Below are 54516 nucleotides of genomic sequence, written 5' to 3'. Positions count from 1 at the left end.
GTCCAGGAGCGCATCAATGACAGCCGCTGCCGTTTTTGTTGCCGAGACTAAGAGTCCCTCTTCGAGCGTTGCCTTCGGCAACCTCATCGATCTCGCAAGATTGCAAGCAGGCACCTCGGCGGAAATCTGTGAGGCCTGCAGCACCATCAACACGGGCTCCGCACACATCTGCAAATGCTGCTCTCACAAGCTGCCTGCGTTCTATGCAGCCAGCAAGAATTCGGGCGAACAGGTACCGCCGCCGAAGCCGCCGCGTGGCCTCTCAAAGTGGGCATGGGCCATGGACTTCGTGGCGTTCTGGGTCGTGATCAATTCGCTCGTGATCATCACGAAGTTCATCCCTATTCCGTAGCGCCCCAAGCGCTGCTGTCCTGTCCGGGGAAATGCCGGTATGACGAAGTTCTGCGAGTCGTGCCACACGCCTAACAGGGAGCGCGCCAGGTACTGCTGCGGCTGTGCCGGCAAGTTTTCGGGCATTCGCTCGGGCACGACGACCTTCGACACTACCGTCAGCGAGCCGCGCTGGCTGCAAACGGCTTCGCCCTCTTTGTTGCCATTGAACGCTGCTGTTCTGAAGCAGAAAAGTCAGCGCGCGCCGAGACGCATCGGCTTTATCCCCGTGCCGCACGGCGTCGACGTCTCCATCGTCTGGCTGTTGATCGTCCTGGCGCTGTTGCATGGAGCCTTCGTCTTCTGGTACTTGGGCCGCTCTGCGATGAGCGGCCCGACGCTTTCGAGCGCGATCTCGTCTCTGCTGCAGTCGGCCAACCTGCCCACGGAACGAACAGAAGCGCCTCCGTCGCAATCGCCCCTCGTGCCGGTGGGCCTCTCGACGGCAACTTCTCCCCCGCCTTCTGCCGGCTCTGTGAACCGCGCGGCGAAAGCTGTTCCCCAGCCGCCTGCAGCCTCTGTGGATCAGACGATGGCCACTGCTGCGCCGCCGGCGGCGCCTGCGGACCAAACAGTGGTGGTCACTCAATCGGCCGCGCCGGCAACGGAAGGCGCAAAGCAGCCCGAATCGCCGCACACTCCATCAAGCGTGCCTGCCCAGGATGCACCGACTGACTCGGTCGCCCAAGACGACCTCGCTCCGCAGCAGGCTCCAACAACCGTGATGACGGTCCGCATTTCGCCTAGATCGGCGCGTGTCGCACCGACGCCGACACCGGGGCCGGTGCCAAGAGTGCAACAACCCCCAGAGCCCAGAACTGCCAGGACAGACGCGTTCGAAGCCAAGGCTGCCACCCCGGCCACTTCGGCACCGGCACCTGCCGTGGCGCTGGTGAGGCCGCCTGCTGCTGAAACCCATCCCAGCGTCGGCGACGCGCGTCCATTGGCGCGTCCAGATACACGGTTCCAAGCCGCCGCTCCTCCTGCGGCACCAAGAAGCTCGGCCGCATGCGACCGGTACAACCCCTTTGGGGAGGCGCCTTGCTTCAACACCAGGAACGCAAGTCAGTTGGTGCGATCGCCCCTGGTCGGGGGCTCGGGGTCACCTCCGGGGGCGACCGGTTTTTCTGGCGCGGCCAACTCAGCTGTGATCTCCAAAGGTTCGGGCGGAGGCGGGACCGTTGGAATAGCCAGCGCAGACCCGGGTGGTAGCGGCGCCGGCGGCGGAGGTGCTGGTGTTGGCGCAGGCGCTGCTGGCGCAGGTGGCGGCGGTGCAGGTGGCGGCGGCGCAGGTGGCGGCGGTGCAGGTGGCGGCGGTGCAGGTGGCGGCGGCGCAGGTGGCGGCGGCGCAGGCGGCGGCGGCGCAGGTGGCGGCGGCGCAGGTGGCGGCGGTGCAGGTGGCGGCGGTGCAGGTGGTGGCGGTGCAGGTGGCGGCGGTGCAGGTGGTGGCGGTGCAGGTGGTGGCGGTGCAGGCGGTGGCGGCGCAGGCGGTGGTGGCGCAGGCGGCGGCGGTGCAGGCGGCGGCGGCGCAGGCGGTGGCGGTGCAGGCGGTGGCGGTGCAGGCGGTGGCGGTGCAGGCGGTGGTGGTCCCGGCGGCGGCGGTGGTGGTCCCGGCAGCGGCGGTGGCGGTCCCGGCGGTGGTGGTGGCGGTCCCGGCGGTGGTGGTGGGCCTGGCGGCGGTGGCGGTCCCGGCGGTGGTGGTGGGCCTGGCAGATAAGGGCCAGCAGAAGCGACCGTCGCGCCCAGCTCCACAGGTTCCGCAGGATGAATCGTGCGCCGGACCGACCAAGTAGGCGGCGTCCTGCGGGGTGCACCGAACCCATCCGATGCGGTTGCACTGGAGGAAGGTCAAGCTAGCGTTTCGAGTTCGGGAAAGCCGGAAACGGACACCCCGAACGCGCGGAGGCCCTGCCCAGAGACGAAAGTCCGGGCAGGGCTTCTTGTAGCGAACCTAGCTCCACAGGCCACAGCTCGGGCCGGTCATGGACCGTGTTGGACTGCAATCATTCAGCCGTCAGGGCGTCAAGTCACGATCTCCCAATGGACCGCGTCCTGACGAAATGTGGCGCACTGGAGCACGCGTCGAAGCTTGTCGATTGAATGCGCGCCGCAGCCACCAAGTGGGCGGCAAACCAGGCAACTGAGCAAGTGATGGCAGCGCGGAACTCGGCGCCAGGCCTCCCGGTAGTCGCGACTGCAGCCTTTGAGCTCATGGTGCCTATTTCGCCTTCAGGTAGGCACGAACCTTGGGCGCGCCATGCGCGGCTCAACTTGCCCTCCGCGAGCAGCGCGGGATGGCCCCGCCACGGAGAGTTCGACCTCTATCTCACCGACGACGGGCTTGCTGCCATCAACGAGCCCTGGCCTCGCCAAGAGGCAGCGTTCGAGCGATGACGGATATGCCGCTATTGACGGCGACCTCGGCTTTCACTTGGCTTGCGTCATCCGGATCTTGTCGTCGACTACCGCCGCGAGCCCGGCCAGCGTGTCCACGCTGTTCGTCTCGTCATCCGCAATAGAGATGGAGAAGCGGTCTTCGATCGCGAACACGAATTCGATCAGCGTCAGCGAATCGAATCCCTTGTCGCGCAGGGGCGCGTGTGGTTCGAGCGCTGCCGCTTCGCTGCCGTATAGCTTGAGGATCAAATCCCGAAGTTCGTTCAGCGAACTTGGGCCCGAGCTCACGTCAACCATGGTGTTGTTCAGTGACGAGTCCATGCGTATTCCCGGTCAAGTACATCTTGGCACCTATGTGAAGAGTATGTGAAAAGTTCACATCCGGCGAATATTGCCGTACATTGCGCCTGATGCGACGTAAGACAGCACGCTCTTACGTGGTGGAACACGACGAAAGGAGAAGCCAGTGTCCCGCAAATCACGTGCACTCATCGAGATCAGGCTGCGCCGTTCGAACGATCTGGTCCAGCAAGAGGCTGTGGCCGTTGTCCATGAGCTGTGGCGGCCGGACACAGCCCACAACCGGGAAAAATTGGCCTTCGTTGCACACCAGGGAAATCGTCTCTTTGGTAACGATACCCACTGGGTCGAACGACGATTGGCTTGACCGTGGTTCGCGCCATTCCATGCCCGTGACCTCATCCTAGAGGTGATCCGGCGGCTGCCGCCGGCAGCTGACTCTTGGTACAGCGTTGCCCCAACTCCGAGTTGCAGCTCGTGCAGCTTCCCAGGGAGATCAATATGAACAATGAGATTCAGAGGAAATTCGACTATCGAGGCGCGGTCATCACCATCGAGGTGACTGGTGATGGCGAGCAGATTTCCGCGCATGCCGATGTCCATCGGGGCGGCGAGTTCGCGGGCCGGGTCGCGTTGACCACGAGCCAGGCCGAACGGGAGATCATTTTTGACAAGCTCGACTGCAAGGCGAAGAAGCTCGTCGACGGGCTCTTGGTGGCCAACAAACGGGATGCGACGACAGCCAGCGGCCATTGGCTGCAGTAGATGGCCTCTTTCCATAGCGGCACATGGTCATCCTCGTCCGCACGGCCTCATGGACTGACAAGACGCTGATCGACTGCGGGCGCTTCTATCTGGGCCGAGCGCACGCCTGACGGCTCGTCTTCGCGACGTGAAGCCAGACGCTGTACTACCGCAGCACGCCATCCGAGCTCCGCGCCGAGCTTTGGCGGAAGGTTCGCGACGCGATCGCGCCGCTCAAGGCCGCCAAGCTCCGCCTGGTTCATTCCGTTCCCGCCCAGGCTGATGTGCAATCAAGAGGGCCGCGACCATGTGCTGGAGGGAATGACGTTGAGAGTTCACGGCGAAGGTCGGCATCTTCAGGTGCGTTCGAGAATTTCCCAGCCGGCATCCAAGGCCAGGGCGCGCAGGCGCTCGTCGGGGCACACCGCCACCGGATCCGAGACCGCGCCCAGGAGCGGCAGGTCGCTGATCGAGTCGGAATAGAACCACGCTCGCTCGAGCGCCTCGAGCGACAAGCCTCGCGTTGTCAGAAAGCGCTTCACGTGCATCAGCTTGTGGACGCCGAAGCACGGGTCGCCGTCGATCGCCCCGTCGAGCGCGTCGTTGACGACCAGCGACTGCGTCGCCAGCACGTCGGCAACGCCGAACAGCCGGCCAAAGGGCTCGGCGATGAGCCAGGTGGTGGCGGTCACGATGGCGCAGAGGTGGCCGGCGGCCTGGTGCTGGCGCACCAGCGCACGCATCGCCTCGGGCACCTGCGGCGCCATCTCGGCCTCGAACTCGCTCGCCCATTGCCGCAGCACGGCGAGGCCGAAGCGCGCCAGCGGCGCGACGCTGATGCGATGCAGCTCGCGAATGTCCAGCGTGCCGGCCACGTACTGCTGGCAATAGCCCAGGTAGACCGACTCCGCATGCGCCGGCAGGACGCCGCGCGCGATCAGGAAGCGCGTCCAGGCCATGCCGCTGTCGAACGGAATCAAGGTGTGGTCGAGATCGAACAGCGCCAGCTTCATTGCGGGGCCGGGAGTCGAACGCGCGCGCCTCACGCGGCCGAAGCCTCATGCGCCTGGAGCTGGAGCTGCGCCGGCAGCGCGCCGCGCAGCGCGTTGCACACCACGAGCGCCTGCGCCGCCTGCAGGTCTTCCCGGCGCAGCGTGCGTTCGGCCGCCTGCCACGCGGGATCTTCGAGCAGCACCTCGCGCATGACGCCGGGCAGCGCGCCATCGGCGACCGGCGGCGTCCACCAGCGCCCTTCGATGCGCGCGAACAGCGTGCTGCGTCCGCCTTCGGCGAGCCGGCCGTCGGCCGTGAAGAACACGCTGTCGAAGGCGCCGGCGCGTTCCGCGGCACGCACGCCGGCGTCGTAGTGCCGGCGCAATGTGGTCTTGTGCGCAGCCAACGGGTTCGCATCGGGCAATCGTTCGTCGGCAATCAGCAGCTTCACCGCGCCGCCGGCGAGGGGCGCCAGCGGCGCGTGCGTGAGGTGAAGCCGCCCGTCATGCGCCAGCGCCAGGCGCAGGCGCGAGGGTTGCCCCGGCGCGAGCGCCGGCAACGCTTCGCGCAAGGCCGCGAGCGCCGCGTCGCGGTCGAACGCGAAGCCCAACGAGCGGGCGCTGCGCGCCAGCCGCGCCAGGTGCCGCTCCAGGTGCCGGATGCCTTCACGCCGCGTGGCATGCATGGTTTCGAACAGTTCGAAGCCCGGATCGAGGGCGGTGAGAAAGCGCGCCTTGAGCAGGCACTCCTCGAACTCGTCGGCGGCGCGGCTGTCCTGCACGATGCCGGCGCCGATGCCCAGCCGCAGCGGCCGCGAATGCCCGGCCTCGGCGCCGAGCGTCAGGGTGCGGATCGCTACCGACAGGCAGAAGTCGCCGATGCGCGCGCCGTGCGCCGGCGCATCGACCCAACCGATGGCACCGCAGTAGAGCCCGCGCGGCGTGCTCTCCAGCGCGGCGATCCATTCCATCGTGCGGTGCTTGGGTGCGCCGGTGATGGAACCGCAGGGAAACACAGCGCGCAGCAGCTCGGGCATGCCGACCTCGGCGCGCAGCCTCGCCTGCACGGTCGAGGTCATCTGGAACACCGTGGCGTAGGGTTCGACGGCGAACAGCGCCGGCACCTTCACCGAACCGATGCGCGCCACGCGGCCGATGTCGTTGCGCAGCAGGTCGACGATCATCACGTTCTCGGCGCGGTTCTTGGGGTCCACCGACAGCAGGCGCGCCATCTCGCTGTCGCCCTCGGGCGCGCCACCGCGCGCCGCCGTGCCTTTCATCGGACGCGCTGTCAGCACGCCGGCATCGTGGCGCAGGAAGAGTTCGGGCGAGCACGAGAGCACGTGCGTGACATCGCCCTCCTCCTCCTTCTCGCTCTGCGGCAAGGCGATCAGCGCGCCGTAGGCCACGGGCTGGCGCGCGCGCAGCCGCCGGTACAGGCTCACGGGCGAACCGTAGCTTCGGCCTTGCAGGCGGTAGGTGAAGTTGACCTGGTAGGTCTCGCCCGCCCGGATGGCGGCGTGAATGCGCGCGATGGCATCGGTGAAGGCGGCTTCGTCGATGCTGGACACGAGCTCCATCACGCCGGCGGCCTGCGGCTCGCCGGCTTCGGACGATTCGCTCTGTTCGCGCTCCGCGAGCCAGGTGGCGACCTCGTCGGCCGAGAGCCTCGCGCATTGGCGAAACATCAGCACCCGCAGCGCCGAAGCATCTTCCGATGCGAGCCGCGCCTGCCCGGCATGCAGCAGCTTGGCACCCCACTCGTAATCGGCCAGAAGGACCGCGTGCAGGCCCTGCCGCAGATCGGCATCGACCTGGTCCCACACGGTGTCGAGACTCGCTGGGTCGGTGCAACGGTGCTGGCGGACATAGCCGGTGTACAGCCGGCTGGTCGGCCGCTCGCGCGTCGAGGCGCAGTCGTCGAGCAGCGCGAAGCTGAGACAGTCCCTAGGCATTCAGCTCCAGTCGTCCATGTCGTGCTTGATCCGGTGGCGATTGGCGATCAGTTCGTCCACGGTGGGCTCGTTGTTCAACGCGCGCCGGATCGCGAGCTTGGTGGCCTCGTAGTTGGTGCGGTACATGTCTTTCTTGTCGAGATTGTCGTCCCTGGCGCATCGCGGATCGATCCACACCAGGCTGATGATGCACAGCTCGTTGGCCAGGTCCTTGGGAATGATGCCCTCGATCAGGCAATCGACCACCGCGTCAGCGGTCGCGCTCTGCACCACCCCGCCGAAGAGCTCGATGTTGGCCGAATCCTTGAGCGTGACCTTGGGCACCATGATGGTCGCCGGTCGCACGAGCTGGTTGCAGGCGCGGATCGCGAACATCGCCGTGTGGCCCTTGCTCTGCGCCATCATGCCGGCGAAGGCGGCGCCCACCGGCCCGTCGACAAGGCCGATCAGGATCTCCGGCATGGCATCGGTGAACTGGCCGTCCTTGGCGAGTACGGTGGCCTCGCCGGCGTGGAAGAGATGGGGATGCGTCACAAAGACTCCAGATGTTAGAAGAGCCGTGGGTCACGGGTTCACGTAGATCAGCTCGCCCTTGCCATCGGCTGCGAGATCGCCCAGATGGCGCTCGATGCGGCGCGCTGGCAGTTCGCCGAAAGCTCCGCCATGACGCGCCAGATCGCGCGCCAGCAAAGCCCAGAACACGGGGGTCGCGGCGCGATTCGCCACGAAGGTCGGCATCGTCTCGACGCCGATCGGCACGGCCGCGCCGGGCCCCGCAAACACCACGCTGCCGCGACGCATGCCATGGCCCGCATGGGCACCGACACGGCCACCCACGGCGATGGTGCCCGCGACCATGCGCGAACCGAGGAAAGCCCCCACGTCGCCATGGACCAGGGCGGTGCCGCGCCGCATGCGGTCGCCGAAGCGCTCGCCCGCATTGCCGCGGACGATAAAGGTGCCGCCGCGCATGCCGTCCATGCTGCCGGGCAAGGTGCTGGCGGCGAAGTCGCCGACATCGCCCTCGACGGTGAGCGTGCCGCCCGCCATTTCGCAAGCAGCCAGCAGGCCTGCGCGGCCCTCGATCTGCAGCTCGCCCGCGCGCATGCAGCCGCCCGCATAGTCGCCGGCATGGCCCTCGACGCGAATGCGGCCGCTGTCCATCTGCCAGCCGATGCGGTCGAAGCGTTCGAGACTGCCTTCGAAATGCAGCACGCCCTCCTCGCGCGGCGCGATGTCGAAGAGTTCCGCCAACGCCAGCGTCGTGTTGCCATGGCCGACCGGCAGCCGCTCGACCTGCTCGATCGGGAGCCCTGCAAGCACGGCCGGCGTGATGCCGCGCAGATCGACGCGCAGCGCAGGCGCCCGCCGCAGCCTGAAATGCCACCCGCTCATTGGTCATCTCCCGCGGCGAGCAGCCTGCGCAGATGGAAGTGGAACGGACCCAGCTTGCCGCCGTAGTTGCCGGCGGAAATGCGCAGCAGTCCGCCGGGCTGTCCGATCGCCACGGCGGCCTCCATGCCCACGCGCATGGCCGCGCCCACGTCGGCCTCCGTCAGGCCATCGATCACGATCTCCATCACGCAGCCGATCTGCTGCACCGGCCCGCCGCGCGCCAGTTCGCTATGCGCCACCAAACCTACCAAGGTGGGGCAAAAGGCGTCGTTGGTCGACGCGCTGAGCGCCGGGTACTTGCTGCCGACCTTGGAGCCCGAGCGCACCACGCCGCCGGGGAAGGGCATGATGACGTTGGGCAGCTGCTTCATCGCCGCCACCGCGGCCTCGGCCACGGCCAAGGCCGCATCGGTATCGCGCGCCAGCAGCAGCAGGTTGCCGCCGCCGACGGCCTTGACCACCGCCGTGGTTTCCTGCGCGACGAACTCGCCGTCCATCACCGGCACGCGCCAGTAGCGAACACCGGCGATCACCTTGCTGGTCTGCCAGCCGTCGCCGAAGAAGCGCAGGTTCTTGCCCAGGGCCACGGCTTCGCCCTCCGCGATGCCGGCGAACACCGCCGTCGTCGGGCAGGTCAGCACACATTGGCCGACACGGCGTTCTATCTGCTTCGCCAGCTCCTTGCCCGACATCGAGAAGATCAGCACCGCAATGCCCGGCCGGCCATCGGGCGTTTCCTCGGGCGCCAGTTCGCGCTCGATGCCGGCTTCGCAGCCGCAGGCGATCACCGAAGTCGCGAAGCCGGTGGCCGACACCGCCGCGTGGCGCGCCCAGACGGGGTTGTGCGCCGTGATGACGATGCGCGTGGCCTTCATCGGGAATGCCTCGGCGAAGCCGTCGTCGATCGCGACGCCGTTGACGATCATGAGGTCCCCTCGAAACAGGCCGCCGGCAGCAGGCGCCCACCGTTGCAGCATCGGCACAGTTCGTCGTGGCCGATCGCGAGGTGATCGAAGTTGACCGACCCTTGCGCGGCGAGGTGCCGGCGCAGCCGTTGCTCGATGCCGCGGTCGTACTCCGGCGCGACGAAGTGGGTGCCGCCCACGGGCACCGCCGTCACGCGGCCGGCGCGCGATACCAGGACGCCGTCCTTGAACACGTACGCGGGCGTCGCGAACATGGCCTCGCGGTTGCCGTCCTCGCGGTACACCGCGATGTCGGCTGCCGCGCCCGCGCCCAGGTGGCCGCGGTCGCGCAGGCCCAGCAGGCGGGCGGGACCGGCGCGCGTCATGATCGCAATCTCGTAGAGCGACAACTCGCGCGTGATCGAGCGCAGCGCGGCGTGCGCAGCCACCTCGGGATGCAGCTTGGCCAGTTGCTCCTCCCGAAAGCTGCGGTCCATCAGCAGGCGGATCAGGTGCGGATAGCTGGTGAACGGGCCGCCGTTGGGATGGTCGGTGGTCAGCACCACGCGCCATGGGTCGTCGACCAGCAGGAAGATCTCCAGCCCGATCACCCACTGCAGCGCATTCACGTAGCTCTGCTCACGATACCGGAAGGGCACTACGCCACAGCCTGCCTCGCATTCGATGTCGGCACCGATCCATTTGCGTGGATCGGCCAGGCCCGACTGCGCGTGCTGCCGCATGGTGTCGCCGGAGGCCGTGACGGTCTGCCCGAACATGATCTGCCCGACGTCGATGCTGACGTTCTTGTGCGCGTTCACCGCCTCCGCGAGTTGCAGGGCGGCCGAGGAGAACTTCTTCGGCCCCTCGGTGCCATAGGCATGGAACTGGATGTGCGTCAGGTGTCCGGGCAAGCCCTCCAGCGCGGCGATGGTGTCCAGCGTGGACTGGATATTGCCGGCCACCCCGAGGTTGCTGCCGTGGATGTGCAGCGGATGCGGCACTCCCAGCTCGCGCAGCGCGCGCGCCAGCGTGTGCACCACCTGCCTGGGCGTGATCTGCCAGTGCACGTGGTTCTCGTCGACGTCGAGCTCGCGCTGGTTGAACTTGAAGGCCGAGATGCCGCCGGGGTTCACCACCTTCACGCCCATCGCCTTGCTGGCGTTGATGGTCCAGCCGGCGTAGTCGCGGATGCGTTCGAAATCCCAGCGCTCGGCCAGCATGCGCAGGAACAGCTCGTCGTTGCCGAGCATCACGTAGGCGCCATGGTCGAGGATCGGCGTGTCGCCCATTTCCATGTGCGTATGGCGCGCATTGCAGGCCATCATGGCTGGCTCGAAGGCGGCCGTGTAGCCCATCTCGACGTAGCGGTAGCCGGTGGCCAGCGTGCCTGGCGTGCAGGTGCCGCAGGAGGCCATCTCGAGCGAGTTGTCGGGCAGCGCAAGAGGGTTGGCGTTGGCCCGATGGTCTTCCGGCATCAGCATGCGCGCGAGATTGACCTTGCCGCCGCCGATGTGGGTGTGCATGTCGATGCCGCCGGCCATCACGATGCAGCCGCTCGCGTCGATGTCCTCGATCGCGGCGCCATGCGGCGCCGGCTCGACGATGCGGCCCTCGCGCACATGAAGATCGCGCACCTCGTCGCACCCGTTCGCCGGATCGATGACGCGGCCGCCGCGCAGGCAAAGGGTCGTCATTGCGCAAGCCCTCGCCTCAGTGCCTGTACCGACTGGGTCAGGCGCCGGACGACGTCGCTCACGCTGGGCAGCCCGTCGTCGTACAGCGGCCGCAACGGCAGCAGGACCGAGCTGTCGGTGCGGAAGAGATGGCCGCCGGACCCGATGCCCGGCGTCGACACGGGGATGAACACCAGCTCGCGGGGAGGCATCGCTTCCTGCTGCAGCCGCATCTGCGGATGGCCCAGGACGATGCGCGGCAGGTCCACCGGCGGCGGCCCGGGTTCGGGGCCGAAGCTCGACACCCACAGCAGCGTGTCCACCGCGCCAACGGCCAGCAAGCGCTCCGCATCGAAGCACAGCGGCTCATGCTCGAGTCCCGCAGGCCCGGCACGCGAGCGCAAAGGCAGGCCGGACAGCCAGGCGAACACCTGGTTCACGGTCGCGGCGCCGTCGTCGCCGCCCAGCGACAGCGAGGCCGCGCGCGTGCTGCGGTTGAGTGTGGCGACGATGCGCTGGATGCCTTCGACGATCAGCGCGCCGTGGGCGGGCAGGCATCCGGGCTCGTACACCAGCACCGCATAGCGGGCTGCATGCAGACGCTCCGACAGTGCTGCGAGGTCGGCCGGCACGCGCGCATCGTCCGCAGCGAGACGGCCGGCCACGAGCGCCGCGAGCAGCGCCACGGTGTCGAACAGATCGCCGTGCAGCGGCAGGATCTCGGTGCGCGCGCCCTCCGGCCCGCCCACGCCGCAGCGGCGGAAGAATTCCGGATAGCGCGGCGTGGGCTCCCCGGTCATGCAGACGATGAGGTCGGCCCGGGTCCTCACTTCGGCCAGCGTGGTCGAGAAGCCGCCGCGATCCTGCAGCGCGCGCAGGCCGTGCATCAGCGCCGGTCCGCGGGCCGGGTCGCAGATGGCACCCGTTTCGCAGGCCAGCGCATAGAGTGCCCGGGCGCCCGCGACATCGGTGCCGAGGCCGCCGAACAAGGGCTGGCGGCTGGCCGCGAGCAAGGATGCGGCGGCGGCCAGCGCGGTATCGAGATCGCAGTCGCGGCCGTCGACCCGCGGCCGCTCGGTTGCGGCCGCGCCGCCGAATGCGGCCAGCGCACTGCGCGCGCGCGGGCACTCGCTGCCGGTCAGCCTGGGCGGCGTGCCGGGCGGCCCGAGCTCCACGCCGAAGCTGTCACACAACAAGGGGCAGAAAGGACAGGTCCACGGGGCTTGGCCGGGCTGCGCGCTTGCGTCGACTGGAGTCATGGGCAGGCACCCACGCAAAGCACGTGCCATTCACCCGCCAGGCGAGCCGTGCCTGGCCGAAGCCCGGCTGACACACGCGTTATGAGACAGAGTGTTGCGCTTTCGGGCGGTCAATGCGCGCCGGCAAGCGCCGATGGCAGGGCGCGCGAGCCGCTCGCGGGATGGCACGGTTCGTGTGTGCAGGGCGCTGATGGCATGCCCCCGAACCTTCCTCCCACCGGGCGTCCTCGGTTCAGCGCCGCATCCGCGGCAGCTGCAGGTCGTGCAGCGCGCTGGCCACGAGCCAGGCATCGGCGCCCGCCGCGCTGGCGCGCGCCAGGTCGTCCTCGCTGCGGATGCCGCCCGCACCGATCAGCATGGCGCGCGGCGCCAGGCGGCGCACCTCCTGCAAGGTCTCCAGGTCCGGCCCGGCGCCGGAGCCGACGCGCTCGAGCGTCATCACGATCAGCCGCTGCGGCCACAACTCCACCGCGTCCCAGCAGCCGGCGGCGTCGAGGCGCTGGCCGTCGCGCCGGTCCAGCGACAGCGCGGCCCGGACTTCGTCTTCACCGGCGCCGTTGCCGAAGCAGCGCGCCAGCGCCTCGCGCGAACGCAGGGATTCGCTGCCATACACGAACACGATGCGCGAGGCGAACGGTGCCAGCTGGCGGCGCAATGCCTGGCCGGCCGATGCATCCGCCAAGCCCGCGTCCAGCCAGAGCTCGATCTCGGGCAGCGCCTGCAGCAGATCGACCAGCACCGCAATCTGCGTGGCCCGGCCCTGCAAGGCATCGAGGTCGGCCACGTACAACTGCCGCGCCGCACAGTGATCGCACAGGATGCGCGCCACCGTCACCGGATCGCTGCTGGCGCACAGCGCCGACACGATCGGCCGGTACGCTTGCCGGTCGCCGCGCACGGCACGCACCACCTGGCCTTGCAGCAGGTCGATGACGGGGATCAGGTTCAATTCGGAGATCATGGGTAAGCACCCGGAAGGAGGATGGAAATGACGACACGCGTGTTTGTTTACGAGTATCTCAGCGGCGGAGGCTGGACCGACTACGGCGATGACGCGGCGGCCGACGAGCTGCTGCCGCTGGGGCTGTCGATGCGCGATGCCATGGTCGCAGACCTGATGCGCGTTCGCGATTGTTCCGTGTCGGCGGCCACCTGCGTCCCCGTGAACACCCTGCCCGCCCGCGCCGCGCCGCTGCGTCCGCTCGCGGGCGAATCGGCCTTCGCCTTCGTGGCGCGGCAGAGTGCGCTGCACGACATGGTCTGGCTGGTCGCGCCCGAGACGGACGGCCTGCTGGCGCGCTTCCAGCGCATCGTGGGCGATGCGCGCTGGCTGGGCTGCAGCGCCGAAGCCATCGAACTCACCGCCGGCAAACACGCCACGCTCGTGCACCTGGCCGCGCACGGCGTGACGACACCACTGGCCTTCGAGCATGCGCCCGAGATCGAGCGCTGGGTGGTCAAGCCCGACGACGGCGCGGGCGGCGTGGCCACCCACGTGCACACCCGCCGCGCGGCTGCGCTCGAGGACCAGGCCCGGCGCGCGCAGGCCGGCGCGGCCGTCACGCTCGAGCCCTGGGTCGAAGGCGAGGCCCTGAGCCTGTCGCTGCTGTGCACAGAGCAGAATGCCGAGATGCTGAGCGTCAACCGCCAGCGCATCGCGATCGATGCGCAAGGCAGACTTTGCTTCGAAGGCGTGACGGTCGATGCGCTGGGCCGCGACGATCCGCGCACGCGTCCCCTGGCCGCCTTGGCCATGCAGGTGGCGCGCGCCATCCCGGGCCTGCGCGGTTTCGCCGGCATCGACCTGGTCTGGCATCCGCAGCGCGGGCCGGTGGTGATCGAGGTCAATCCACGCGTCACCTGCGCCTATGTCGGGCTCTCGGCGGCGCTGGGCCGCAACCTGGCGGCTGAACTGGTGGCGAGCCGCTTGCACGGCGACACCCAGGATCGGGAACTTGCGCGTGCCCACGTCTGAACGCACCACCGTCGGGTGGGACATCGGCGGCGCACACGTCAAGGCCTGCCTGCTGCAAGGCGGCGAGGTCGTCGACGTGGCGCAATGGGGTTGCCCTCTCTGGCAGGGCCTGGACCATCTGGTGCGCGCATTGCAAGCCGCGCGCACGCGCTGGCCCGCGCTCGAGGCCGCGCAGCATGCCGTGACCATGACGGGCGAGATGGTCGATCTGTTCCCCGACCGCGAGGACGGCGTTCGAAGCATTGCCGCCACGCTGGCGGCCGCGCTGCCGGTTCCGCCGAGCGCGCTGCATTTCTTTGCCGGCGACGCCGGCTGGTGCGCCGCCGCGGAGGTTGCCAGGCAATGGGAGTGCGTTGCCTCGGCCAACTGGCTCGCGACGGCGCGGCATGCCGCGCTCACGCTGCCGGAGGGCGTGCTGGTCGACATCGGCAGCACGACCACCGACCTGATCGCGTTCGGCAACGCTCGCGTGCTGACCGCGAGCCGCAGCGACGCCGAACGCCTGGTGAGCGGCGAGCTGGCCTACCACGGCGTGGTGCGCACACCCCTGTGCGCACTGACCCAGCGCATCACATGGCGCGGCCATGCGCGCCATGTGATGAACGAATTCTTCGCCACGACCGCCGACGTCTACCGGCTCAGCGGCGAGCTGGATCCGGCGCACGACCTGCACCCGAGCGCCGACAACGCCGCCAAGAGCCTGCCGGCGACGCGCCAGCGTCTCGCACGCATGGTGGGACTGGACGAACGCGATGCCGCCGCCGATGAATGGCTCGATCTGGCACGGGCTTGGCGCAGCGCTCAGCTCGAAGCACTGGCCGCGCAGTTGCGCCGCGTGCTGGCCGCGCATGCGCTCTCCCGTGAAGCCGTGATCGTCAGCGCGGGCTGCGGCGCCTTCCTGGTGCCCGAGCTCGCAGCCGCCGAAGCGGCCCCGCGACGGCTCGCCGCCTATGGCAGCGATGTAGCCAAGGTGGCCCGCCAGGCGGCGGCGGGCACCGCGGGCTGGGCGCAAGTGTGCGCTCCGAGTGTCGCGGTGGCGGCGCTGTTCGAACGGGAGCACGACTGATGTGGGTCGTCAAGATCGGCGGCAGCCTCTGTGCCGACCCGGTGCTGCTGGAGTGGCTGGATCTGCTCACGCAGATCGGCGGCGGCCGCGTGACGATCGTCTGCGGCGGCGGCAGCTTCGCCGACGAAGTGCGACGCGTCCAGGCGCACTGGCAGTTCGATGACCTGGCCGCCCACAACATGGCGGTGCTGGCGATGGCGCAGACCGCCTACCAGTTGCACGCGCTGAATCCCACACTGCAACTGGCCGCGCGCAGGACCGACATCCCCGATCTGCTGCACCAGGGAAAGACCGCGCTGTGGCTGCCCCTCGAGCTGCGGCGCGACCAGCCGGACGCACGCACCGGTTGGGACGCCACCTCCGACACCATCGCGCTGGACCTGGCGAAGCACCTCAACGCCGAGCAGCTGGTGATGGTCAAGTCCTGCGCCATCGACCCGGGGCTGACACTGGCCGAGCTGGGTGATACCGGTGTGGTCGACCCGCAATTTGCCGAGCTGTCCGACGACGCAGCCTTCCCGATCACCTTGCTTCACAAGAGCCAGGTGGCGACCATGCGCGCGCTGCTGCTGGGTGAAGCCACCTACGCTGCGCGCTGAGCGCCGGCGCAGGAGAAGATCAAGCGGGCATGGGCTCGTCGACGGCCTGCCCGTGCAGCAGCGCGGCCAGCGCCGCCAGCCGCTGTGGGCACAGCGCCGTCTTGCGGTCGCCAACGCAAACGGCACTGCGAAAGCCCGCGAAATCGGGCGCCAGCGCCTGCAGCAAGGGAATATGCGTCGTGCGCAGCGCGCCCGCCAGCCCGACCAGCCGGCCCGAGGCGCGCACCAGCGCCAGAAAGTGGCGCAGGTCCGCCATCGGGACCGCATCGAACAGGCTGCCGGCCTGCTTGTCGGCGGTGTCGGCCATGAGCGCCGGAAACTCGAGCCCACAGGCATGCGCGACCAGCGCCGCATCCAGGCCGCGGTCGGCAACGAAGACCGGCACCACCGGCCAGTCGCAGGCCGCCAACGCGTCGAGCACGGCGAACGCCTCCGGCCCCCGCTCGATGCCGACCTTGACGTAGTCGACGCCGCAGGCGCCGACGGCCTCGACCTGAGCCCGGATGCGAGGCAGCGCGTGCATCGGCAGGTCGCCGATGGTCGCGCTCACGGGCCGTGCGATGTCGTGCGCTCGCAATGCACTCACGATGGCGGCGATCGTCGCCACCGGCAAGCCGCCCAATGCGCCCTCGCCGGGCTCCTTCAGGTCGATGAAGTCGGCCCCGCCGCGTGCCGCGAGCAGGGCCTCCTGCACGCTGCGGACACTCACGAGCATGCGCGTCATGATGTCCGCTCCTGCGCGCGGGCATGGTGCTGCGCGACCGCGGCGCGCAGCCATTCCCACGCTTCGCGCTCCTCGGGTCCCGCAGTCTTGTCGATCGCGATCTGCAGATAGCTCATTTCGGTTTCCACTTTCTCGGGTGCCAGCATATGCAGGCGGCTGACCAGCACGGCCCCTTCAATCACCGCGGCCTGGGCGCGGTTGAAGCCGGCGAAGGGTGCGTGCGTGGCCTCGTACACGGACATCATGCGCAACACCGGTCGCTGCGCGTCGTCGCGGCGCTCGGCCAGCTCCAGTTCGACGTGGCGCAGCGCACAGGCCAGCCGCACGCCGTCGATGCGTTCGGCCGCATGCGTGGGCCAGAGCTTGCGGCCGGTCACGCAGCCGGCGAACACGCGGGTGTCGCACACGATGTTGAGCACCGCACGGCCGGTGGCCACGATGTTGTCGTGCGTGGTGGAGGGCTTGAACGGCATCAGCACGATGCCGCCTTCCTGGTACCGAACTCCCATCGGCGCCACATGCGCCTGCCCGCCGGGCGCCACGGTAGTCACCACGGCTTCGAAGATCTGGTCGTTCATGGGAGTGCTCATGGCCCGGGCTCGGCCGCATTGTTTGTCGGCGCCTTCATGGTGCTTCCCGGCGCACACCAGCGCGCCAGGTCTTCGGTGGCCCGCGGCGCGGCGCAGCCCCAGTCCAGTGGCTGGTCCTGCACGTAGCGCTTGCCCAGCTGCCAGGCGATCTCCGCGCGCGCCAGCTCGACACCCATGTAGAAGGCATGGTCCGCATCGTCTTCCAGCTTGAGCTGCGGCCAGAGTTCGAAGGCGCCCTGCCCCAGGCGCATGCCGTCGCGGTTGTACACGTGCAGGCCGAGGGGCGAGATCTGCACGCGGAAGTTCGGGTCGCGCACCTGCGCGGCGATCTCGCCGATTTCTTCGGGCGTATCGGGAAACGGATGCTTGGCATGCACCGTCATCAGCGCGTCGCTCATGCCCTTGGGCAAGGTGCCGTGCTGAGCCGCCGCATGCATGATGCGGCGCGCCCAGTCGGCCTCGCACACCGCGCGGCGCGCATGCTGACTGACCTGGGTCGTCAGGACAGCGGCAACGTTCAGCTCGGCGGCGATGCCGAACAGCACGGCATTGATGCCGCTCGTGTCGGCCTCGGTGAGCTCGGTCAGGTTGCCGACGCCGAGCATGATCGGCGCGTCGGGAAAACGCGCGCGCAGCCGGTGGTAGCGCACGATCGAGGCGGTTAGCCCGAAGGGTATCGGATCGAGGATCGAATCCGCCAGGAAGGCGCGCCCGCGGCGCTGCATCTGCACCACCGCTTCGTACAGCGACTCCTCGTCGGCCGGAACGCGCGGGATCAGCACCGGCGTCGCGGCGACCTCGTCGGCGATCCACAGGCTGTCCAGCGTGAGGCTCAGCAAATAGTCGGCGCCGGCCTTGCCGCCGCGCAGCAGTTCCTGTGAATCGCTCGAATCGACGCTGACCTGGAAGCCGGCGGCCTTCAGCGCCTGCACGCTCTCGGCCAGATGATCGAAGCGCGTCTCGGGCAGGCAACCGAGGTCGATGACGTTGGCGCCGTCTGCGGCCAGCCGCTGCGCCCGCTCGATGATCTGCGCCACCGACAGCCGCGGCGCATCGACGATCTCGGCGAAGATCGCAACCTGGTACTCGTTCAGGTCGATGTGCTGCGCAGCCCGGTTGAAGTGGCGCGGCAAGTCCTTCAGCTCCTGCGGACCGCGCTCCACCGGAACGCCGTAATGAAGACTCAAGGCCTCGACATCGCCACGGCAGCGGCCTGGCACGATGATGCGATCGGCACGCCGCTTCTCGCCTTCGCCTTCGCTCAACACGGGCGTCGCCACGCGGCGGCGGATCAGGTCGGCCGTCATGAGCGCCGCCACCTGCAGCCCGATCTCTCGCACTTCCCATGTGAACGGGGCCGCCTCGATGCCGGCCAGCACCCGCGTGAGGCTGGCTTGGGCGAGGCGCCCGGTCAGGAAGACGATGTGTTCCATGCGAGAGAGAGTTCCTTCAGTCGTGCATCGAGCACAGCTTCGAGTTCGGCCGGTGAAGAGACCACCCGGCAGAAGTCGATGCCGCGCAGCCGCTCCACGTTGTCCAGTTCGATGCGCCGCGGGCGCAGCGTCACCCAGTCGTGCGGCGACTTGGTGACCACCACCGGTTCCGTATCGCATGCAAACACGATGCCAGGGATGCCGAGCTTGCCGGCCTGGGCGAACATGTTGGTCGGCAGCGTATCGCTGATGCCGAACGCGCACTTGGCCACCGTGTTGCTGGTCGCCGGCGCGACCACGACGGTGTGATAGATGTCGTCGTAGAGCATGCCCACCGGCACGCCGCTGGCCGTCTTGTCGCGGAACACGCGAAAGCGCGGTTTCAGCGTCTCGATGTGCAGCTTGTAGATCGGCAGCACTTCCTCGGCAGCGGCCGAGAGGAACAGGTCCACCGCCGGCAGCCGCGCCGCGAGCGCGAGCGACTCCTCGAGGAAATGACCGGAGCCGGTGATGCACCAGGCCAGGCGCGAACGCGGCGGCACTGCAGGCAGCTGCGGCTCGCCGACTTCGAGAGCCAGGCCGGCGCCGCGCGGGTCGATGGCGACCGCATCGGAGTGCCCCAGATTGGCCATGGCCGATGGATGCGCGGACTCAGTCCGGCGGGGAGATCTCGATGTGGAGCTTGTGGAGTTTTCGGTACAAGGTGTTGCGGCTGACATCGAGCGCCTTGGCGACGTTGCTCACGTTCCAACGATGCTGCTCCAGCATCTGCAACAGTACCTGCCGCTCGTTGGCCTGAATCGGGTTGAGTTTGACCGCGGGCGCAGCGTCGGCAGATGCCGTGTTCGCCTCGGCATCCATCGCCTCGGCGACGGCGGGCAGCGCAGCATGGGCGTGCAGGGACGACGGCGCCTGCCGCGCCGCGAGCGAAGGCAGGTGCTCTCTCGTGATGGTCTTGCCGTCGGCCAGCGCGGCCGCGGTGCGCAGCACGTGGCGCAGCTGCCGCAGGTTGCCGGGCCATGGATGAGCCATCAGCAGGCGCTCGGCCTCTTCGCCCAGCCTGCACGCACTGCCGCCTTCGTCCGCCAGCACGGCCTGGATCAGCTCGCGCTTGTCGCTGCGGTCGCGCAACGGCGGCAGGTCCAGCTCGATGCCGGCCAGCCGGTAATAGAGGTCCTCACGGAATCGGCCTTCGCGCACCAGGCTCGGCAAATGGCGATGGCTCGCGCTCACGAGCTGGAAGTCCACAGGATGGGTTTCCTCGGTGCCGAGCGGCGTCACCTGGCGCTCGTCGAGCACACGCAGCAGGCGGGCCTGCAACTCCAGCGGCATGTCGGCGATCTCGTCGAGAAACAGCGTGCCGCCATCGGCCTGCAGGATCTTGCCGCGTCGTCCGCTGCGCTGCGCGCCGGTGAAGGCGCCGGCCTTGTAGCCGAAGAGCTCGGATTCGATCAAGGTTTCGGGCAGGCTTGCGCAGTTGACGGCGACGAAGGCGCCCTCGGCATGCGGACTGGTCTCGTGGATCGCTCGCGCGAAGACCTCCTTGCCGGAACCTGTCTCGCCGCACAACAGCACCGGGGTGCGGCGCGCCACCACGCGCCGCGCGGTGTCCAGATGGGCCACGAGCCGCGCGTCCTTGAAGGTGCGGATGATCGGCGCGCCACGCCCGGCAGACACTCGCGACGGCACGCGAAAGCCTTCGCCCTGCGCCTCGTCCAGTGCCACGATGCCCATGCCCGCCACACGCGCACGCGCGGGCGTGGCAGCGTCCGACGCCGGCCGGCGCGCCACCGCGAAGAAGCGCAGCGCCGCCTTGGCGCGGTAGGCCACGACCGGGTGGAAGGAGGAGGACAGGCTGCGCTGCAGGATGTCTTCGAGCGAGGTCTGGAACAGGTCATCGATGCGCTGGGAACGAATCTCGTCCATCGATTGCAGGCCGAGCTGGAACAAGGCGCTGCGGTTGGCCGCAAGAATGCGCCCGTCCTCTCCGACCGCGAGCTTGCCCTCGTGCAGCGTGTAGACGAATTCGGGCCGGCTGTGGAAATGCAGCGGATGCGCATTCGAGAAACGCTTGTCGATGAGCCGGTTCTCGATCATGCGCGCCGTCATGCCCAGCAGGACCAGCACATGCTGCTGCATCAGGCTGGAGCGGCTGGTCACGTCGAGCACCGCGATGATCTCGCCGGTCGGATCGAGCACCGGCACCGCCGAACAAGTCAGCTGCGTGAACTGGCTGAAGAAATGCTCTTCCCGCCGCACGGAGATCGGATGCGCGGCCGCGAGGCAGGTGCCCATGCCGTTGGTGCCGGCTTCGGCTTCGCCCCACATGCCGCCGGCATGCAGGCCCATCGGCTCGACCTCGGCAGCGAACTCGGGCGAAGACACCATGTGCACGATCACGCCGTCGGTATCGGTCAGCACCACGGCGGACTCGGGGTCCGCGAGCTGCTGATAGAGCGTGGTCATCTCGTAGCGTGCGCATTCGATCACGTCGGCATGCTGGTTGCGCCGGCTTTGCAAGGCCGCAGACTCAATCACCACCGGTTCGCGCGCGCGCCCTGGGTCGAGCTGGTACTGATTCAGGCAGCGGCTCCACGAGCGCGTGACCAGATCGTTGCCCTCCTCGTGAAATCCTCGTCTCACGACATCGAGCACACGGTCGGCGTGTCGATCACCTTGCCGCGGCATCAATGTCATTGGAGTTCTCCGGCGCGTTCCATCGTGTCTCCTTGGTTGGCTCATTGTTGTGCTTGCCGGCATGCCGCGCACCCGGTGAAACACCGAGCCGGGGCAGCGCCGGAGCAGGTCCGTTCACTGGCCTGCATTTTGCGTTGCTGAATCCCGCATGGGGGGCTCGACTCGCCAGCGGACACACTTTCAAACACATTCGAATTCACCTGGAGACATCACTTGAACACCAGCCTGCGTCCCTCCATCGACCACCCTTCCAATGTCTCCCTGGTCTCCGACACCGCCGATGCGACGGCACCGATGGACCTGATCTTCATCGAGGGCTTCAATGGCGAGACGGTGATCGGCATCCACGAGTCCGAACTGCACAGCCCGCAGCCGCTCCTGATTGACGTGTACGCAGGCGTGCCTCGCGCGCATGCCTGCGACACCGACTGCATCGGCGACACGATCGACTACAGCGTCGTGCGCGAACGCCTGCACAGGCTCCTGGTCGAACACCGGCTGCAACTGCTCGAGGCTTTCGCCGAGGCCATCGCCGACATTCTCATCAACGAATTCCGCGCGAGCTGGGTTCGCGTGAAGGTCGTGAAGCCGCGCAAGTTCGACGACGTGCAATCGGTCGGCGTTCAGATCGAGCGCCACGCGCCGACGTACCGCACGTCGAGATCGGCTCACAGCGCGACGGTGCTGAAGTTTCTCGCCAGCGGCATGGTGCCCGCCAAGCGCTGAGCGCGCCGCGCCTCGCTCCGAGGCGAAAGAAAAGAAGCCGGCCCGATTCACGCGCCGGCTTCTTCTCGTTAGTGCTTGTGGCCTACAGGTGTGCCGCGAACGGATGCGCAGTCGTGCCCTTCTTGTCCACCACTTCGGCGGCTGTGGGCGAGCCCGAAACGGCGCGCTGGATCGCCTCGCGCGTCGCCTGGTAGTTGTAGTCCTGGATCTTCTTGTCGTCGTCGGCGAGCCAATGGATGAATACGCCGACGCACAGGAACAGGTTGTCCGCCTCGGCCATGGGGATGGTGCCATCCTCGACGCTGTCGACCACCGCCAGCGCCACCGCGCGCTGCGCCGGTCCGAACATCTGCACCGCCTGCTTGGCGCCCTTGATGGTCACTTTGTTGAACATCACGGTCGCCGGCTTGGTCAGCAGGTTGGGGGCCACCACAGCGAGCAGCGAGGTAAAGCCATCCTTGTTGTTGGTCAACGCGTGGGCGAAGGCGGTTTCAGCGGCGCTGCCGCGCGGGCCGATGAGCAGGTCGATGTGGGCGACTTCATTGCCCTCGCCGACGAGCGATTCGCCCACCATCAGTCGATCGATTTTTGCCATGGTTTCGGGTCTCCTCTAAGGTGATACGGTCGTTACGACACCGGCCAGGATGACCAGCGCAATGTCATGGGTATCACGATCCGTGCCATCCGTTCGCTGCTTCGCGCGCGGGCGTCGGGCACGAGCCGATCCAGCCCGCAAGCAGCAGCGCCGCCACCGTGAAATCGGCGCTCGTCCCCGGGTTGATGCGTGCGGCCTTCAGTGACAGATCCCAACCGGCGAAGTCGCGCTCGGCATCGAGCACGGCGCCTGCGCGCTCGCGCTCACGCCAGGCCTGCGCCGCCGTCATGACAGTCTGTGCCACGCGCTCGCCGTGATTTCGCACAATGTGTGAATCCGCAAAGCCGCTCAGGCAAGCCAGGTAAAGCCGTTGGACGGAAGCCACAGTGGCGGCATCGGGCGGCGCCTCGCCGTCGACCGGCCCTTCGCCGCAAGTCATGCCGTGGACCGGCGCCTGGAAGGCCAGTGCAAACAGATCCGCAAAGCCGTCGCGGTACTGCCGCGCGATGAGATCGCGCTCCGCAGCCAGCGCCATCGCAGCACGCAGGTCGATGCTCGGATCGTCGTGCACATCCTCCGCCGGGGCGTTTCCCAGGCCGCCGGGGCGCGCCCGCGCAATCGCGCGATAGGCCGCGCGTGCATCATCGATGTCGAGCGCGGCCAGCACGGACTCGACCGCAGCATGCAAGGCCGCACAGGTCGTGGCGCCGGGGTGGCGCTCCATGGCCAGCGCGATCGGCGCGCACAGCAGCAGGATGCCGAGGTTGGTGTTGCATCCGGCGACCGCCCAAGTCGCGGCCACGGCGCGCTCGATGCGCCCGCCCACACATAAGCCGGGTTCGAACAGCGCGCCCGCCGCCGCTTGCGCGCTGGCGATGAACATCGAGGCCTGCATGCCGTGCCCCGGAGAGACGAGGCTGACGTTGCCCGGCTTGCGCACCGCGACGTCGAGCCAGCAGGCCCGCAGGAAGCAGGCCCGGGCCCTTTCGATCGCCCCCTGCTGCGCGCTCATCAGGCGCGGCGCTCCGGAGCCGCGCCCTCCTCCAGGCGGCGGCGCGCCTGCGCCATCTTGCGGTCCAGCAAGTCGTCGACGATGGCCCCGGCGATGTTGAAAGCCGTCACGCGCTGCAGCCCCTGCCAGGCAGCGACGCCATTGACTTCCAGCACCTGGATCGGCGGCCCGCTCGCCGCTGCGATAAGGTCCACGCCCGCGTAGTCCATGTCCAGCGCGAGCGCGGCGCGTTCGGCCAACTGCGCGAGCGGCTGCTCCAGTTCGGCAGGCTCGCAGCGCGCACCCTGGGCCACGTTGTGGACCCAGTGCGCGCTCACGCGCCGCATCGCGGTCAGCGCGCGCCCGCCCACCACCAGCACGCGCCAGTCGAAGCCCGGCGCAGCCACCGGCGGCACGAAGCGCTGCAGATATGCCAAGCCCGCGTAACGTGCGTCGGTGTCGGGCATCGGGTGATGCACGCCGTCGACCTCGCCCACCAGCTGCAGGTCCTTGCCCTGCGAGCCGAACAAGGGCTTGAGCACCAGCGCATGGCCCGCAGCCGTCTCGCGCATCGCAATGCGCCGGGCCTGGGCCGCCGATTCCGTCGCCCAGGTGGCGGGGGCCGGAATGCGCGCGGCATGCAGCAGCAGGCTGGTCATCGACTTGTCCACCGAACGCTCGATCGCGCGGGCATCGTTGTAGACCGGCACGCCCAGCTCGCGCAGCGCGTGCAGCACGCCAAGGCGCTTCGTGACCTGCTCGAAACTGCCGCCGGCAATGCCCCGGACCAGGACCGCGTCGGGCAGTTCGCGCCCGTAGCCGGGAATGACCAGGCCATGCCATGCCGCAGTGGTGTCGATCTGGCAGGCCGCCAGGTCGACGCAGCGCCCTACCGCACCGCGCGTGCGCAGCGCGGCTTGCAGCTGGCGCGTGTGCCAACCGATTTCGTCACTCATGATGACCACGCGAATGGTCATGGACTCACCCCGCGCATGCGATCCATCATTTCAGGCCTCCTGCAGCCACAGGCGCTGCAGCAGCGCCATGTCGGACGCTCCGCCGTGCCAGGTGTTGCCGCTGTCGAGATTGCTGACCCATACCTCGGCCGGGGCGAACAGCGCGCCATCGATCTTGTAGAAGTCGTACGCCACCTCCTTGAAGATCTCCGCGAACGAACGCCCGTAGTCGCGCGAGTTGCGCGAGGGCAGCGCACGGGCCAGCGCGCGGGCCGCGTCGTCGTCGCCGCGCACCGTCAGATGCACGCGGCCGCCGTACAGGATCGCGTCGTTGGTGCGCCCCATGGCCTCGACGCCATCGCTGCTGGGCGACGGCAGCGGAGCGCTGGCGTCGCCATCGACGATGTCCGCCAGCGCATAGCCCAGTTCGTGCGCCTTGTGCAGCGCCACTTCGAGCACGCGCGCCACCACCTGCGTGGTGCCCGCGAGACTGGTGGTGGGCGTGAGGATCAGCGTCAGCGCCTGCGCGGGCAGGTCGCAGTCGCGCAGCAGCTTGTCGACCACGATCTTCGGCGGCGTGCGATCGACTTCCAGCACGAGCACGCCGAAGTCCGCGCGATCGCGGTAGCCCAGCTCGGCGAAGAGTTTTTCCTTGACCGCCAGCGCGCGCGCCGGACCGGAGCCGAGCGAGAAGAACTTCTTGCCGCCGGTCTCCTCCTTGGTCGCCGACAGGCTCCAGCCCGCGTACTGGCTGCCCAGGCACGCCAGTACCGGCTGCGAACTGCGCACGTCGAGCCAGGTCGGCCAGCCTTCGGCGCTGCCGCCGCTGCGCAGGTGCGCATGCCCCAGTCCACCCATGCAGATCTCGCCGATCCGCAGCCCGGCAGCCACGCTGCCGCGCGCCTCGATGCCGGCATCGACGATGTGGACCCCGGTGTCGTCGCGGCGCACATGCAGGCCCAGCGCATCGGCATCGGCCAGCAGGCGTTCGACCAATGGCTGTGCCAACAGGTTGACGCTCAGGCCCGCGGCCGCCGCCGGCGAGGAAGTGTTGCTCATGCCAAGGTCTCCAGTGATTGCAGCAGCCGCTCGCGGCCTTCGTTCAAGCGCGTGCGAACCTGCTGGGCGCTGCTTGCGCTCGCCGTCAGGGTGCACACGGGGTCGTCGATGCCGAAGCGCTGGCCGGCATCGGGGAGGTCGCGGATGCCGGGCCATGCGGCGAGCCGCTGCGCTGCCGGCGCGTCGAGCTGCAGGGCTCGCGGCGCGAACACGATCTCCATGCCTTCGACATCTTGCGCAGGCAAGGGCGTTGCCGGCGGCAACTCCCCGTCCAGGCAGGCGCGCAAGTGCGCCTGCATCAGGCCCGGCGAGCCGGCCGGCCGACGGTAGAGGCTCATGCTCGCCGGCGGCCTCGGATTGACTTCCAGCACGCCGATGGCGTCGCCGTCGCGCATGAAGTCGAGACTGCACAGGCCGCAGAGCTCGAACTCCGCGGTGAGCGCCAGCGCGATGGCCGTGACGCGGCGCGCCATGTCGGCCGCTACGGGGACCGGGCCGACCGCGCCGCAAAAAACAAAAGGCCGCGCGCCGAAACTGCGCACGCTCAGTTCGTTGAAGCCGAGCACATGGACATCGCGTCCATTGGCGATGAAGGTGGCCGACATCGGCAGCCCCGGCATCTCGCGCTGGTAATAGCGGTGCGCGCTGGGCCGCTCGTCCTTCGGCCAGGGCGCGCGGCGAACATGCCAGCCGCCGCAGCCATGTGCATCCTTCATCAACCACCCTGCAGGATTCTCGGGAGGCTCGAAGCTCACCTGCGGATGCGGCATGCGCTCGGCCGCGAGAAAGCCGAAGAACATCACCGGATCGCGCAGGCGGCGCACCGCGGCCGCTGCAGTGCCGATCAACGGCAGTACGGCCGCTCCCTGTTCGAGCAACGCGGGCTCCCCCTCGAAACCGCTGCCCGCCACCCATCCCACGACCGGCCCCCCGCCTTCACGTTCGCGCGCCAGCTCGCGCAATGCGGCCAAGACCCGCACGCCATCGATATGGAGGCTTCCAGGCGCGCCGATCGGCAGCCAGCGCGAGGCCGCGCGCCGCGTGTCGACATCGCCGAACAGGTCGAGCGCGACCACGTCGAAGCCGTCGTGCGCTGCCGCCTCGGCCATGGCACGCGCGGAGATTGCGGCGACTGCGAGCGTGCGCATCGCGCGAGCGCGCCTCACGCCGTCTTGCCGGCCTGCTCGGCCAGGAAGGCGCGGGCAACCGCGAAGGCCTCGGGGAAGCTCAGCACCTGCGCCTTCTCGGCCTCGCACATCTGCACCAGCAAACGATGCTGCGTCTGGTACTTGACGTTGCCCACCGCCAGCGCGCCGATGCCGACGGCCTGCGTGCCGGCCAATGGCTTGGCGTCGTCCATCACACCGACGCCGGCGATGCCTTCGGGCGGCACGGCATTCACGTCGGCCGCGACCTTGAGCCGGGTGGCGGCGCCGAGCGCCTCGATCGACACCACCTGGACGCCGGCCGCCGCGCAGGCCAGCAGCACATCCGCCTCGGCGATGGAACTGCGCACCGCGGCCGGGTCTCCGCCGGACAGGCCGTGCAAGGTCACGCCGAAGCGCCGCCCGGTTTCCTGAGCGGCTTCCTCAGCCGCGTCGATGCCGTTGCGGCTGGACAGAAAGACCTCGGCGCCGGCCTGCGCGGCGATCACGCCGGCCACGCGGCCTACCGGGCCCGTGCCGCCCAGAATCACCACGCGCTGGCCTTCCAGACCTTGGGGCTGGTGGCGCTTCAAAGCGGCCTCGACACAGGCCACCATGGCCGCGGCGGTGGTGTAGGCGCCGCTCGGGTCGGCCATCAGCGAGACGACGAAGGGCTTGACCATCGAGGTCCTCGCGCGCTCGAGCATGTCGGCGGCCAGCTGCGCATCGCGTCCGCCGATGAAGATGCCGGTGCGTGCGACGCCCTTCGGCCCGCGCGAAAAGATGGTGTCCTGCGTCAGTGCAGTGATGCGATCGAGGTCCACCTCGCAGTAGGGCACGATGATCTGATAACCCGCATCCGCCGCCATGTTGATGTCGAAGGGACTCATCTGGCGGCCGGGCGTGAACATGTGGAGGATGCGGGGACGTTCCATGGGAGCTTTCGGTGTGGATGGTTGTCTGCGGCGTGTTCAATCGATGCGCGGGTCCGAGCTGACTTCGCACACCATCGCCGCGTGGTTGCGGCCGGACACGATGCGCAGCTTCAGATGGGCGTCGACCTGACCGGCTGCCTGCGCGGCTTCGACCAGCGCTTCGGCGCGCGCTTGCGAAGGCAGGATGGCGAAACCCGTGGGACCCCACGAGCTTTGACCGATCGCGGCCGACGGCCCGGCCTTCGCATCGCGGCTCGCCTCGGCGATCCACTGCATCAGCCGGCCGACCGCCGGGCTCGTAAAGGCACCGCCCTGCGCCGGCGCGAAGTGCTCGCCGAGCAGCTGCTGCATCCGGCGAATGCCTGCGGCGAACGGCGCGAATTCCGCGCTCGCCGCCCCCGGCAGGATGCGCATCAGGACCTGGTGGCAGATGTCGGCGGCGCTGGCCTGCGGCAAGGGCGGCAAGGCGGCAATGGCCTTCTTTTCCGCGCTGCCCGACAGGCCCCGATGCGAGGGGTCCTGGGCCACGACGATGCGCCACGCCTCGGGGAAGGCAACGCGCGACAGCAGCGGCGCGGGCAGGCCGTCCGTGCCGGGGCCGCCATCGACGAGCAAGCCTCCGGCGTCGAAGCCCGCGATCCCGACGCCCGATCGCAGGCCGCGGCCGAGCCATTGCGCCAGCGTGGCGGTGTTCAGATCCAGGCCATGCCAGTGCGCGAAGGCCCGACCGATGGCGCACGCGAGCTGTGTGCCGGAGCCGAAGCCCGCGTGAGGCGGCAACACCTGCCGCAGCCGCAGGGACAGCGGCGCATGGCGGCCGCTGCGCTGGCGCAGCAACTGCAGGAAGGCGCCGGCGCGATCGAGTTCCGCTTGCGCGGCCGGCGTATCCCCCGTCATGCGGTCCGAGGCCGCCGCTGCCAGCTCGACCTCGGTCGTGAAGCCATCGATCACCAGCCCAAGGCTGCCGAACGCGCGCCCCAGCGAGCCGGCGGGATCGAGAAAGCCCAGATGCAGCCGCCCGGGCGCGTCCACGCACACCGTGCGCACGCTCAGGTGGGGCCTGGAAGCAAGGGCGGTGTCGGGTGGGGTCATGGGCGGTGTCGTGCGACGAAACGAAGGTTGGACCTGCTTGTCAAAGCAAGGGCCGTTCCGCCGGCGCGCCCACAGGGCCACACCGCGCCTTGGCTCGTGGTGCGCGCCGCTGATGTCCCAGGACTGGAACAATGTGTCACACGCTGCGGTAGCAGCGGCGACGAAGCTCCCTTTCAGGCCCGACCTGGTAGTTCATGACCCAACCGCGTCCTGTGCGGCCAGTGCGATGGTTCGCTTGGCAATGTTGACGAGGTGGATCTGACTCGTTCCCTCGTAGAGCCGGAACAGGCGCACATCGCGGTAGAAGCGCTCAGCCACATTGCCGGCCATGTAGCCGCTGCCACCGAAAACCTGCACGGCCCGATCTGCGACACGGCCGCACATCTCGGAGGCGAACAGTTTGCACATGGACGCTTCCATCGTGACGTCGGCGCCGTCGTCTCGCTTGCGTGCGGTCTCGAGCACCAGTGCACGCGCCGCATGCACCTCCGTGTTGCTCTCGGCGATCATCTGCTGCACCAGCTGGAACTCGCCGATCGGCTGCCCGAACTGGTGGCGTGATTGCGCGTGCTTCGCCATTTCCTCGACGAGCCGGATCGCGGGGCCGGTGCACAGGGCGGCCAGGTTGATGCGCTGCTTGTTCAGCGTCTTCATGGCGGTGCGGAAGCCCTGCCCTTCGATGCCGCCGACGATGGCGGAGGCTGCAACCCTGACCCGGTCCAGCACGACCTCGCCCACCGGGGAGCCATGCTGGCCCAGCTTGCGATAGGGCGCCGAAGTCGACAAGCCCGGTGTGCCCCGCTCGACGAGGAATGCGGTGATGCCCTTGGCGCCTTTCGCGTCCGGGTCCGTCCTGGCGAAGACGGTGAACAGGTTGGCGATCGGTGCGTTGGTGATGAAGCATTTCTTCCCGGTGATCAGGAAGCTGTCGCCGTCGCGCACCGCGACCGTCTTCTGTGCCGTCGCGTCGGAGCCGGCTTCCGACTCGGTCAACGCGAAGCAGCCGGTCATCTCGCCGCTGGCCAGCCGCGGCAGGTAGGTCTTCGTCTGCCCGGGCGTCCCGTCGACCACGATGGACTCCGACGCGATGCCGGTGTTGCCGCCGAAGCGCGCCCGGAACGTGGTCGCCACCTGCGAGACCTCGATGTTCACCAGCGACAACTCCTCCGTGCTCAGGCCGGCGCCGCCATAGGCCTCGGGGATGCTGTGGCCGAACAGCCCGATCTCGCGCATGCGCTGCACCAGCGCCTCGGGGATCTCGTCGTTGCGGTCGACCTCCTCCTCGAGGGGCAGGCACTCGGCGCGGACGAACTGCCGAACTTCGGCGAGCAGGGCCGAGAATTTTTCCGGGTTACGGATCACGTGTCTATCCGACGCGGACTTCCCGCAGCAGCGCGTACACCGAATCCCCGGGCGCTGCGCAACCCACCGGCTGTCGCACACCGAACAGGGCCTCATCGGCAAGCGCGAGCTCCGGGCGCTCGCGCTCCTCGATCCAGTCGTACACGACCGTCCTGGCGGCGATCCGCCACTCGCCGTGCCGGCGTTCGAAGCGGTCGACGTAGCGTCCGCACAAGAAGGTCTGCTTGGAGTTCCCGGCAGGAGCCTGCAGCGCAAGAAAATAGCTCTCCACCGCAGCGACACCATCATGCAGCTCGATGGAGACATTGCTCACCTGGTGCACGCGCCGGCCGCCCAGGCGCAGGCGTTGCAAGGCCTGATCGATGAAACCCGTGGCGCTGCCGTTCCAGGCGCCGTGGCAATCCGTGGCGTCCTCCCAGTAGGCGGATCGCAGCGCCGCCTCGTCGGCACGGTCGATGCCGCGGCAGTAGCGATTGAGGCACTCCCGGATCGCCTCGCGATCGAGCAGGGCCTGCAGCTGCGCAGCGGAGCTCATTGCGCCGGGGTGGCCGCGCGCTTGAACAGCTGCACGACGTTGCCTTCGGGGTCGCGCAGCGACATCACCGCACCGTGCGCCCCCATGTCACGGATGCCGAGCACCTGGCCGCCCGCGCCGGCGATGCGTTCCTCGGCACCGGCGAAGTCCTCCACCTCGAACACCATCACGAGCCCGGACCTCGCCGGCGCCGCTTCATCCTTGCACGCCACGGCCACACTGGTGTTGCCCACGCCGTACTGGAACCAGCGGTCCTTGTCCCGGAACTTGAGCTTGAGCCCCAGCGCGGATTCGTAGAAGGAATGCAGTTCGACCGGCCGCTGCGCCACCACGTACACGTTCTGCAGCCGTTTGGGAGCGCTGTCCGTCGCGCTCACAGCGAAGTCTCCGACGCGCCGCCGTCGAGGCGCAGCACATCCGCGCTGATGAACCGGGAGCCGTCCCCGGCCAGGAAGCAGATCGCGTCGGCGATGTCTTCCACCGTGCCGAGCCGGCCGAGCGGCGTGCGCGCGATGCGCTTCGCATCGAGTTCCGCGTTGCGGTGCTTCGCCGTGCCTTCGGTCGGCACCGCACCCGGCGCGACCGCATTGACGCGGATGCCGCGCGCGCCCAGGTCGGCGGCCGCGGCCCGGGTGATCCCGAGCACGCCGGCCTTGAGGCCGCTGTACACCACCGACCGGGCCGGCGACTTGAAGGCAGCGATGGACGCCACATTGATGATGGAGCCGCCGCGCTCCGGGTCCATCGCCTCGGCGGCGGCCTGGATGCCCCAGATCACCGACTTGAAGCCGATGTCGACCATGCGGTCCATCACCTCGGGCGTGATCTCCGCCAGCGGCTGGTAGCGCACCCAGGCGGCGTTGTTGACCATCACGTCGAGCCGCCCTGCGTCACGCGCGAAGCGCAGCACGGCTTCGCGCATGCCGTCGCGGGTGGAGACATCCTGCGCCAGGGGCATCGCCTTGCCGCCCAGCCGATGAATCTCGGCAACGGTTTCTTCGACGAATTCCTGCTTGAGGTCGTTGACGCCGACGGTGGCGCCGAGCCGGGCCATGGTCAGCGCGGTGGCCCGGCCGATGCCGTGGCCGGCGCCGCTGATAAATGCCACGCGGCCTTCGAGAGAGGGATTCATGGATTGCCTTTCGTATCCGGCACCAGCAGCGCATCGAGCGCGAACGCGCCCTGCCCCTGGTCCATCACCACCAATGGATTGATGTCGATCTCCGCGACGACATCGGCGTGCTGCGCAGCGAATTGCGAGAGCGCCGCGACGGCGCGCGCCGCCGCCGCCACGTCCGCCTTTGCCCGGCCGCGCGCGCCGTCGAGCAAGGGGAAGGCCCTGAGCGAGCGCAGCATCTGCGTCGCCTGCTGTTCGGTCACGGGCGCGATCTGCAGAGCCACGTCACGCAGCACCTCGGCAAAGATTCCGCCCAGGCCCACCATCACGACCGGCCCGAAGACCGGGTCCTTCTTGGTCCCGAGGATCAGTTCGATGCCGCCCTGCGCCATCTGCGCCACCAGCACGCCGGCGATCCGGGCTTCTGGCGCCTTCTGCGCGACGCGCGCCAGCAGGCTGTCGTACTCGGTCGCGAGTTGCGCCTCCGAGCGCACGCCGACCACGACGCCGCCGACCTCGGTCTTGTGCGGAATGTCGGGCGAGACGATCTTGAGCACAACCGGAAATCCGATTTCGCGCGCCGCCGTCAGCGCCGCATCCCGGCTGGCTGCCGTGACTTCCTTCAGCACGGGAACGCCCGCCTGCGCGAGCGCCGCCTTGGCGCTCGCCTCGTTGGCGAATGCTTCTTGCGGCAGCGCATCGGTCGAAGACAACGTCGCTGCCGTCGCGGCCTGTTCGCCCCGCGTACCGAGCCGCACCAGCGCCGCCAGGGTCGAGCAGGCCGCGTCGATGGTTTCCACCGTGGGGAAGCCCATCCGGTTCAGTTGCGCGATCGTGTCGCGCGGCGCTTTGCAGCACAGCAGGATGAGCCGCGACGGATGGTCTAGCCGCACCTGCTCCAGCGCGGCGATGTACACGTCGCGCAGCCGCGGCATCTGGAAGGCATAGGCGGACTGCAGGATCACCGCATCGCACACGGGGTCTTCCGCCACCGCGGACAGCACCTGGACCAGCAACTCCGGCCGGCTCGACACCTGCGCGGTCATGTCGACCGGATTGCCGGGCGATGCGTACGGCAGCGCCGAGAGGATGCGCTCCTGCGCGCGCGCGGAAAGCTTCGGCAGATCCAGGCCCTGGGCGCTGGCCGCATCGGCCATCAGCACTCCGAAGCCGCCGGAGGCCGTCACCAGCGCGGCGCGCTTGCCCTTCGGCGCGCGGGCAGTGCCAACCACCGAGACGGCGTGGCCAACGTCCAAGAACTGTTCGATGCTCGGCACCCGGATGGCGCCGCCGTTGCGCAGCACCACGTCGAACACCGCGTCCGAACCGGCCAGCGCGCCGGTGTGCGAGGCAGCCGCTTCGCTGCCGGCGTGGGACACGCCGACCTTCAGCACGATGATCGGCTTGCCGGCCTCGCGCGCCATCGCCAGCGCCCGCACCAGCTTGCCCGCGTTGCGGCAGGTTTCCATGCAGCACAGGATCACCGAGGTGGCCGGGTCGGTGGCCAGCGAGGCGATGCCGTCGGCGATGTCCACGTCGCATTCGTTGCCTGTGGTGAGCAGGCGGCTGATGCCGATGCCGCGATCGACAGCGAGCCGCATCGTGTAGCTGCCGAGGTTGCCGCTCTGCGACACGATGCCGACGTGGCCCGCGGTGGGGAACGCCGACTCGAGCGCCACCGAAAAAGTGGCGATGCTCTTTTCCGCGACGCCAATGGAGCCCAGGCAGTTCGGGCCGACCACGCGCATGCCTGACAACCTGGCCACCTTGCCGATCTCGGCCTGCAGCCGGCTGCCCGCTTCACCCATCTCGGAGAAGCCGGAGGAGAGGATGACCGCCGCGCGCACCCCGCTCCTCGCGCAGTCCTTGATGGCCTCCAGCACGCTCTCGGGGGGAACTGCCATCACGGCCAACTCCGGTGCCTCCGGCAGGTCCGCCACGCTCGCATAGGCCTGAAGCGACTGCACCGTGCCGCCCTTGCGGTTGATCGGATAGATCGCGCCGCGGTAGCCGTACTTCTGCAGGAACTGCAGCGGCCGCCCGCCGATCTTGGTCACGTCCTCCGACGCGCCGAAGATCGCGATCGAACGCGGCTGGAACAGCGCGTCCAGACCCCTTCCCACTTCCACGACTTCCACGACTTCCGCGACTGCAACGACGGCCATGGCTCAGCGCCCCTTGTAGACAGGCTGGCGCTTTTCCAGGAAGGCCTGGCGCGCTTCCTTGGCGTCGTCGGTCTTGGACAGCGCCATGGTGATGTTCTGCTCGAAGCGGTAGCCGTCGCGCTGCGGCATCAGGTCCATCATGTTGGCGGCCTGTTTGGCGTAGGCCAGCGCAAGCGGGCTCTTGGATGCCATCTCCCGCGCGAGGCGCAGGGCCGCGGGCAGCAGCTCGTCCGGCGGCAGCACTTCGTCCAGCACGCCCCGGCGGTACAACTCGGCGGCGGGCACGCGCATGCCGGTGAAGAACATGCGACGCGTGAAGGAGCGGCCGAACATGGTTCGCAGCATCGACACCCCACCGGCCAGTCCCACGTTGATCTCCGGCATCGCGAAGCTCGCGTCCTCGGAGGCCAGGAAGATGTCGCAGGCGGCCATCAGGCCGAAGCCGGCGCCCAACGCCGGACCATTGACGGCGGCGATCACGGGCTTGGCGCACTCGCGGATCGCATTGCCGGTTTCGCGGGTCAAGCGGTTGTGGCCGAGGAAGTCGCCGGGCTTCTCCGGGTCCGGCCGATCCTTCAGGTCGGCGCCGGAGCAGAAATACTTGCCCGTGCCGGTGAGGATGGCCACGCGGATGTCGGCGCGTTCGGAGACCTCGTCGAACACATCGATCAGGCGCTGCCGCGTCGCGCGGTCCAGTGCGTTGACCGGCGGCTTGTTCAGCCGCACGACGGCGATGTACTCGGAAACTTCAAGGCTGACGTTCATAGTGAACTCCTGGAAAGGTTGGTTGCGGCGCGAGCAGCCGCGCCGCATGCGTGAGGCGGTCGCCGTAGCGGAATTCGGAGGCGAGCAGGCGCTGGGCGAGGCGCGTGGCCAGGACCTCCTCGCTCACGCCCATGCCGCCATGCATCTGGATGGCGCTTTCAGCGCAGGTGCGGGCGGTTTCCGCCAGCGCCACCTTCATCAGGCGCAGGGTGCGGCGCAGGTCAGCCGCGTCGCTGTCGTATTCCTGGAAGGCGTGCATCAGCAGGCCCTTGGCGCCGAGGTAGCGCACGTACATGTCGGCCGTGCGGTGCCTGAGCACCTGGAAGGACGACAGCGTCACGCCGAACTGGCGCCGCTCCTTCAGGTGGTTCACGGTCTGCTGGATCAGCGTGGCCAGCGCGGCCACGGTGTCCGTCGCCGTCAGCAGGAGGGCCGCGTTGTCGGCCTGGACCAGCGCGCGCTGAGCCTCGGCGCCGCGCGCGATGCAGGCCAGCGCCGGCTCCGTCAGGTGCTCCAGCCGGAAGTCGGCGCCGCGTCGCCCTTCCATCGTCCGGTAAGTTGTCGTGGGCGCGGGGATGCGCTCCTTGTCGACCAGGAAGATTGCCGCCTCGCCCGTCCCCTGCAGCACCGCGGGCACGAGATAGTGCGTGGCGGCCAGCGACACATCGACGCCCTGGACCACGCCGGTCAGCTCGCAGCCGATGTCCAGCTGCTTCGCCTGCACCGCGATGTCGTCCAGCGATGCGGACAGCGCGGTCAGCGGCGCGATCTTCGCGCTGCCCTCGCACACGGCTTCCAGCCAGCGCGCAGAAGCTTCGGGCGCCGCGCCCAGCAGCAGGATGGGCGCGACGGCACAGGTCTCCACCACCGGCAAGTGCAGCCCGTGCGTGGCGAGGCCTTCGACGATGGAGGCAAGGTCGGCCAGCGTGCCGCCGACGCCGCCGGACTCTTCGGGCACGACCGTACAGGCCCAGCCCATTTCCCGGATCGGGTCGGTCTCGGCGAAGTCCTGTGTCGCGGCGTGGTCCTGCGCGAAGCGGTCGGCCGCATCGAGCAGCATGCCGGGAAACAATGGCGTGAATGACATGGACACTTTTCAGGCTCCCAGCAATTCGTTGGCGACGACGTTGCGCTGCACTTCGGAGGTGCCGCCGGCAATCGTTCTCGCCCTCGTGAACATGTAGTTCTGCACCCAGGTGGCGCCGGGCACGCCCTCGCCGTCATGGGTGAGGAAGCGGTGGGCCGCCTCCGGCCCGACCGCATCGAGCGCGATGGAGGTCAGGCGCTGGGCGACGTCGCTGCACATCAGCTTGATCACCGAAGGCTGCACGCCGAGCGAACGCTGGTTCTTCAGGTCGTCCGTCGCATTGGCCAGGATGACGCGCGCACCCTTGACGTCGGCTTCGGCGAGCAACAACCGGTAGCGCAGGTTGCTGAAATCCCGGCGCCCGACGGCGGCCTTCGCAGCCTCTTCCACCACGCGCGTGACCTGCCGGCGCACCAGTTCCAGCCGCGCGACATTCGCCGGCGGCAGGCGCTCGCGTTCCAGCAGGTACTTGGCGCAGGTCCAGCCCTTGCCGGCTTCGCCGATCAGGTTGGCGGCGGGCACACGCACCTCGTCGAAGAACACCTCGTTCAGATGGTGCCAGCCGTCGATGGTGCGGATCGGGCGCACCGTGATGCCCTTGCTGTCCATCGGCACCAGGATCAGCGAGATGCCGTCCTGCTTCTTCGCCTCCTTCGAGGTGCGCACCAGCACGTAGATCATGTTGGCTTCGTGCGCGTGCGAGGTCCAGATCTTCTGGCCGTTGATCACGTAGTCGGCGCCGTCCAGCCGCGCGCTGGTGCTGAGCGAGGCGAGGTCCGAGCCCGAGCCCGGCTCCGAGTAGCCCTGGCACCACCAGTCGGAGCCGTCCAGGATGCGCGGCAGGAAGCGCGCCTTCTGCTCCTCCGTGCCGAAGCGGATGATGACGGGGCCGATGTGGCCCAGACCGTGGTGGTACAGCGGCGGGCAATCGGCCTCGGCCATCACCTCCTCGAAGATCAGCCGCTGCTTGATGTCCCAGCCGGTGCCGCCGTATTCGCGCGGCCAGCTGGGCGCGCCCCAGCCCTTCTCATGGAGGATCTTCTGCCACCCCATGTACTCGCGCTTGGTGACCTTCTGGCCCGCTGCGACGACGGCGCGGATCTCCGGCGGGCAGGCGCCGCGGGCAAAGTCCTCCAGCTCGCGGCGGAACGCGGCGTAGGCATCCGCCTCGCCATCGGCGATTTCGGTGTTCGACATGTTGTCTCCTGTCCTGTTTTCTATGAGCGGCTGGGCTCGGCGGCCACGTCGCCGCCCGTGCGCAGCTTCGTGATCAGCTCGTCCAGAGCGGCAGCGGCCCCGTCCGCGTCACGCTGCCGAAGGCACAGCACGACCTTGCGCCGAAGCGGAAACAAGTCCGGCCGCAGCCGCACCGGGACCACGTGCGTCAAGCGCTCGCGCAGGATGGTGGTCATCGTCTGCGCCATGAGCATGAGGGCTTCGTTGTGCCCGGCTGCCGCGATGGCAGAGAAGAAGCGACTGGCCGACTCGATGCGTTGCGCGAGCGAGTCCGTGGCCTGATGCCGCTCGATGCCGTCGACGGCGGCCTCGATCGCATCGATCTCGCCTTCGGTGGCCCGTTCGCACGCCAGCCGCAGCAGCGTCCCATACAGCGTGCGATAGGCTTCGTCGAGATCGGCCGAGCCGAGCCGCCCCTGGATCACCAGCGTGCGAAGCGACTCCGCCAGCATCATGTAGGCGCCCTTGTAGAACACCAGCGCCTGGTCGGCGGGGCCTCCGCTCATGTGCTTCACTTCTCCGATGAAGACGTCGTGGTCGCCGGCCTCATGACGGGCGTGGACGCTGCACTCGAAGCTTGCCAGGCAGTCTTCGATGATCGGCATTCCGAGAGGCCCCGAGCGCCAGGCCACGCCCTCGAACTTGTCCGCGATCTTGCTCGAGGCAAAACGACTCGACAGCGCATCCTGGCGCTCGGACAGGATGTTGATGGCGAACGCATCGGCTTCGGCGAACGCCCCCAGCAAGCTGCTTGCCTTGCGCAGACTGAACAGCACCAGCGGCGGCTCCAGCGATACCGAGCTGAAGGAATTGCAGGTCAGGCCTGCGGGCCGTCCGTCGGCGGCACGCGTCGTGATGATCGCCACCCCCGTCGGAAAGCAGCCGAGCAGCTGTCGAAACAGCGTCGGTTCGATGGCATCGCGGTGCAAGGTCGTGCTACTCATGGCGTATGCCTGCGCGCCTCAGGCGGCGGCGGCCTCGGTGGCAGGCTTGGCCACGTGCGGCGGGTCGTTGGCGATCTCGCGCTGCACGGCGGGCATGATGACCTTTGCCCACAGTTCCAGGTGCTTCAGCATCGTCGGGTGGTCGAAGTCACCCATCTGCGTCTGGAAACAGTAGTGCACGGGCTTGATGGCGCGGATCTCGCGCACCACCCGCTCGATCACCGTGTCCACCGAGCCCACGGGCAACAGGGCACGCATTTCGTCCAGGGTCGGCTCGCCTTCCGCCATCGTCTCGGCCACCTGGTAGTCCTCGGCGATCTGCGCCGTGCGGCGCTTCAGGCTGAGTGCCACGCGGCGCTGGTAGCGGGCGCAATCGAGGTAGCGATCCACTTCAGCCTTGTTTTCGCTGGCGTAGGCCGCGCGCAGCACGCCGACCGGCACCTGGGCCGGGTTCTTGCCTTCACCCAGGGCCACCTTGTCGATCAGGGCGCGGGTGGCCTGCAGCTTCTCCACGCCGCCGTCGCCGCCGGAGACGAACACGTGGTGGTCGCCACGCACGGCGCGGGCAAGGAAGGTCGGGTCCACGCTGGTCACCCACAACGGCGGCATCGGCTGCTGCACCGCGCGCTGGCTGATCGCGCTCTCGGGCTGCTGGTAGAACTGGCCGTCGTAGGCGAACTTCGGCTCCTTCAGGCCCAGCTCCAGCATGTCCAGCATCTCCAGCGTGCGCTGCTTGGAGGTCTCCAGCGAAACGCCGAAGCGCTCGAACTCGAAGTGCTGGTAGCCGGAGCCGATGCCCAGGTTCAGGCGGCCGTCGGACAGCTGGTCCACCATCGCGACGTCGGCGATCAGGCGGGCTGGGGTGTACAGCGGTGCGACGACAATGCCGGTGCCCAGGCGAATGTTGCGGGTGACGGCGGCGCAGTGCGCGATCATCGTGAGCGGCGACGAGCACATGCCGTAGTTGCTGAAATGATGTTCTGCGAACCAGGCGCCGCCGAAGCCCAGTTCGTCCGCCAGCCGCGTCTGCTCCACGGCATCGCGCAGGATCTGGTGAGAGGTTTTGTGCTTGTTTCGCTGCTGCATCAGAATGAAGATTCCGAAATCCATGACGAGGCTCCTGGTTGGCTTGGTTGCGTGGAGCGATCTTAGGAACGGAGTGCCTGCGCCGCGCACCACGCCGCGCACACCTTCTTTGCGTTTTCTGAAATGAAGGCCCTCGATTCGCTGCGGATCTTCGTGACGACCCTGCGGAAGGGAAGCCTCTCGGCCGCGGGGCGCAGCCTGAGTCTTTCGCCCGCCACCATCTCGCGCCGCATCAGCGCGCTGGAGGAAGAGCTGGGGGTGCAACTGGTGGACCGCACCAGCCGCAAGCTCAAGGTCACCGAGGCGGGACAGGCCTTCCTCGGGCGCGCGGAGGTGGTGCTGGAGGCGATGGCGGAGGCGGAGGAAGCCGCGCGCAGCTCGAAACTGCTGCCCGAGGGCCGTCTGCGCATCCACTCGCGAACGCAGATCGGCCTGCGCGTGATCGCGCCGCTGCTGCCGCGCTTCGCCCAACGCCATCCGGACATCCAGCTGGAGTTCGAACTCTCCGAACACCCTGTGAACCTGGTGGAGCACGACTTCGACATCGACATCCGCACCGGCGAGTCGACCGATTCGAGCTTCGTGATCAAGCGGCTGCTCAGCAGTGACGAAGTGCTGGTGGCCAGCCCATCCTTCATGAAGGTGCACAAGCGCATCCGCCACCCGCGCGACCTGCCGGAGGTTCGCTGCCTCACCTACCGTCGCGAGCACGAGGCCACCACCTGGAAATACATCGATGAACAGGGAGAACAGCAGGAGCTGGTGATCCAGGGCGTGCTGAGCTCGAACAACGGCGAACTGCTGCGGCTGGCCGCCATCGGCGGCATGGGGATCGCGCTGCTATCGGAGCCCACGGTGCGCAGCTGCATCCAGGACGGCTCGCTGTTGCGGCTCCTTCCCGATTACCGGTTCGCGGTGCGCGGGTTCTCCAACGGCATCTACGCAGTGTTCCGCCAGAGCCGCGCGCTGCCGCTGAAAGTGCGCGCCTTCGTCGACTTCATCGCCGAGGCGCTGCGCGAAGGCGACGCGGCCTGAGGCCGGCTTCAGTCCGCGAAGCGGTGCGCCGGCATCCCGGCGGCGGGCATCCCGCTCAGCTCGAACAGGCCGCCGTCCTGCGGCAGGAGTCCCGCGAGATGCGTGCTCCTGGAGATCGACGTGACATAGGCAACTTCGAACTGCGGGCCGCCGAAGCACAGGCTGGTCGGATGCGTTGCCGGCAGTTCCACCATCCGGTCGAGCCGTCCGTCGGGGGCGAAGCGGGCCATCTTCCCGATCCGCGTCAGCACGGTCCAGACGAAGCCCTGAGCGTCCACGGTCGCGCCGTCAGGGCCGGATCCGTATCCCTCGGTCTGCACGAAGACGCGCTGGTTGGACAACGGGCCTTCCGGCGCGTAGTCATAGGCCCAGATCGTGCGGACCGTGCTGTCGGCCACGTAGAGCGTGCGGCCGTCGAGGCTGAAGCAGGGGCCGTTGGTCAACCCGAACCCGCCCGCAATGCGCTCCACGCAGCGGTCGGGCCGCAGCCGGTACAGGCCGCCGAGGACAGCGTCGCCCGGCTGGCGGTTGATGTGCATGGTGCCGGCGATGAAGTTGCCCCAGGGGTCGCATTTGCCGTCATTGAGGCGCACGTCCGGGTGATCGATGTCGATGCTGGCCAGGATCTCCAGCTTGCGCGTGGCGAAGTCGTAGCGGGCGAAGCTGTTCTTCAGCGCCGCGACCACCGAACCGCTCTCGCAAGGCGCAATCGAGCCGACCGGCGCGGGCAGGCCGTGTTGCTCGGCCTCGCCGGTGGCAGGCCACAGCCGCCGTAGCGTTCCCGCCAGCGAGTCGATCCAGCAGACGGCATGCGCGCGCGCATCCCAGCACGGGCTTTCGCCCAGCAGGTCCTTCGTCTCGCCGACCCTTCGAATCTCCACGGTCATCATGGGGTCGAAGTTTGGCGACGATCCGGCACAGCCGGCGGCGCGCCCTGCAAAGCAGCTTTGCAGTTCCTGCGTTCCCGTGGTCCCACTCGGCTCCTAGAGTCGCCCGGATGAACGAACGAGCCGCTCCTCCCCCGCCCCTGCAGGGCATTCGCGTCATCGAACTCGGCAACTACATTGCGGGCCCCGGCACCGCGATGACGCTGGGCGACCTCGGCGCGGAGGTGGTCAAGATCGAATCGCTGGAAGGCGACATGGCGCGCCACACGGGCCACTTCGGCCACGCCATGCTGCGCGCCTACAACCGCAGCAAGAAGTCGATCGCCCTGGACCTGCGCAATCCGCGCGGGGTGGAGATCGCGCTGCGCCTGATCGAGCGTGCCGACGTGGTCGTGCAGAACCTGCGGCCGGGCGCCGCCGAGGCACTCGGATTGGGGGCCGATGCATTGCGCGAGATACAGCCGGGGCTGGTCTACGTCTCGATCAGCGGCTTCCCCGCGGGCGCGCCCTCGCGCGACCGGCCCGGCTACGACATCGCGGCGCAGGCGGAAAGCGGCCTGATGTCGGTGACCGGCGAGCCGCAGGGCCTGCCGCAGAAGGTGGGCGCCACCATCATCGACACGGCCACCGTGCAGGTGGCGGCGCAGGCGATCCTGGCTGCGCTCTTCCGGCGCGTGCGCACCGGCATCGGCGAAACCATCCGCATCTCGCTGCTGGAAGTGGCGCTGAACCTGCAGCTGCCGAACTGGAGCGACTACCTGGCGCGCGGCGTCGAGCCCACCCGCAGCGGCGACGGCCAGCCGCTGAGTGCCCCGGCGGCAGACATCTTTCGCACGCACGACGGCATGGTCGTGGTCTCCGCCTACGTGCAGGCTCACTGGGTGCGCCTGTGCGAAACCATCGGCTCCCCCGCGCTGGCGACGGACCCGCGCTTCCTCACCAACGAGCTCCGCGTCGCGAACCGGCCGGCCATGAAGGAGGCCGTGAGCGAACGGCTTTCGCGGTACGGCACGCGCGAGTGCGTCGACCTGCTCACGCGCAACAACATCGTGGTGGGTGTCGTGCGCAGCTACAGCGATGCCCTTGCGGGCGAAGACTTCCGGGCCAGCAGCATGGTCATCGAGGCTGCGCCGAACGGGGATCGCCCCGGCTATCGCAGCTTCGGCCTGCCCTACGACCTGTGCGACACGCCGCGCCTCCAGACCCAGGCCGCACCGGCCCACGGCGCGCACACCGAGGAATTGCTGCGGGAGGCGGGATTGAGCGACGCCGAGATCGCGGCACTGCGCGAGGCCGGCGTCGTGAAGGCCGATCAGTCCACCCGCTCCACTGGCGGCAGCTTGTAGCGCCCCTCCAGCAGGCGCTGCTGCGGGTGGTACATCCGCAGGATCAGGTAGAAGGGGGCGTCCGGCGCTGGCAACCAGTTCGACCCGGGCGTGGCAGGCCGCCGGTGGCCCACTTGGATCGTCAGTGCGCCGTCCGTGTCCCGCTCCAGGCCGCTGCGGCTGCCGAGCGCATGCCGGCCGAGCGGATGACCGGCCAGGAAGCGGTCGTCGCCATACACCGTGATGGACCAGAACGCATCCACCGGCAGGTCGCCGCCGTCCTCGAACCGGATGCGGTACGCATTGCGCCCGTGCAGCAGCTCGCTGTGCTGGTCGTAATCGGCCGGCGCGTAGATCGCCTCGTCCGCGGCCAGCGCGCCGATGCCTTTCCAGGCCGTGGCTGCGCGCAGCATGTAGTCGTTGCCGAAGCGGCCCAGGCGCGTGGAGAAGCGCCAGGGCGCCTTGGATGCGGTGTGGGTGTGGCCTTCGATCAGCGCCATGCCTTCGCGATACGCCCCGCGCAAGCCCTCGATCGCGGCGCCGCGCAACTCGGTGAGCACGCCATCGGGTGGCAGCGCGATGTTCGCGGCGGTGAGCAACTCGAGAGGCGCGCGCTGCGACGGCGGCGGCGGAAAGTCATTGAACGCCCGCGCCAGGTTGGAAAAGAAGTCGAGCGCCGCATCTCCCGTGTCCTGCCACTGTGCCAGGCTCGCGAACGGCGCCGGCACCGGCGCGCCGTGCAGCCGGAACCCGGCTTGCATCGCACGCGCCGCGGGCAGGTCCGCTTCGTCATCCACGATCACGCGGCCGAGCAGCCACACCAATGCGGAAGGACAACGAACGGCGATCGTGCCTGCCACTGCGGGCGACTCCGGCGCGTCCGGGCCCAGGAGTGCATAACGAGCGCCCTCGGGGGGCACGTTGCGCGTGCCGAAGTTCTGGAAGTTGTTGGTGTAGACATCCAGGAGCTCCACGACGAAGTAGCGGCTGCGCGCCGGGATCTCCAGCAACACGGGCCCATGGCGAAGGTCCAGCCAGGCGTTGCTGTAGAGCAGGTCGACGGTCGGCGTGTTGAAGTCGCGGTCGCTGTGGGTCCACTGCCGCGTGCTGTGCGCGATCGTGTTGAACGGCGCCCGACCATGGCCCGGCTTGCCGGACATCGCCTGTCGCCGGCAGGTCTGCAGCGCCTCCAGCAGCGGATAACCGGCGATCACGGCCGGCAGCGCGGCCTGCATGGCCCACCGGGCCTGGATGGATGACGGCGTCACCGGAACTGTGGATGTCATTCGATGAAGTGAACCAACGGATGGACGCAGGATAGGCCGCGCAGGCCTGCCCCGCGTGCACGACATACAAAGCAGCTTTTCATTCCCTGCACGTCCGCGCGTTGTACCCGGCCATAGACTGAGTCCAGGATTTACCTGCCCCTCCGAGGGGACAAAAGGAGACAAAGTGAGCTATCGGAAATTCATCTCGGGACTGCTGTCCGGACTGGTCGTGGCCCTGGGTTCGGCCCAGGCGCAGACGGCCACCAAGATCGTCGTTCCCTTCGCCGCCGGTGGCGGCACCGACCAGTACGTCCGCATCCTTGCAGCCGAACTGACGAAGCGCGGGACCCAGGTCATCGTGGAAAACAAGCCCGGCGCCAGCGGGATCGTCGCCGCAGACTACGTGGCGAGGTCGCGCCCGGACGGGCTCACCGTGCTGGTGTCGTCGCTGGGAACCCTGGCGAACAACACCGTCCTCTACGAGAAGCTGCCCTACGATCCCAACAAGGACTTCGCGCCGGTCACGCAGATCGCCTACCAACCGGCGATCATCGTCGGCCGGGCCGACCTGCCGTACACCAACATCAAGGAGATGGTCGCGTACGCCAAGGCCAACCCCGGCAAGATCAACCGCGGCTCCCCGGGCGCGGCGATCCTGACCAACCTTGCTCCCATGAGCTTCGAGAAGGCCGTCGGCATCAGTACAACCCATATCCCCTTCAACGGCGATGCCCCCGCCGTGCAGGCCCTGCTCGGCGGCCAGATCGACATCCATGGGACGTCCATCACCGGCTCCTTGCCGCATATCCGCAGCGGCAAGCTCCGCGTGTTGGGCGTGATGGACAGCCGCAGGCTGCCGCAGGTGCCCGAGGCGCCGACGTTCAAGGAGATGGGCTACGACTTCGACGCCACGCTGTGGTACTCGCTCTCGGTGCCGTCCGGCACGCCGAAAGACGTGATCGACCGTCTGAACAAGGCCGTCAACCAGGTGATCGCCGACCCGGAGTTCATCACCAAGGCCCGCGCCATTGGCATGGAGCCGCGCGGCGGCACGCCCGAGGAACTGGCGAAGTTCGTGCGCACGGAGCACGATCGCTGGGTCCCGCTGCTCCAGAGCCTGAACCTGCCCAAGCAAGTCCACTAGGTGATTCAAAGGCCGCCCGGGGGCGACGCCCCCGATTGGCGACGCGGACCCAAGCTCCGCGCCACTTCATCGAGCAGCCGCGGCACCAGCACGTTCTGCGACGACGCGAGCCATACGCCGTAGGCCTCCGACGACGTGCTCGCGCCCTCCAGCGGACGAAACACCGCCCCCGGCAGCGCGCAATGGCGCATCGCGTCGGGCACCAACGCCACGCCCATGCCCTGCGACACCAGCGACACCACGGCCAGCCAATGGCGCACCTCCTGGCGCACCTCGGGCCAGAAGCCGGCGTCGGCGCAGATCGACAGGATGCGCTCGTGGTAGTCGGGCGATGCGCTGCGAGAGAACAGCACGAAGGATTCGTCGCGCAGGCCGGCGAGCGCGACCTTGCGCTTCTTCGCCAGCCGGTGCTGGGCCGGCAGGCAGGCGACGAAGGGCTCGGACACCAGCAGCCGGCACTGCAGTTCGGCCGGCACGCGGCGTGTATGGACGAAGCCGACGTCCAAGCGGTCGTGCAGAAGCTCGGCCATCTGTTCGCCGGAGTTGAGCTCGGCCAGCGTCACGCGCACCGCCGGATGCGCCGCCTGGAAGCGCGTCAGCGCCTGCGGCAGGCCGCGGTAGAGCATGGCGCCGACGAAGCCGATGCGCAGCCGCCCCGCGGATCCTTGCGCCACGTGCCGCGCCTCCATCCGCGCCTCGTCCGCATCGCGCAGCAGCGCGCGCGCCGAGGCCTGCAGCGTCTGGCCCGCGGCGGTGAGGCGCACCGCCTTGCTGTTGCGCTCGAAGAGCTGCGCGCCGACCGATTCCTCCAGCTGGCGAATGGCCACGCTCAGCGGCGGCTGCGAGATCGCCAGCCGCCGTGCGGCCCGGCCGAAGTGCAGCTCTTCGGCCAGGACGATGAAGTAGCGCAGGTGGCGAAGCTCCATGGCGAGGCCCCTTTCAACAATAGTCATATCGGATTGATCAAGACCAATTTGATATTAGACAAGAATCATCGCCGCACCAAGAATTCGGGGAACAAGGAGACAAGCCATGCCCAGCCACGCTGCGACCGCCGACGGCACTACCGTCCATCCCGTACCCGACCGCCACGGCCGGAGCCTCTACGCCGACGACACCGAACTGCACAGGTTGCTGGCGCTCTACCTGCCGGCCGACCTGCTGGCGCACATGCAGCCGCACTTCGAGCGCCTTGGGGCCCTGGCTGGTGGCCGGCTCGACGAGCTCGCGCACACCGCAGACCAGAACCCGCCCACGTTGACGCTGCGCACCCGCACCGGCATCGACGACCCGCGGGTCCACAAGCACCCGGCGTACGTCGAGATGGAACGGCTCGCGCTGAGCGAGTTCGGCCTCGCCGCGATGTCGCACCGCGAGGACACGCTGGGATGGAAGGGCCGCATGCCGCCGCTGGTCAAGTACGTGCTGACCTATCTCTTCGTGCAGGCCGAGTTCGGCCTGTGCTGCCCGGTGTCGATGACCGATTCGCTGACGCGCACCCTGAAGAAGTTCGGCAGCCCCGAGCTGGTCGAGCGTTTCATGCCGCGCTTGCGCTCGCTCGACTTCGACACGCTGGCGCAGGGCGCGATGTTCATGACCGAGCAGGCTGCCGGCTCCGACATCGCCGCCACCCAGACCCGCGCCTGGCAGGACGAGCAGGGCCAGTGGCGCCTGGGCGGCGACAAGTGGTTCTGCTCCAACCCCGACGCCGACTTCGCGATGGTGCTGGCGCGCGTCGACGGCGGCCCGCCGGGCATGAAAGGCGTGTCGCTGTTCCTGCTGCCGCGCCGTCTCGACGACGGCAGCGCCAACCGCTACCGCATCCTGCGGCTCAAGGACAAGCTGGGCACGCGCTCGATGGCCAGCGGAGAGATCCGGCTCGAAGGCGCCCTGGCCTACCTGGTGGGCGAGCAGGGCCGCGGCTTCGTGCAGATGGCCGACATGGTGAACAATTCGCGCCTGTCGAACGGCGTGCGCGCCGCCGGCCTCATGCGCCGCGCGGTGGCCGAGGCCGAGCACGTCGCGCACGAGCGCCGCGCTTTCGGCAAGCGGCTGGAAGACATGCCGCTGATGCAGCGCCAACTGCAGAAGCTGCGGCTCCCCGCCGAGCAGGCGCGCAGCATGGTGTTCCAGACCGCCCAGGCGCTGGCACGGTCCGACGACGGCGAGACCGCCGCCTACCCGCTGCTGCGCATCCTCACGCCGCTCATCAAGTTCCGTGCCTGCCGCGATGCGCGCAAGGTGACCGGTGACGCGATGGAAGTGCGCGGCGGCTGTGGCTACATCGAGGAATGGGCCGACCCGCGCCTGCTGCGCGACGCGCACCTCGGCTCCATCTGGGAAGGCACCAGCAATATCGTCGCGCTCGATGTGATCCGCGCGGTGAAACGCGAAGGCTCGCTGCCGGTGCTGCAGGCGCACTTCGAGGCGCTGGTCGACGACGCGCCGCTCGCGCCTGCCTTTGCCGCCGCGCTGCGCGATGCTCTCGCGCGCGCCGTAGCGCTGGCGTTGCTCGCGGCCGCAGACGGCGGGGACCGCCTCGCGCGGCAGGCCGCGTCGGCGCTCTACCACGTGGCCAGCGCCATCGCGATGGCCTGGGAGGGCGCGCGTGGCGGCTCGGCGCAGCGTATCGAATGGGCGCAGCTCGTACTGCTGCACCGCGTGTTGCCGCGTGACCCGCTTGCTGCATTGGCGGTGCCGCGCGACTGGACCGCCGATTCCCCGGAGGCCCTCACGGCCTGACCCCTTCTCACCCACACAACGACGGAGACAAACCCATGCGACTTCTCGCCACACTCGTGCTCGCCAGCGCCGCGGCCCTGCCCTTGCTGCCTGCGGCACAGGCCGACACCTTTCCCGACAAGCCCGTCACGCTCGTGATCCCGTTTCCGCCGGGCGGCCCGACCGACGCGATGGCGCGCACGCTTGCTGCAGAGATGAAGAACCGCCTCGGCCAACCCATGATCGTGGAGAACCGCGCGGGCGCCGGCGGCAACATCGGCGCCGACTACGTCGCGCGCGCCACGCCCGACGGCCAGACGCTGCTGTTCGGCACCTCGGGGCCGTTGGCTATCAACGCCAGCCTCTACCGCAAGGTGAGCTACGACCCGGTGAAGAGCTTCGCACCGGTGATCCAGGTCGGCCATCTGCCGAATATCCTGGTGGTGAACCCCGCCGTGCCGGCGAAGAACGTGAAGGAACTGATCGCCTACGCCAAGGCCAACCCGGGCAAGCTGAGCTACGCCTCGTCGGGCAACGGCGCGTCGTCGCACCTGGCCGGCGTGCTCTTCAACGCCTCGGCCGGCGTCGACCTGCAACACATCCCGTACAAGGGCACCGGGCCTGCGTTGAACGACCTGCTGGGCGGCCAGGTGAGCATGAGCTTCACCGACGTGCTCACCGCCCTGCCCTATGTCAAGGCCGGCAAGCTGCGCGCGCTGGGCGTCACGACGGCCGAGCGTTCGCAGGCGCTGCCGGAGGTGCCGACCGTCGTCGAGCAGGGCGTGCCCGGCTACGACGTGAGCGTCTTCTTCGGCATCGTCGCACCGGCCGGCACACCGCCCGAGCGCATCGCCAAGCTCAACCAGGCCTTCGTCGAGGTGCTCGACACGCCCAAGGTGAAACAGCTCTTCGCCTCGCAGGGCCTGGAGCCGGCGCCCGCCCACACACCGCAGCAACTGGGCAAGTTCATCCAGGCGCAGATGAGCAAGTGGGCCGGCGTGGTGAAGCAGTCCGGCGCGCAACTCGACTGACACCGCCATGAACGCATCGCCTTCCTCCACCGGCGCGCTGGCCGGCATCCGCGTGCTGGACATCTCCCGCATCCTCGGCGGCCCCTACTGCGGTCAGATCCTCGGCGACCACGGGGCCGACGTGCTCAAGGTCGAGCCGCCACAAGGCGACGACACACGCACCTGGGGCCCGCCCTTCAAGGACGGCGTGGCTTCGTACTACCACGGGCTCAACCGCAACAAGCGCACGATGCACCTCGACCTCGGCAGCGCCGACGGGCGCGAGGCGCTGCTCGCGCTGGTGGCCGAGGCTGACGTACTGATCGAGAACTTCAAGACCGGCACGATGGAGCGCTGGGGCATCGGCTACGAGACTCTGGCGCAGCGCTTCCCGCGGCTTGTGTGGTGCCGCGTGTCGGGCTTCGGCTCCGACGGCCCGCTCGGCGCCCTGCCCGGCTACGACGCCGCGGTGCAGGCGATGACGGGCATCATGAGCATCAACGGCGAGGCTGACGGCGGGCCGCTGCGCGTAGGCCTGCCGGTGGTCGACATGGTGACGGGCCTCAATGCGGTGATCGGAGTGCTGCTGGCGCTGCAGGAGCGCCAGCGCAGCGGACGCGGGCAGTTCGTGGAGGCGGCGCTGTACGACAGCGGCCTGTCGCTGCTGCACCCGCATGCGGCGAACTGGTTCGTCGACGGCAAGGCGCCGAAGCGCACCGGCAATGCGCACCCCAACATCTACCCCTACGACGCGCTGGCGACCGGCACCGAACCGGTCTTCGTGGCGGTCGGCAACAACGGACAGTTCGCGGCCTTCTGCCGCTGCATCGGCGTGCCCGAGCTGGCGGACGATCCGCTGTACGCCACCGCAGGTGCCCGTTCCGTGAACCGCGAAGCGCTGAAGGCAACGCTCGAAGGCGCGATGAAGGGCTTCGACGGCAACACGCTGGTCGACACGCTGATGGCCGCCGGCGTGCCCGCCGCACCGGTGCTGCCGGTCGACGCGGCGCTGGCGCATCCACACACAGCGCACCGCGGCATGGTGGTGGAAATGGCCGGCGGCTACCGCGGCATCGGCGCGCCCGTCAAGCTCGGCCGCACACCGGCGACGTATCGCCACGCGCCGCTTACTCCGGGCGAGGGCTTTGAAGCGCGCTGAGATTCACTCGTCGGGTGGCGCGGCTTCGAGGTCGGGCGAGCTTGCTGCCCCAAACGCTCCTGCAGGAACTCGATAAAGCGCTGCGTCTTCGCCGGTAGCAAACGGGTCTCGGTGAGTGCGTAGACGGGCGTCGGGTTGGCCTGCCCCCCTGGTAGAACCCGTCGCAAGCGACCGGCCACCACATCCTCGGCGGCCACCTCCTCAGGCAGCAGTATCACGCCCAAGTCCAGGGTCGCCAAGCGCCGGAACATGCCGACGCTGTTGACTTGATCGACCCTTTCCTGGGAATCGACCATGCGTGGATGAGTGCTCCCACTTCGCTGCGGCGGTGAAGTCGACCGGCCGCAGGAAGTTCATCATCGCCGGTGTGACCAATGACGTGTGCACGGTCTATCCGGCGCTGACCCTGGTATCGCAAGGCTATGACGTGCAGGTGGTCGCGGACGACGGTGGCTCGCCGAGCAAGTTGGCCGACGACATGGCGCTGCGTCGCATGGAGAAGAACGGCGTCACACTGACCAGCACCAACCAGTTGATTGCCGAATTGGCAGGCAGCTGGGCCACACCTGAAGGCGGCCGCATCGTGCAGGAGGTGCTGATGGACGCACTGCAGGGTTAAAAATGTCGCATGCAGCCAATCGTTGAGCGCTGCTCGAGCCGCAGCGATTGGCATGCAGTCTGCTCTAGTTGTGATGTTTCAGTAGGTTGTTCAACGTCCGCTTGTTCCCCGTGGATGGCGCCGTGCAGCCACTTCAGCCGCCGAACCACTTGGCCGGCACGGTGACGAGTTGCGGGAACAGCACCATCAGGAACAGGATCGCGAACTCGGCCGCCATGAAGGGCAGCACGCCCCTGGTCACATCGTCCATCTTCATGCGCCCGACACCGGCTACCACGTTGAGCACGGTTCCGACCGGCGGCGTGACCAGGCCGATCGAGTTGTTGATGATGAAGAGCACACCGAAGTAGACCGGGTCGATGCTCGCCTGCTTGATCACGGGCATCAGCACCGGCGTCAGGATCAGGATGGTCGGCGTCATGTCCATCGCCGTGCCGACGATCATGCACACCACCATGATCGCGATCAGCAGCATCGTCTTGTTGCCCATGAAGGGCTCGAGCAGCCCGATTACCTTGCCCGGCAGATCGGCCACCGTGATCAGCCACGCCGACACCAGCGCGGCCGCCACCAGGAACATGATGACGGCCGTGGTCTTGGCGGCACTCACGAACACGGCGTACAGCTGGCCGACCTTTAGTTCGCGGTACACCACCGTGGCGACGAAGAAGGCGTAGACCGCCGCCACCACGGCCGCCTCGGTCGGCGTGAATACGCCGAAGCGCAGCCCCACCAGGATGATCACCGGCAGCATCAGGGCCCAGGTCGCCTGGCGCAGCGCCGTCCAGATCTCGCGCGCCGATTTGCGCGGCGGCGGCACGATCTTTTCCTTGCGCACCAGGAACATCCAGGTCAGCCAGAGCGAAGCGCCGATCAGGATGCCGGGGAAGATGCCGGCCAGGAACAGCTTGGAGATCGACACGTTGGCTGCGACGCCGAAGATCACGAAGGCGATCGACGGCGGGATCACCGGCCCGATCACGCCCGAGGCCGCGATGAGTCCGCCGCAGCGCGCCTTGTCGTGGCCGGCGGCCACCATCATCGGCAGAAGCAGCGCGGTGAGCGCGGCCGCATCCGCCACTGCCGACCCCGACAGGGCCGACAGCAGGATGGCCGCGAGGATCGCCACGTAGCCCAGCCCGCCCCTGATGTGGCCGACGAGGGCCAGCGCGACGTCGATGATGCGCTTGGACAGGCCGCCCACGTTCATGATCTCGCCGGCCAGCATGAAGAAAGGTACGGCCAGCAGCGGGAAGCTGTCGGCGCCGTTGACCACGTTCTGCGCCAGGATCTGCGCATCGAACAGGTCCAGGTGCCACATCAGCGCCACGCCTGTGGCCAGGAGCGCGAAGGCGATCGGGATGCCCAGCGCCATGGTGCCGAGCAGCGCGCCGAGGAAGATGGCGACGGTCATGTCCTGCTCCTGGCCTGCTCGCTGGCGGCAGGCGCCGACTCCGCGTTCTGTCGCGCCAGCTGCGCCTGGAGTTCCTCGAATTCGGCGGCCTCCTCCGACTCCTTGACCATCACCAGTTCGTCGTCGCGCAACTGCCCGCTCAAGGTGCGCCACAGCTCGCGCAGCAACAGCACACCTGCCGACACCGCGAACACGACGCCGGCAAGATAGAAGATGCCGATGGAGGCACCCGTCACCGGCGCCTCGACCTCCCAGTTGATCTTGACCTGTGCCAGGCTGCCGGAGAAGAGCAGCCAGGTGACGTACAGCATCAGCAGCTGGCCCAGGACCAGGCAGACTTTCTTGCCGGCCACCGGCAGACGCGTGACGAGCATGTCGCTGCCGAGGTGCGCGTGCTCCTTCAGCGCGACGATGGCGCCGAGAAACACCAGCCAGACGAACAGCCAGCGCGACACCTCTTCCGACACGGTGATGCCGGTATTGAACGCATAGCGCAACACCACGTTGCCGAACACCAGCACCACCATGATCGCGAGCGCCAGCGCGACCAGCGCATCGAGCAGCTTGCAATAGCCATTGATCAGTCGGTTCATCGACGTCCCCTCATGACGCGCCGTGCGCGCCCGGTTTCACTCAAAACTGAGCAGCACCTTCATCGCCTGCGAGCGATCGGCCGCCAGCGCAAAGGCGCGCGCCGAGTCGCGGTAGGACAAGGTCGCCGAGATCAGCGGCTTCACGTCGACCAGCCCCTTGTTGAGCAGTTCCACCGCCACCGCGAACTCCTCGTGGAAGCGGAAGGCCCCGCGCAGGTCGAACTCCTTGGCCACGATGGTGTTGATCGGCAGCGTCATCTCGCCGCCCAGCCCCAGCTGCACGATGATGCCGCGCGGGCGCAGCGCATCGAAGGCGCCGACCAGCGCGCGCTGGTTGCCGCTGGCTTCGAACAGCACGTCGAAATGCCCCTTGTCGGCCGTGAAGCGCGCCAGGCCATCGGACTCCTCGGCCACGTTGACCACCTCGTCCGCGCCGACTTTCAACGCCTTGCCCAGCGTGTGCGCACCGACGTCGGTGGCCACGATGTGGGTGGCGCCGGCGCGCCGCGCCGCGATGATGGCCAGCGCGCCGATCGGCCCGCAGCCGGTGACCAGCACGCTCTTGCCGAGCAGCGGGCCCGCGCGGCGCACCGCATGCAGCGCGACCGACAGCGGCTCGGCCATCGAGCCTTCGCCGTCGCTCACGCTGTCGGCCAGCCGATGCGCCTGCCAGTGCTCGACCACGATCTGCTGGCGGAAGGCGCCCTGCACGTGCGGCGTGCGCATCGCGCTGCCGTAGTAGCGCATGTCCAGGCAATGGTTCTGCAGGCCCTGCTGGCAGTAGCGGCACAGCCCGCAGGGCCGGCTCGGGCTGATGGCGACGCGCTCGCCGGCCGCAAAGCTGCCTGCGCCGGCGCCAACCGCTTCGATCACGCCGGCCACCTCGTGGCCCAGCACCATCGGCTCCTTGATGCGGATGGTGCCGAAGCCGCCATGCTGGTAGTAATGCAGGTCGGAGCCGCAGATGCCGCCGCAGCGCACGCGCACCTGCAGCTGGCCGAGGCCGAGTTCGGGCGTGGCGACTTCTTCGACGCGCAAATCGCCGGGGGCGTGGATGACAAGGGCTTCCATGCGACGCCCTATTTCTTGATCTCGACGGTCGCCAGCAGCGACTTGAAATAGGTCGATTGGCTGTTCATGAAGGCCTGGAACTGTTCGCCATCCATATAAGCCGGCTGCAGGTTGGCCTTGGTCAAGGCTTCGCGAAACGCGGGGTCCTCGGAGGTCTTGCGCGCCGCCTCGCGCAGGTACCGCACCACCTCGGGCGGCGTGCCCGCGGGCACGCCCAGGCCACGCCAGGTGCCCAGCACCAGGTCCACACCCTTCTCCTTGAAGGTCGCGACCTTGTCGTAGGGGGCCGCGAGCCGGCCTTCGGCCATGGACACCAGGACGCGGACCTTGCCGGCCGCCACGTGCGAACCGATCTCCGCCGGGCTCACGACGATCGCATCCACATGGCCGCCCGCCAGCGCGAGCACGCTCGGTGCGGCGCCCTGGTAGGGCACGTGGTTGAAGCGCACGCGCGTCTTCTGTTCGACGGCGGCGGCCGCGAGGTGCCAGATGGTGCCGGTGCCGGCGTTGCCCATCGACACGGCGCCGTCCTGCTTTCTCGCGACGGCCAACAGGTCGTCGATCGACTGCCATGGCGAGTCGGCGCGCACGGCGATCAGGCCCGGATCGCCATTGAGCCGCGCAACGGCGATGAAGTCGGCGGTCGTGACCTTGGTCATCCCGAGGTGCGGAATGATCGCCAGCTCGGAGATCAGCACGCCGATCTTGTAGCCGTCGGCTGGTGCGCGCTGCACTTCCGTCATGCCGATGCCACCACCAGCACCTGGCTTGTTGGTGACGACGAAGGGTTGCGGCACGCTCTTCTTGGCAGCTTCGGCGAAGAGCCGGGCCATCACGTCCGTGCCGCCACCCGCCGACGAGGGCACGACGATCTCGATAGGCCGGCTCGGATAGTCCGCGGCCGGCGCGACAGGGGACCACAGCGTCGCCGCGATCGCGGCGATCGCGGCGATGGCGCCAAGAATGTTTCGGGTGTTCATGGTCTTCACTTTCCGGAACGAATGCGTTCCACCTCGGCCGTCATTTCCTTGCCCAGTTCGCCTGTCGTCTGACGATGCTTGTCGATCACCGGCTTGAGCTTGTCGCGCATCCGTGCACGTTCCTGCGCCGAGACTTCGGTGATCACCATGCCCCGGCTCTTGAGCGTGTCGAGCGCCTTGGCATCCAGCTCGCGCGACACCTGGCGCTCGTAGCTCTTCACCTCGTTCGCCGCGTCCGTCAGCACCTTGCGCTCATCGGCCGACAACTGGTCCCAGAACTTCTTGCTCATCAGCACGAGCAGCGGCGAGTACGCATGGCGCGTGGTGGAGGCGTACTTCTGGACCTCGTAGAACTTGGTCACCTCGACGGAGATGAACGGGTTCTCCTGGCCGTCGA

The 54516-nt window shown here is 68.4% G+C and carries 53 protein-coding genes and 2 pseudogenes (1 of these 55 running past the window's edge); 15 read left to right on the top strand and 40 right to left on the bottom strand.

Annotated features, from left to right (window positions below):
• Window positions 1–16 precede the first annotated feature (16 nt).
• Together ACSQ89_RS13960 and ACSQ89_RS13955 are read left to right on the top strand one after the other, a co-directional pair.
• A complete protein-coding gene (locus ACSQ89_RS13960) occupies window positions 17–352 on the top strand; it encodes a hypothetical protein (protein WP_093111729.1) in 336 nt (111 codons plus the stop codon).
• A 1243-nt stretch (window positions 353–1595) separates the two neighbouring features.
• Window positions 1596–2183, top strand: a complete 588-nt coding sequence (locus ACSQ89_RS13955; RefSeq protein ID WP_436296202.1) for a hypothetical protein — start codon at window positions 1596–1598, stop codon at window positions 2181–2183.
• Between the two features lie 634 nt (window positions 2184–2817).
• Here the strand turns inward: ACSQ89_RS13955 and ACSQ89_RS13950 are convergent.
• Complete coding sequence (locus ACSQ89_RS13950; protein WP_436290380.1) at window positions 2818–3108, bottom strand: acyl carrier protein; 291 nt, start codon at window positions 3106–3108, stop codon at window positions 2818–2820.
• A gap of 145 nt (window positions 3109–3253) precedes the next feature.
• On the opposite strand from ACSQ89_RS13950, the gene ACSQ89_RS13945 reads away from it, so the two are divergent.
• Window positions 3254–3454 carry a hypothetical protein gene (locus ACSQ89_RS13945; RefSeq protein WP_436290381.1) on the top strand — a complete coding sequence of 67 codons (201 nt, stop codon included), beginning with the start codon at window positions 3254–3256 and terminating at the stop codon, window positions 3452–3454.
• A 134-nt stretch (window positions 3455–3588) separates the two neighbouring features.
• Complete coding sequence (locus ACSQ89_RS13940; protein WP_436290382.1) at window positions 3589–3852, top strand: hypothetical protein; 264 nt, start codon at window positions 3589–3591, stop codon at window positions 3850–3852.
• 335 nt (window positions 3853–4187) lie between these two features.
• Here the strand turns inward: ACSQ89_RS13940 and ACSQ89_RS13935 are convergent, their stop codons facing one another.
• From ACSQ89_RS13935 to ACSQ89_RS13900, 8 genes are all read right to left on the bottom strand, one after another.
• Window positions 4188–4844, bottom strand: coding sequence for an HAD family hydrolase (locus tag ACSQ89_RS13935; RefSeq protein WP_436290383.1), 657 nt, complete (start codon window positions 4842–4844; stop codon window positions 4188–4190).
• Between the two features lie 29 nt (window positions 4845–4873).
• Complete coding sequence (gene pabB / locus ACSQ89_RS13930) at window positions 4874–6778, bottom strand: aminodeoxychorismate synthase component I (RefSeq protein WP_436290384.1); 1905 nt, start codon at window positions 6776–6778, stop codon at window positions 4874–4876.
• Window positions 6779–7312, bottom strand: coding sequence for a formaldehyde-activating enzyme (gene fae, locus ACSQ89_RS13925; RefSeq protein WP_093111717.1), 534 nt, complete (start codon window positions 7310–7312; stop codon window positions 6779–6781). It abuts the gene before it with no gap.
• A gap of 30 nt (window positions 7313–7342) precedes the next feature.
• Window positions 7343–8173: a formylmethanofuran dehydrogenase subunit C gene (locus ACSQ89_RS13920; RefSeq protein WP_436290385.1), complete on the bottom strand. Its 831-nt coding sequence runs from the start codon at window positions 8171–8173 to the stop codon at window positions 7343–7345.
• Window positions 8170–9099: a formylmethanofuran--tetrahydromethanopterin N-formyltransferase gene (gene fhcD, locus ACSQ89_RS13915; protein ID WP_436290386.1), complete on the bottom strand. Its 930-nt coding sequence runs from the start codon at window positions 9097–9099 to the stop codon at window positions 8170–8172. The genes ACSQ89_RS13920 and fhcD overlap by 4 nt, the downstream gene beginning before the upstream one ends.
• Window positions 9096–10775 (bottom strand): formylmethanofuran dehydrogenase subunit A, encoded by a 1680-nt coding sequence (locus tag ACSQ89_RS13910; RefSeq protein WP_436290387.1) that lies wholly within the window; start codon window positions 10773–10775, stop codon window positions 9096–9098. The genes fhcD and ACSQ89_RS13910 overlap by 4 nt, the downstream gene beginning before the upstream one ends.
• On the bottom strand, window positions 10772–12013 hold the full coding sequence (locus ACSQ89_RS13905) for a formylmethanofuran dehydrogenase (protein WP_436290388.1): 1242 nt from the start codon (window positions 12011–12013) through the stop codon (window positions 10772–10774). The genes ACSQ89_RS13910 and ACSQ89_RS13905 overlap by 4 nt, the downstream gene beginning before the upstream one ends.
• A gap of 232 nt (window positions 12014–12245) precedes the next feature.
• Window positions 12246–12974 (bottom strand): HisA/HisF-related TIM barrel protein, encoded by a 729-nt coding sequence (locus ACSQ89_RS13900; protein WP_093111707.1) that lies wholly within the window; start codon window positions 12972–12974, stop codon window positions 12246–12248.
• 27 nt (window positions 12975–13001) lie between these two features.
• On the opposite strand from ACSQ89_RS13900, the gene ACSQ89_RS13895 reads away from it, so the two are divergent.
• The 3 genes from ACSQ89_RS13895 to ACSQ89_RS13885 are packed head-to-tail and all read left to right on the top strand — an operon-like array spanning window position 13002 to window position 15653.
• A complete protein-coding gene (locus ACSQ89_RS13895) occupies window positions 13002–13988 on the top strand; it encodes an ATP-grasp domain-containing protein (protein WP_436290389.1) in 987 nt (328 codons plus the stop codon).
• The gene (locus ACSQ89_RS13890; protein WP_436290390.1) at window positions 13975–15054 is read left to right on the top strand and encodes a hydantoinase/oxoprolinase family protein; all 1080 of its coding nucleotides are present in this window, start codon (window positions 13975–13977) and stop codon (window positions 15052–15054) included. Before ACSQ89_RS13895 ends, ACSQ89_RS13890 begins: the two co-directional genes overlap by 14 nt.
• Window positions 15054–15653: an amino acid kinase family protein gene (locus tag ACSQ89_RS13885; protein ID WP_093111702.1), complete on the top strand. Its 600-nt coding sequence runs from the start codon at window positions 15054–15056 to the stop codon at window positions 15651–15653. Before ACSQ89_RS13890 ends, ACSQ89_RS13885 begins: the two co-directional genes overlap by 1 nt.
• 19 nt (window positions 15654–15672) lie before the next feature.
• On the opposite strand, the gene ACSQ89_RS13880 is transcribed toward ACSQ89_RS13885, so the two are convergent.
• From ACSQ89_RS13880 to ACSQ89_RS13860, 5 genes are read right to left on the bottom strand one after another with little or no spacing between them, the layout of a single operon-like run.
• The gene (locus tag ACSQ89_RS13880; protein ID WP_436290391.1) at window positions 15673–16377 is read right to left on the bottom strand and encodes a (5-formylfuran-3-yl)methyl phosphate synthase; all 705 of its coding nucleotides are present in this window, start codon (window positions 16375–16377) and stop codon (window positions 15673–15675) included.
• Window positions 16374–16955 (bottom strand): DUF447 domain-containing protein, encoded by a 582-nt coding sequence (locus ACSQ89_RS13875; RefSeq protein ID WP_093111700.1) that lies wholly within the window; start codon window positions 16953–16955, stop codon window positions 16374–16376. Before ACSQ89_RS13875 ends, ACSQ89_RS13880 begins: the two co-directional genes overlap by 4 nt.
• Before the next feature lie 8 nt (window positions 16956–16963).
• On the bottom strand, window positions 16964–18400 hold the full coding sequence (locus tag ACSQ89_RS13870) for a DUF6513 domain-containing protein (RefSeq protein WP_436290392.1): 1437 nt from the start codon (window positions 18398–18400) through the stop codon (window positions 16964–16966).
• Window positions 18379–19032: a flavoprotein gene (locus tag ACSQ89_RS13865; protein WP_436290393.1), complete on the bottom strand. Its 654-nt coding sequence runs from the start codon at window positions 19030–19032 to the stop codon at window positions 18379–18381. Before ACSQ89_RS13865 ends, ACSQ89_RS13870 begins: the two co-directional genes overlap by 22 nt.
• A gap of 19 nt (window positions 19033–19051) precedes the next feature.
• Window positions 19052–21097, bottom strand: coding sequence for a sigma-54-dependent Fis family transcriptional regulator (locus tag ACSQ89_RS13860; RefSeq protein ID WP_436296201.1), 2046 nt, complete (start codon window positions 21095–21097; stop codon window positions 19052–19054).
• 294 nt (window positions 21098–21391) lie between these two features.
• Here ACSQ89_RS13860 and ACSQ89_RS13855 point away from each other — a divergent pair, with 294 nt between their 5' ends.
• A complete protein-coding gene (locus ACSQ89_RS13855; RefSeq protein ID WP_436290549.1) occupies window positions 21392–21823 on the top strand; it encodes a dihydroneopterin aldolase in 432 nt (143 codons plus the stop codon).
• Window positions 21824–21905: 82 nt separating this feature from the next.
• Here the strand turns inward: ACSQ89_RS13855 and fae (ACSQ89_RS13850) are convergent, their stop codons facing one another.
• The 17 genes from fae (ACSQ89_RS13850) to ACSQ89_RS13770 form a co-directional block, all read right to left on the bottom strand.
• Window positions 21906–22418: a formaldehyde-activating enzyme gene (gene fae / locus ACSQ89_RS13850; RefSeq protein ID WP_093111692.1), complete on the bottom strand. Its 513-nt coding sequence runs from the start codon at window positions 22416–22418 to the stop codon at window positions 21906–21908.
• A 73-nt stretch (window positions 22419–22491) separates the two neighbouring features.
• Window positions 22492–23430, bottom strand: a complete 939-nt coding sequence (locus ACSQ89_RS13845; protein ID WP_436290395.1) for a triphosphoribosyl-dephospho-CoA synthase — start codon at window positions 23428–23430, stop codon at window positions 22492–22494.
• A complete protein-coding gene (locus ACSQ89_RS13840) occupies window positions 23430–24365 on the bottom strand; it encodes an ATP-grasp domain-containing protein (RefSeq protein ID WP_436290396.1) in 936 nt (311 codons plus the stop codon). The genes ACSQ89_RS13845 and ACSQ89_RS13840 overlap by 1 nt, the downstream gene beginning before the upstream one ends.
• A 51-nt stretch (window positions 24366–24416) precedes the next feature.
• Window positions 24417–25424: a methenyltetrahydromethanopterin cyclohydrolase gene (gene mch / locus ACSQ89_RS13835; RefSeq protein ID WP_436290397.1), complete on the bottom strand. Its 1008-nt coding sequence runs from the start codon at window positions 25422–25424 to the stop codon at window positions 24417–24419.
• Window positions 25421–26572 carry an ATP-grasp domain-containing protein gene (locus ACSQ89_RS13830; RefSeq protein ID WP_436290398.1) on the bottom strand — a complete coding sequence of 384 codons (1152 nt, stop codon included), beginning with the start codon at window positions 26570–26572 and terminating at the stop codon, window positions 25421–25423. Before ACSQ89_RS13830 ends, mch begins: the two co-directional genes overlap by 4 nt.
• Window positions 26573–26586: 14 nt before the next feature.
• Entirely contained in the window at window positions 26587–27504 is a 918-nt protein-coding gene (locus ACSQ89_RS13825) for an NAD(P)-dependent methylenetetrahydromethanopterin dehydrogenase (RefSeq protein WP_436290399.1), read from the bottom strand.
• A gap of 36 nt (window positions 27505–27540) precedes the next feature.
• Window positions 27541–28596, bottom strand: a complete 1056-nt coding sequence (locus ACSQ89_RS13820; protein WP_436290550.1) for a beta-ribofuranosylaminobenzene 5'-phosphate synthase family protein — start codon at window positions 28594–28596, stop codon at window positions 27541–27543.
• Window positions 28597–28788: 192 nt separating this feature from the next.
• The gene (locus ACSQ89_RS13815) at window positions 28789–29958 is read right to left on the bottom strand and encodes an acyl-CoA dehydrogenase family protein (protein WP_436290400.1); all 1170 of its coding nucleotides are present in this window, start codon (window positions 29956–29958) and stop codon (window positions 28789–28791) included.
• 4 nt (window positions 29959–29962) lie between these two features.
• Window positions 29963–30493, bottom strand: coding sequence for a nuclear transport factor 2 family protein (locus ACSQ89_RS13810; protein WP_093111676.1), 531 nt, complete (start codon window positions 30491–30493; stop codon window positions 29963–29965).
• Window positions 30490–30870: a VOC family protein gene (locus tag ACSQ89_RS13805; RefSeq protein ID WP_436290401.1), complete on the bottom strand. Its 381-nt coding sequence runs from the start codon at window positions 30868–30870 to the stop codon at window positions 30490–30492. Before ACSQ89_RS13805 ends, ACSQ89_RS13810 begins: the two co-directional genes overlap by 4 nt.
• Complete coding sequence (locus tag ACSQ89_RS13800; protein WP_093111671.1) at window positions 30867–31625, bottom strand: SDR family NAD(P)-dependent oxidoreductase; 759 nt, start codon at window positions 31623–31625, stop codon at window positions 30867–30869. The genes ACSQ89_RS13805 and ACSQ89_RS13800 overlap by 4 nt, the downstream gene beginning before the upstream one ends.
• Window positions 31622–33775, bottom strand: a complete 2154-nt coding sequence (locus ACSQ89_RS13795) for an acetate--CoA ligase family protein (protein ID WP_436290402.1) — start codon at window positions 33773–33775, stop codon at window positions 31622–31624. Before ACSQ89_RS13795 ends, ACSQ89_RS13800 begins: the two co-directional genes overlap by 4 nt.
• Before the next feature lie 3 nt (window positions 33776–33778).
• Window positions 33779–34540, bottom strand: a complete 762-nt coding sequence (locus ACSQ89_RS13790) for an enoyl-CoA hydratase/isomerase family protein (protein WP_436290403.1) — start codon at window positions 34538–34540, stop codon at window positions 33779–33781.
• Window positions 34524–35627 (bottom strand): acyl-CoA dehydrogenase family protein, encoded by a 1104-nt coding sequence (locus ACSQ89_RS13785; RefSeq protein WP_436290404.1) that lies wholly within the window; start codon window positions 35625–35627, stop codon window positions 34524–34526. The genes ACSQ89_RS13790 and ACSQ89_RS13785 overlap by 17 nt, the downstream gene beginning before the upstream one ends.
• Before the next feature lie 9 nt (window positions 35628–35636).
• Window positions 35637–36824, bottom strand: a complete 1188-nt coding sequence (locus ACSQ89_RS13780) for an acyl-CoA dehydrogenase family protein (protein ID WP_436290405.1) — start codon at window positions 36822–36824, stop codon at window positions 35637–35639.
• Between the two features lie 20 nt (window positions 36825–36844).
• A complete protein-coding gene (locus ACSQ89_RS13775; RefSeq protein ID WP_436290406.1) occupies window positions 36845–37807 on the bottom strand; it encodes a flavin reductase in 963 nt (320 codons plus the stop codon).
• Window positions 37808–37825: 18 nt separating this feature from the next.
• Window positions 37826–38917, bottom strand: coding sequence for an LLM class flavin-dependent oxidoreductase (locus tag ACSQ89_RS13770; RefSeq protein WP_093111659.1), 1092 nt, complete (start codon window positions 38915–38917; stop codon window positions 37826–37828).
• 99 nt (window positions 38918–39016) lie between these two features.
• Here ACSQ89_RS13770 and ACSQ89_RS13765 point away from each other — a divergent pair, with 99 nt between their 5' ends.
• A complete protein-coding gene (locus ACSQ89_RS13765) occupies window positions 39017–39928 on the top strand; it encodes a LysR family transcriptional regulator (protein WP_093111657.1) in 912 nt (303 codons plus the stop codon).
• An 8-nt stretch (window positions 39929–39936) separates the two neighbouring features.
• Here the strand turns inward: ACSQ89_RS13765 and ACSQ89_RS13760 are convergent, their stop codons facing one another.
• A complete protein-coding gene (locus ACSQ89_RS13760; RefSeq protein WP_436290407.1) occupies window positions 39937–40818 on the bottom strand; it encodes an SMP-30/gluconolactonase/LRE family protein in 882 nt (293 codons plus the stop codon).
• Between the two features lie 107 nt (window positions 40819–40925).
• Between ACSQ89_RS13760 and ACSQ89_RS13755 the strand changes: the two genes are divergently transcribed.
• Window positions 40926–42161 carry a CaiB/BaiF CoA transferase family protein gene (locus ACSQ89_RS13755; RefSeq protein ID WP_436290408.1) on the top strand — a complete coding sequence of 412 codons (1236 nt, stop codon included), beginning with the start codon at window positions 40926–40928 and terminating at the stop codon, window positions 42159–42161.
• Here the strand turns inward: ACSQ89_RS13755 and ACSQ89_RS13750 are convergent.
• The gene (locus tag ACSQ89_RS13750; protein WP_436290409.1) at window positions 42128–43426 is read right to left on the bottom strand and encodes a DUF1254 domain-containing protein; all 1299 of its coding nucleotides are present in this window, start codon (window positions 43424–43426) and stop codon (window positions 42128–42130) included. The two genes, ACSQ89_RS13755 and ACSQ89_RS13750, sit on opposite strands and share 34 nt — an antisense overlap.
• A gap of 166 nt (window positions 43427–43592) precedes the next feature.
• Between ACSQ89_RS13750 and ACSQ89_RS13745 the strand changes: the two genes are divergently transcribed.
• On the top strand, window positions 43593–44552 hold the full coding sequence (locus ACSQ89_RS13745; RefSeq protein WP_093111651.1) for a Bug family tripartite tricarboxylate transporter substrate binding protein: 960 nt from the start codon (window positions 43593–43595) through the stop codon (window positions 44550–44552).
• Window positions 44553–44557: 5 nt separating this feature from the next.
• On the opposite strand, the gene ACSQ89_RS13740 is transcribed toward ACSQ89_RS13745, so the two are convergent.
• Window positions 44558–45478: a LysR family transcriptional regulator gene (locus ACSQ89_RS13740; RefSeq protein ID WP_436290410.1), complete on the bottom strand. Its 921-nt coding sequence runs from the start codon at window positions 45476–45478 to the stop codon at window positions 44558–44560.
• A gap of 106 nt (window positions 45479–45584) precedes the next feature.
• Here ACSQ89_RS13740 and ACSQ89_RS13735 point away from each other — a divergent pair, with 106 nt between their 5' ends.
• The 3 genes from ACSQ89_RS13735 to ACSQ89_RS13725 are packed head-to-tail and all read left to right on the top strand — an operon-like array spanning window position 45585 to window position 49442.
• Window positions 45585–47294 (top strand): acyl-CoA dehydrogenase family protein, encoded by a 1710-nt coding sequence (locus ACSQ89_RS13735; RefSeq protein WP_093111647.1) that lies wholly within the window; start codon window positions 45585–45587, stop codon window positions 47292–47294.
• 35 nt (window positions 47295–47329) lie between these two features.
• Window positions 47330–48304 carry a Bug family tripartite tricarboxylate transporter substrate binding protein gene (locus ACSQ89_RS13730; RefSeq protein ID WP_436290411.1) on the top strand — a complete coding sequence of 325 codons (975 nt, stop codon included), beginning with the start codon at window positions 47330–47332 and terminating at the stop codon, window positions 48302–48304.
• A 7-nt stretch (window positions 48305–48311) separates the two neighbouring features.
• Window positions 48312–49442 (top strand): CaiB/BaiF CoA transferase family protein, encoded by a 1131-nt coding sequence (locus tag ACSQ89_RS13725; protein ID WP_093111643.1) that lies wholly within the window; start codon window positions 48312–48314, stop codon window positions 49440–49442.
• 41 nt (window positions 49443–49483) lie between these two features.
• On the opposite strand, the pseudogene ACSQ89_RS13720 reads toward ACSQ89_RS13725, so the two are convergent.
• Window positions 49484–49708, bottom strand: a pseudogene (locus ACSQ89_RS13720) (LysR substrate-binding domain-containing protein); the annotation flags it as partial.
• A gap of 47 nt (window positions 49709–49755) precedes the next feature.
• Between ACSQ89_RS13720 and ACSQ89_RS13715 the strand changes: the two are divergent.
• Window positions 49756–50061 (top strand): annotated as a pseudogene (locus ACSQ89_RS13715) (isochorismatase family protein); the annotation flags it as partial.
• Window positions 50062–50194: 133 nt separating this feature from the next.
• Here the strand turns inward: ACSQ89_RS13715 and ACSQ89_RS13710 are convergent.
• The 5 genes in view from ACSQ89_RS13710 to ACSQ89_RS13690 are tightly spaced (at most 36 nt apart) and all read right to left on the bottom strand, a layout consistent with a single transcriptional unit that may run on beyond the window.
• Window positions 50195–51475 (bottom strand): TRAP transporter large permease subunit, encoded by a 1281-nt coding sequence (locus ACSQ89_RS13710; protein ID WP_436290412.1) that lies wholly within the window; start codon window positions 51473–51475, stop codon window positions 50195–50197.
• Entirely contained in the window at window positions 51472–52068 is a 597-nt protein-coding gene (locus tag ACSQ89_RS13705) for a TRAP transporter small permease (RefSeq protein WP_436290413.1), read from the bottom strand. Before ACSQ89_RS13705 ends, ACSQ89_RS13710 begins: the two co-directional genes overlap by 4 nt.
• A 36-nt stretch (window positions 52069–52104) precedes the next feature.
• The gene (locus ACSQ89_RS13700; RefSeq protein ID WP_436290414.1) at window positions 52105–53139 is read right to left on the bottom strand and encodes an L-idonate 5-dehydrogenase; all 1035 of its coding nucleotides are present in this window, start codon (window positions 53137–53139) and stop codon (window positions 52105–52107) included.
• 8 nt (window positions 53140–53147) lie between these two features.
• Window positions 53148–54119 (bottom strand): tripartite tricarboxylate transporter substrate binding protein, encoded by a 972-nt coding sequence (locus ACSQ89_RS13695; protein ID WP_436290415.1) that lies wholly within the window; start codon window positions 54117–54119, stop codon window positions 53148–53150.
• Between the two features lie 5 nt (window positions 54120–54124).
• Window positions 54125–54516 carry the final stretch of a TRAP transporter substrate-binding protein gene (locus tag ACSQ89_RS13690; RefSeq protein WP_436290416.1) on the bottom strand. 631 nt of this gene lie beyond the right edge of the window, so only the last 392 of its 1023 coding nucleotides appear in the window; its start codon lies beyond the right edge, outside the window; it ends in the stop codon at window positions 54125–54127.

Source organism: Variovorax sp. LjRoot175, assembly GCF_964253805.1.
In the GTDB taxonomy this organism is placed as follows: Bacteria; Pseudomonadota; Gammaproteobacteria; order Burkholderiales; family Burkholderiaceae_C; genus Variovorax.
Note: the sequence above shows the minus strand (reverse complement) of the source record. Positions and strands in the feature narration are given on the sequence as shown.

What these genes read in the sequence shown, in the direction of transcription:
- ACSQ89_RS13960 (WP_093111729.1), top strand. Translation starts at nt 17, where the DNA reads ATGACAGCCGCTGCCGTTTTTGTTGCCGAGACTAAGAGTCCCTCTTCG.
- ACSQ89_RS13950 (WP_436290380.1), bottom strand. Translation starts at nt 3,108, where the DNA reads ATGGACTCGTCACTGAACAACACCATGGTTGACGTGAGCTCGGGCCCA.
- ACSQ89_RS13940 (WP_436290382.1), top strand. Translation starts at nt 3,589, where the DNA reads ATGAACAATGAGATTCAGAGGAAATTCGACTATCGAGGCGCGGTCATC.
- ACSQ89_RS13935 (WP_436290383.1), bottom strand. Translation starts at nt 4,844, where the DNA reads ATGAAGCTGGCGCTGTTCGATCTCGACCACACCTTGATTCCGTTCGAC.
- pabB (WP_436290384.1), bottom strand. Translation starts at nt 6,778, where the DNA reads ATGCCTAGGGACTGTCTCAGCTTCGCGCTGCTCGACGACTGCGCCTCG.
- ACSQ89_RS13920 (WP_436290385.1), bottom strand. Translation starts at nt 8,173, where the DNA reads ATGAGCGGGTGGCATTTCAGGCTGCGGCGGGCGCCTGCGCTGCGCGTC.
- fhcD (WP_436290386.1), bottom strand. Translation starts at nt 9,099, where the DNA reads ATGATCGTCAACGGCGTCGCGATCGACGACGGCTTCGCCGAGGCATTC.
- ACSQ89_RS13910 (WP_436290387.1), bottom strand. Translation starts at nt 10,775, where the DNA reads ATGACGACCCTTTGCCTGCGCGGCGGCCGCGTCATCGATCCGGCGAAC.
- ACSQ89_RS13905 (WP_436290388.1), bottom strand. Translation starts at nt 12,013, where the DNA reads ATGACTCCAGTCGACGCAAGCGCGCAGCCCGGCCAAGCCCCGTGGACC.
- ACSQ89_RS13900 (WP_093111707.1), bottom strand. Translation starts at nt 12,974, where the DNA reads ATGATCTCCGAATTGAACCTGATCCCCGTCATCGACCTGCTGCAAGGC.
- ACSQ89_RS13895 (WP_436290389.1), top strand. Translation starts at nt 13,002, where the DNA reads ATGACGACACGCGTGTTTGTTTACGAGTATCTCAGCGGCGGAGGCTGG.
- ACSQ89_RS13885 (WP_093111702.1), top strand. Translation starts at nt 15,054, where the DNA reads ATGTGGGTCGTCAAGATCGGCGGCAGCCTCTGTGCCGACCCGGTGCTG.
- ACSQ89_RS13880 (WP_436290391.1), bottom strand. Translation starts at nt 16,377, where the DNA reads ATGACGCGCATGCTCGTGAGTGTCCGCAGCGTGCAGGAGGCCCTGCTC.
- ACSQ89_RS13875 (WP_093111700.1), bottom strand. Translation starts at nt 16,955, where the DNA reads ATGAACGACCAGATCTTCGAAGCCGTGGTGACTACCGTGGCGCCCGGC.
- ACSQ89_RS13870 (WP_436290392.1), bottom strand. Translation starts at nt 18,400, where the DNA reads ATGGAACACATCGTCTTCCTGACCGGGCGCCTCGCCCAAGCCAGCCTC.
- ACSQ89_RS13865 (WP_436290393.1), bottom strand. Translation starts at nt 19,032, where the DNA reads ATGGCCAATCTGGGGCACTCCGATGCGGTCGCCATCGACCCGCGCGGC.
- ACSQ89_RS13860 (WP_436296201.1), bottom strand. Translation starts at nt 21,097, where the DNA reads ATGACATTGATGCCGCGGCAAGGTGATCGACACGCCGACCGTGTGCTC.
- ACSQ89_RS13855 (WP_436290549.1), top strand. Translation starts at nt 21,392, where the DNA reads ATGGACCTGATCTTCATCGAGGGCTTCAATGGCGAGACGGTGATCGGC.
- fae (WP_093111692.1), bottom strand. Translation starts at nt 22,418, where the DNA reads ATGGCAAAAATCGATCGACTGATGGTGGGCGAATCGCTCGTCGGCGAG.
- ACSQ89_RS13845 (WP_436290395.1), bottom strand. Translation starts at nt 23,430, where the DNA reads ATGAGCGCGCAGCAGGGGGCGATCGAAAGGGCCCGGGCCTGCTTCCTG.
- ACSQ89_RS13840 (WP_436290396.1), bottom strand. Translation starts at nt 24,365, where the DNA reads ATGAGTGACGAAATCGGTTGGCACACGCGCCAGCTGCAAGCCGCGCTG.
- mch (WP_436290397.1), bottom strand. Translation starts at nt 25,424, where the DNA reads ATGAGCAACACTTCCTCGCCGGCGGCGGCCGCGGGCCTGAGCGTCAAC.
- ACSQ89_RS13830 (WP_436290398.1), bottom strand. Translation starts at nt 26,572, where the DNA reads ATGCGCACGCTCGCAGTCGCCGCAATCTCCGCGCGTGCCATGGCCGAG.
- ACSQ89_RS13825 (WP_436290399.1), bottom strand. Translation starts at nt 27,504, where the DNA reads ATGGAACGTCCCCGCATCCTCCACATGTTCACGCCCGGCCGCCAGATG.
- ACSQ89_RS13820 (WP_436290550.1), bottom strand. Translation starts at nt 28,596, where the DNA reads ATGACCCCACCCGACACCGCCCTTGCTTCCAGGCCCCACCTGAGCGTG.
- ACSQ89_RS13810 (WP_093111676.1), bottom strand. Translation starts at nt 30,493, where the DNA reads ATGAGCTCCGCTGCGCAGCTGCAGGCCCTGCTCGATCGCGAGGCGATC.
- ACSQ89_RS13800 (WP_093111671.1), bottom strand. Translation starts at nt 31,625, where the DNA reads ATGAATCCCTCTCTCGAAGGCCGCGTGGCATTTATCAGCGGCGCCGGC.
- ACSQ89_RS13795 (WP_436290402.1), bottom strand. Translation starts at nt 33,775, where the DNA reads ATGGCCGTCGTTGCAGTCGCGGAAGTCGTGGAAGTCGTGGAAGTGGGA.
- ACSQ89_RS13790 (WP_436290403.1), bottom strand. Translation starts at nt 34,540, where the DNA reads ATGAACGTCAGCCTTGAAGTTTCCGAGTACATCGCCGTCGTGCGGCTG.
- ACSQ89_RS13785 (WP_436290404.1), bottom strand. Translation starts at nt 35,627, where the DNA reads ATGTCATTCACGCCATTGTTTCCCGGCATGCTGCTCGATGCGGCCGAC.
- ACSQ89_RS13780 (WP_436290405.1), bottom strand. Translation starts at nt 36,824, where the DNA reads ATGTCGAACACCGAAATCGCCGATGGCGAGGCGGATGCCTACGCCGCG.
- ACSQ89_RS13775 (WP_436290406.1), bottom strand. Translation starts at nt 37,807, where the DNA reads ATGAGTAGCACGACCTTGCACCGCGATGCCATCGAACCGACGCTGTTT.
- ACSQ89_RS13770 (WP_093111659.1), bottom strand. Translation starts at nt 38,917, where the DNA reads ATGGATTTCGGAATCTTCATTCTGATGCAGCAGCGAAACAAGCACAAA.
- ACSQ89_RS13765 (WP_093111657.1), top strand. Translation starts at nt 39,017, where the DNA reads ATGAAGGCCCTCGATTCGCTGCGGATCTTCGTGACGACCCTGCGGAAG.
- ACSQ89_RS13760 (WP_436290407.1), bottom strand. Translation starts at nt 40,818, where the DNA reads ATGATGACCGTGGAGATTCGAAGGGTCGGCGAGACGAAGGACCTGCTG.
- ACSQ89_RS13755 (WP_436290408.1), top strand. Translation starts at nt 40,926, where the DNA reads ATGAACGAACGAGCCGCTCCTCCCCCGCCCCTGCAGGGCATTCGCGTC.
- ACSQ89_RS13750 (WP_436290409.1), bottom strand. Translation starts at nt 43,426, where the DNA reads ATGACATCCACAGTTCCGGTGACGCCGTCATCCATCCAGGCCCGGTGG.
- ACSQ89_RS13740 (WP_436290410.1), bottom strand. Translation starts at nt 45,478, where the DNA reads ATGGAGCTTCGCCACCTGCGCTACTTCATCGTCCTGGCCGAAGAGCTG.
- ACSQ89_RS13735 (WP_093111647.1), top strand. Translation starts at nt 45,585, where the DNA reads ATGCCCAGCCACGCTGCGACCGCCGACGGCACTACCGTCCATCCCGTA.
- ACSQ89_RS13730 (WP_436290411.1), top strand. Translation starts at nt 47,330, where the DNA reads ATGCGACTTCTCGCCACACTCGTGCTCGCCAGCGCCGCGGCCCTGCCC.
- ACSQ89_RS13725 (WP_093111643.1), top strand. Translation starts at nt 48,312, where the DNA reads ATGAACGCATCGCCTTCCTCCACCGGCGCGCTGGCCGGCATCCGCGTG.
- ACSQ89_RS13710 (WP_436290412.1), bottom strand. Translation starts at nt 51,475, where the DNA reads ATGACCGTCGCCATCTTCCTCGGCGCGCTGCTCGGCACCATGGCGCTG.
- ACSQ89_RS13705 (WP_436290413.1), bottom strand. Translation starts at nt 52,068, where the DNA reads ATGAACCGACTGATCAATGGCTATTGCAAGCTGCTCGATGCGCTGGTC.
- ACSQ89_RS13700 (WP_436290414.1), bottom strand. Translation starts at nt 53,139, where the DNA reads ATGGAAGCCCTTGTCATCCACGCCCCCGGCGATTTGCGCGTCGAAGAA.
- ACSQ89_RS13695 (WP_436290415.1), bottom strand. Translation starts at nt 54,119, where the DNA reads ATGAACACCCGAAACATTCTTGGCGCCATCGCCGCGATCGCCGCGATC.